Below are 54,502 nucleotides of genomic sequence, written 5' to 3'. Positions count from 1 at the left end.
ACTACGAGGTCATCCAGAAGCTCTCCGACGAAAATCAGCTGACAGTTCGTCTCGCCTATAACCTGTTCACCCAGAAGCCGAAGCAGGAGAAGGAAGACTTCCTCAACTGGACGTCTTCGGTCAAATACAAGCAGGGCAACGACTACTTCCGCCACAATGGTGCCGGCGAGATGCTGGTCTTCTCCGCCGCCGATTTCGAGGACTTCCGCCAGCCGCGCCCGGAAATGGCGCCGGAGATGGAAGGCGAGCTCGAGGAAGTCGTGCGCGTTCTCGCCGAAAACCGCTGGCCCTGGCGCATGCACGCCACTTATGACGAAACCATCTCGCGCTCGCTCGATGTCTTCGAGAAGGTCAACAAGGACATTCCGCTCGAGGGCCTCAACTGGTTCTTCGACCATGCCGAGACCATCTCGGAGCGCTCGATCGACCGTATCGCGGCACTCGGCGGCGGTATCGCCACCCAGCATCGCATGGCCTATCAGGGCGAATATTTCGTCGAGCGTTACGGCCACGGCGTTGCCGAGGCCACGCCGCCGATCCGCCGCATGCTCGACAAGGGCGTCAATGTTTCGGCCGGCACGGATGCGACGCGTGTCGCCTCCTACAATCCGTGGGTATCGCTCTCCTGGATGGTGACGGGCAAAACGGTCGGCGGCATGCAGCTCTATCCGCGTGCCAATTGCCTCGACCGCGAGACCGCGCTCAGGATGTGGACGGAAAAGGTCACCTGGTTCTCCAACGAAGAGGGCAAGAAGGGCCGCATCGAGAAAGGCCAGTTCGCCGATCTCGTGGTGCCAAGCAAGGACTTTTTCACCTGCGCCGAGGACGAGATCTCGTTCCTGACCTCCGATCTGACGATGGTCGGCGGCAAGATCGTCTACGGCTCGGGTGACTTCGCCAACTACGACGAAAGCAATATCCCGCCCGCCATGCCGGATTGGTCTCCGGTGCGCAAGTTCGGCGGCTACGCTGCCTGGGGCGAACCCGAAGGGGCGGGCGCACGCTCGCTGCGCCGCACGGCCATCTCCACCTGCGGCTGCGCCAGCGACTGCGGCGTTCATAGCCACGACCATGCCGGTGCCTGGACCTCGAAGCTGCCGATCGCGGATCTCAAGGGCTTCTTCGGCGCACTCGGTTGCTCCTGCTGGGCCGTTTGAGGCTGACGCGATAATCGAACGACGTATCGGCCTGGGCAGCGGGAGACCGCTGCCCCAGGCTTGTTTTATAAGAGGGGAAAACTCCCGCGAATAATTGCGTTTATCGCAATTAAATCGAAACTATTGATGCAATTGTTGGCCGCAATGGTTCCCGGCAATATCGCTCCATCAGACGAACACAGCGCCGCTCGAACCGACCGGCCCAGATCGCAGGAGCAATGATGACCAGCCACTCTCCTTCAAACTCGCGCAGGCTTCTGGCCGATGTCGTTTCGGCGCCCGCCGTGCGAACGGTCGCGCTGCTCTCGCTTTGCGCCGCCTATATCCAGGGCCCGCTGACCAAGATCTTCGATTTCGGCGGCGCGATCGCCGAGATGGAGCATTTCGGTCTCCACCCGGCCCCGGTCTTTGCTGTCGCCGTCATTGCCTTCGAGCTGACTGCGTCGGCCCTGGTTGTCTCTGGCACGCTCCGGTGGGCAGGCGCTCTCGCGCTCGCCGGCTTCACTGTCCTTGCGACCTTCATCGCGCTCCGCTTCTGGGAACTGCCCGCCGGCATGGAGCGGATGATGGCAACCAACGCCTTCTTCGAACATCTCGGCCTCGCGGGCGCCTTCGTCCTCGTCACCATTTTCGATATCACCAAGGGAGCTGAACAATGAGCACCACAAAGTCGCCCGGGGGCAGCTTTGCACCGCTTGCACAACCGGTCTTCGCGGTCCTCTGGGCTGCGACCGTTCTCGGCAACACCGGCAGCTTCATGCGCGATGTCGCCAGTTCCTGGCTGATGACCGATCTTTCGGCCTCGCCGGCGGCTGTCGCCATGGTCCAGGCGGCGGGCACGCTGCCGATCTTCCTGCTCGCCATCCCGGCCGGCGTCCTGACCGATATTCTCGACCGGCGCAAGTTCCTGATTGCCGTCCAGCTGCTGCTCGCCTCTGTCAGCATCAGCCTTATGGCTCTTGCCCAGACGGGCATGCTCTCGGTCAGTGCCCTCATCGGTCTGACATTTCTCGGCGGTATCGGCGCTGCGCTGATGGGGCCGACCTGGCAGGCGATCGTGCCCGAACTCGTCAGACGGGAAGACGTCAAAAGTGCCGTGGCGCTGAATTCGCTCGGCATCAACATTGCGCGGTCGATCGGGCCGGCCGCAGGCGGTCTTCTGCTTGCGGCGTTCGGCGCGGGTCTCACCTATGGTGCTGACGTCGCGAGCTATATCATCGTCATCGCAGCACTTGTCTGGTGGCCGCGCGCCAAAAATTCGAATGATGCTTTGCAGGAGAATTTCTTCGGAGCCTTTCGCGCTGGCCTTCGCTACACCCGTGCAAGCCGCCCGTTGCATGTCGTGCTGCTGCGCGCTGCAATCTTCTTCGCCTTCGCCAGTGCGGTCTGGGCCCTTCTTCCCCTGGTAGCCCGCCAGCTTCTCGGCGGTGGTGCAAGCTTTTATGGTATCCTGCTTGGCGCGGTCGGTGCCGGTGCGATCGGCGGAGCGCTCGTCATGCCGAAGCTGCGCGAACGTTTGAGCGCCGATGGCCTGATGCTTGGCGCAGCCATCACCACCGCTATCGTGATGTCAGTCCTGGCCCTTGCGCCTTCGAATTCGATTGCCATTATCGCTCTGCTTTTTCTGGGCGGGGCGTGGATTACCGCTCTGACAACGCTCAATGGTGCCGCTCAGGCTGTCCTTCCGAACTGGGTGCGCGGTCGTGGTCTTGCCGTCTATCTCACCGTTTTCAACGGCGCGATGACGGCCGGCAGCCTTGGCTGGGGCGCCGTCGGTGAAGCAGTTGGCGTTTCCGGCGCGCTGGTGATCGGTGCGGCCGGTCTGCTGGTCGCCGGGCTCATCATGCACCGCGTGAAGCTGCCGACCGGGGATGCCGATCTGGTCCCGTCGGCCCACTGGCCGGAGCCTCTCGTTGCCGAGCCCGTCGCTCATGACCGTGGACCGGTCCTGATCCTGATCGAATATCATGTCGAAAAGCAGCACCGCAAAGCGTTTCTGCACGCCCTCGACACGCTCTCCCAGGAACGTCGTCGCGATGGCGCCTATGGCTGGGGCGTGACGGAAGATTCCGCCGATCCAGAGAAGATCGTGGAATGGTTCATGGTGGAGTCCTGGGCCGAGCATCTTCGCCAGCACAAGCGCGTTTCGCATGCCGATGCAGACCTGCAGGGCAAGGTGCTCGCGTACCATACGGGGACCGAAAAGCCGGTTGTACGCCACTTCCTGACGATCGACAGACCAGGTGCAGCATGATCAGCTCACCCGCCACCTCGCCGACCAACGCAATCCAGTCTTTCATTTTATGGGGGTCTCGTAGACCTGCCGCGACGATCTACGTCGACCGGGTCGCCGGCCTCGTCCCGGAAAAGTTCAAGCATATCTCAGAACTCGAAGAGACCTCCGAGAAGGGAGCTGCGAGTTCAAGGTGATCGATCTTGACTAACGGGAGCCGCCTCGACAAATCGCTCGTGACCGGAAGAAAGATGCCAACGCCAAGGAGATCGAGTGGGGTGTGCATGATAACTCGGCCCTCAATAAGCATGTTCGAGGGCCGACCGCTAAGCGGCTTCTCGCCGTACGCGGGGCCCGGTTTTGACCGGCTCGCACGGGGTATGCATCAGGCGATAAGCCCACCGAAGGCTGCCGACGAAAAGACGAGGTCCAAAGGGTTCCAGCTCAGATGGGCCCAGCCCGTCGGCGGGGACCGCGTCGATGGCGTCTGTCCGCTTCCTGTCGTTGATAAACCTTGAGGAAGACGCCGAGGATCATGTTCATCTTCTCATGAAGCGACGCGTGCATTTGAACGGCCGCAGGTTTTTCATCGGCTTCCGTGACCGTGATCGCGCGATCATATGAAAGCTGTCAGATGGTGTTAGACATGCGTGAAGATGGGATCCGCGCTAGCCAATGGATGATGAACGGGTTGCTGCGCTCTTGCAGATGCCAGTCAATGCCAATAACAATATCGCATTGATGGCAAACCGTTCTCCATCAACGACTTGGCAGCCACCACGAATTAAGCCTTGTGGTGGCTTTTTTCTTGGAACCAGTAAGCTCACCGCAAGTTGTTACGCTGCCGCTCGGCGCTCTTTCAGTCGATTGTCAGAGTTTCTTCCTGCGTATGCCGAGCGGCAAACTCCTCTGTACTACCCATGCGGCATCAAAGGCCAAAAATAGTCTACCCATGGTAAGCTTCGCTTAAGATTCATTAGCAAAGATGAATATGCGGACAGTCAGGAGGTAGATATGTCGCAAGTTCATCTCGTCGATCATCTGGAAGCAGCAAAGAAGTTGGCGGAATTGAGCGACAAACCTTTTGTCGCGTACATGATCCAAATGGCGAAAGATGCGGCCTTGAGACCAGAAACAGAGCGAAAACGCGTAGCCTAGGGAACTTCAAGGCTCCACGCAGGTTGACTTTGTGCCGCCCGGCGCTTTGTTTACCTGTTCGAGCAAGCTACCCCAGTTCTTGCTAAGTCGGGCGGCAGTTCTCAACTGTATGACCAACTGCGCCGGTGGAAACACCGGCGCCTTTTTTGCAAAAAAAAGACCCCGGAACCACCTTTGCCCTGGATCCCGGGGTCTCTTCATGCGCACCAGCATTTCTCGTGATGGTTATCTCAGGTCCATCACGAGCGGATTGCTAAAATAGGGCGCAGCGATTTGTCAACATGGGTACAATCCATTTTTCCAAGATTCGATGGAACCCAACGTCACCCGAGTCGTTTAATCGGCGAACGTTATGGAAACCCAACCGCACGCGTTCAATCTCTGCTCCCCTCAGAACCCATTGGCAGAGATAATGAAAGCCCACGCGCCGCCCTCGCGTGGGCTTTTTCTATGCAGGAATGCGATGAAGCTTAGAAGTTCAGCCGGGGATACATTCGCTCTAGCTCCTTTTTGATCGCTTCAATCTCACGCCGCTTATTCTGCATTAGCCAGATGAAGTTCCCCAGAACCAGCTCAGCCCAAGCAACCCGCCGATCACTTCATGCCGAAGCCCGGCCATGCGCACGGTGATCATCCCCAGGAGGAAGGATGCAAGGCTAGCGATCACTGCAACTGCCATCGGCGATACCCATTCGAACTGATTGAAGAGACCGCCCAAGGTGAGAGTTAGAGGCAGCTTGGACGGCCTCAATGGAGCGCGGTGGAGGTGCGCTCCCGGAAACAATTTACACGATCGATGCGCGTTTCTTCAAGCGAGTTCGTCGCACGGATGGGGCTGGGTTGAGCCTTGGCTTGTGCGACGATCTCTTTGTGCGACGGGTTCACCGCCGTACCTGAAACAGTGGCGAGGCCGTTTGGCGGCCGCGAGCCGCGTCGGGATGGCGGCGCGGCTGCTGCCTTCATGTCACGAAAACCGACCTGGAGTAGCGCGGTAGACCGAGCAGCGTCGTCACAGTCGCCTCCTTCAGCAAGGCTGCGTTAGTGCATCTTTTGAAGTCGTAACGGTAAACGACAGACCCTCCGGGCGAAATTCGATGTCGGCCTTGCCACGCAGGCTCGCGCCGAGCATCTGAATAAGTTTCGTTCCGAAGCCTCGTCGTCTCGGCTCCACGACAGTCGGCCCGCCGGATTCGCGCCATCGGGTTTTGAAGTCGCCTCCACCGACACTCCAGTCGATATCGACGTGGCCATCCGGCACGGAAAGAGCGCCGTACCTTACCGCGTTTGTCGCGAGCTCGTGCAGAGCCAGCGAAAGGCTTGTATTCGACCGATGTGAGACCTCGAGGTCAGGCCCGTCGGACGCGATGCGGCCGGCCTCGTTGAAAGGCGCGACTGCCTGCTCCACTATCTCGCGCAAGCCGAGCGTCTCGAACTCTCGCCCGCGCAGAACGTCTGCGGAGCGGGACAAGGCTGCCAGACGTTCCGATATTGTCGACCTCATCCTCTCGATCGACTGGTCTGCACGCAGCGACTAATTGACGATCGACTGGGTGGTCGCCAGCATGTTCTTCATCCGATGTCCCATTTCCTGGGCCATCATCGCGCGATAGGCCTCCGCCTGCCTGCGTTCGGTCGTGTCGATCGAAACGCCGCTCATCTGCAAAGGCCGTCCCGCTTCGTCGAACTTCGTCTCCGCCCGGACTTCGATCCACGCAGGACTGCCATCCGGCTTGATGATCCTGTACTCGACATGAAGGTTGCCATCGGACGCCAGCGCCGCCGCAACGGTCTGCTGCCACCGTTCCAAATCATCGGGATGCACTGATGCTCGCAAATCGTCGTAGGTGAAGTTCTCGGCAGGTTGGCGTCCGAAGTTCGCCTTGCAGATCGGCGAACAGACCAGCCGCCCGTCCTGAACGTCCAGCGTCCAAACTCCAAGGCCGCCCGCCTTGAGGGTGAAGTTTAGCCTCTCCTCGCTTGCCGTCAGATCGACGATCCGGCGCTGGAGCGTGGCTTCCAGCTCCTGCTGCTCCGGACGGGACGGCGCTGTCCGCTCCGAAGTCGCGTCATACTGGGAGGCAAAGAAATAGGTCAGCTCCCCGCCGTCGAAGACCGGTGATATGAGCAGCCTGTTCCAGAACAGCGAGCCGTCCTTACGATAGTTGAGAAGGTCTATCTCGATGGGGCGTTTATCGGCGACCGCTTTTCGGATTCTTTCGACGTCGTGCGAATTCGTGCCGGGTCCCTGGAGAAAGCGGCAGTTCCGTCCCAGCGCTTCCTGGCGGCTGTATCCCGTGAGGGCGGCAAAGGCTTCGTTGACGAAAACGATTGGGTTGTCCGGGCGACGGGGATCGTTGATGATCATCGGCATCCGCGAGGCCCGCATCGCGGCAGCGAACGGATCTGATCCTGAGCTGGTTTGATTGATCTCGCGGTCGATCCGTCGTTCTTCGGTGCTGTCAATTAGCAGGTTAGTATACACCTTTTGTTCCCTTGTCACTGTCTTGGCTGATCACACCAATTGCGAGGTGCGTACGGCAAGGCGGGGCGGAGTTATGGTTGATTGAGGAGGGATTTTTCTAACCAGGACAAGAAAGGTTATAGACACTATCGACAACGTCTCTTTGTCTTCCCCGAATCCGAGTAAATGCGGGACCATATCCTGCGCCGAAACTGACCGTGTGGACTTTCAGAGGCTGACGATGCAGGACACCGACCAGAGACGGCTGGACGCCAGGACAGCTGGAAACCGCCTAGCGGATGCGCATGTGCGGGAAGACCCGTTGGCCGCGGAGCGCGCATGCCGATGATCGGCACCGATCCGAGCCAAGACGACAACTCGATTATTTTCTGCAACGCGGCGTTCCAGAAGCTGACGGGCTATTCTAATGCAGACCATATCGGCCGGAACTGTCAGCTCTTGCAGCGGGCTGAGACGGATCGGGCCGCGGTGTCGCGCATTCGTGAGGCGATTTCGACTGAGAGCTTACGATCGATTTTATCGAGTCGATCAAGCGTGACGACATTCGCCTGACGCCGATACCTCGCCGGACTTCGTGCCGGCCGTGAAGGCGACGCCTCTGTCGCTCATCGTCAACGAGCACGTCGGCGACGCGGGGCGCTGGGGCCTTGGCGACGCAGGCGGGGAGATGAACCTCGTCGTACGGCGCTTCAATTGGCATTTTCATACGGGTCGAAGTCGGAGCCTGTCGAGCCGGACAACGTCAGCGCCGAACTGGGAAACAAATTGCTTCAGGCTTAGGCCAATCAGCTGAGTGCCGAATGGGCTCGGCAGATCGCGTGGTTGGGGTCTGGCGTTCAAGCTTTGTTGCGACTGAACTGACACCCTAATCTAAGGCGCTGCCGCTTTGCCGGTTTCTGCAGAAGAGTTCAATGCCATCCACTCACTTTCACCATGCCGGTGCACGTCCCAGCAGCGTGACGACTACCCTGCTCGATGCGTCTTGGCTCTCCGATACCAGCTGGGTATTACCTTGTAGTCGGCATCCAAAATCATAAGAGGGGCACAGCCTTGCCCCTCTAGTGCGCCCGGCGATCGGATTCATGGCCGTCGGGATGAGAACGATCGCGGATTAGTCTGCCTTACGGAGTTGCAGGCGCGAGACGCCGGCTGCGACATTGAGACCGGTCCCGGCTTCGGCACTGAGCGGCTGCAGGCCAAAATTGGTGGCATTGCCTCCAACCAGAGCGTTTGCCCCCAGGCCCAAACCAAGAGATGCGCCAGCGGACGCTCCGACATAGGTCCCGGCAAGGCTGCCTTCGCCAACTGTCGTCGGCTTCGTGTTGACCACGATCCAGCTCAGATAGGATTTGCCGGTCACCCCGACATCAATGCCGAGCTTTCCGATCGTACCGTTGTAACGTTCGACCTTCCCGGTTCGCTGCTTGAACTGGCAATCCACCGCGCGGCTGGAGCCGATCAGAAGGCCAATACCGCCGGCGACTTCGCAGGAAAGCGTACCCAGCCGCTCTTTCGGCTGTGACGCAACCTGCTGCTTATGCTGCCTTTTGCTGTGGTGGGTATCGGCTGCCGCGGCAACGGAGCCAAAGCCAAGTGTGGTGGCCACCGCGAGAACGAGCGTCTTTTTCATGGTCTCTTCCTTGTTTGAAACATAGCGGTTCTGTTTTGCGATCAGCTTCAGGCGCGCCTTGACGTGACAGCGACCTGCAGACCACAAATTACCTGTTTTGACGTGAAGTCGGCAGCAATCGAGGTCGCCATACGTGAGGCTTCCTCTGACGACGCCATACCGGTCAGCATGATGGCGCCGTCAACTACTTCAACTTTGATCTGACAATCTTCTAGACCGTAGGTATAGGCCAAAAGGCACCTGATCGCCTCACTACTCGCAATGGGGTCCGCAGCGGTTGCTACGCTTGCAAAAGATTGAAAAAGCATCTGGCGTGATCCTTATTGGGTGATGACGGCTCGCCTTTGTAGCGAGCCGTCATCACAACCTCACTTCAGCGCATCCTTGACGGCGTCCTTGCCCTTACCAACGGCGCCTTGTACCTGGCCGGCGGCCTTGTCGACCTTGCCTTCTGCCTCAAGTTTCTCGTTGCCCGTGACTTTGCCGGCGACTTCCTTGATCGTGCCCTTCAGTTCCTTTGCGGCACCTTCGATACGGTTCTTATCCATAATGCAGCCTTTCCTTAGACAGCGTTTCGATCACTGACCCCGGTGTCGACCGGCGCCATGAACGAGAAAATAAGGCTGCACCTAGTGAAAACTCAGAGCTGAAAGTACTAGGGCGATTAGTATCCCGTGACCTTTTTTGCGGTCGAAATCACTTTTTTCTCGGTTTTCTCCCAGGCTGCACCCGATGTTTTTGATCGGGTGCTGTAAAGCCGCGCTCACGCGCCCAAATCACCGCAGCAGCTCGGCGGTTGACGCCGATCTTCGCATAGAGCGAAGCGACGTGGTTTCGAATGGTGTTTTTCGAAAGATGGAGCGTTTCTCCCATCTCGGCGTCGCTCTGGCCGTTGCAGATCAGGCCAAGAATTTGTCGCTCTCGCTCGCTGAGCTCCAGCAATTCTGTCGTCGGGGCTGCCGACCCTTGCTTGAGCGTTGCAAGACGCTCAACGATCGAACGGCTAAACCATGACGTATCGGCCATGACACTTTCGATCGCCTCGACGAGCTGCGCCTCGCTGCGCCGGCGTTCTGTCACATCCTGAAGCGCCCAGACAACACACTGCTCGTCATTGATTTCGACGCGCTCGGCGGAAACCAGACAGTCTGCAAGATCACCGTCTCTCTGTTTCAACCGCATCGGTTCTTCCCGAACGAAGATATTGTCACGCAGCTTCTGCTCCAAAGCGCGTCTGGCGGCGATGTCCTGCCAAAGGTGAAGCTCGCCGGCAGTCCGGCCGACAACTTCCGTCAGCTGGTATCCGGAAATCTGCAGAAAAGCGTCGTTTGCTTCTGTAAATACGAAGTCGTCGAGCCGTGAAATCGCTGCCGGAGCAGGGGACAGCCGGAACGATTTTGAAAACCGCTCTTCGCTCTGGCGAAGTGCGTTTTGGGCCTTTCTCCGGGCGTCGAGATCGGCGAAGGTAAACAGCATGCACGGTTCTTCGACCACGGAAATCGGCTCACCGGCGACGATCACAAGCCGGTCGCCACCGCCAGGCAGAGGCACCAAGGCCTCGCGGTGGCGTATCATCCGGCCATCGTTGAGTTTCGAAAGGGCATCATCGGCTGTTTCGCAGTTCGAAAACAGTCCGATCGCCTCGACGGTTCTGCCGATGACATCGTCCTTGGTGAAGCCGGTCATCTCCAGGAATCCCTCGTTGACACGAATGAAGCGCTGATCGTCGAGCCGGCAGATCAGGCCAGGGGCCGGATTGGCATTGAACGATCGCTCGAACCGCTCCTCCGCTTCAAAGCGTGAGGTCTCGTCTTTGACGATCAGGGCCAGTGCGTCAGGCTTGTCGCCTGCGTCGGTGATGAACATCGTGCGAACGGTGTGTACCCAGACCAGGTCAAGGTCGGCTGCCGGCGATATCTCGACTGTCACATCGTCGATTGTTTCGCCAGCGAGAAGCCGCTCTATCGGGTATTGGCCTGCCTCCAGAAGATGATTGTTACGATACCGCAGGGTGAACGTTCGCCGATATCCTGCTGCGTCGCCTCCGAGTTCCTCAATGCTACTCACTCGATGCATGGCAAGGGCTGCTGCATTGGCCCATGCTACCCGGCCTCCCTGTTCTACAAGGATGATGCCGTCACTGAGGCCCCCGATCAGTTCTTGAAGGCTACCCTTGTTGATCTTCGGCGGCTCCGGATTTTCGCTCATGTCGTCCCTCAAATGTATCGGTGGACCATAGGTCGCGTCCCTGGAAGCGATGTAAAGGGTGAGTGTTAAGCAACGACCGCGATTTATCGTATTGCCGAGCAACGAAAGTTTAATCGGCGATCCGGTAAGGCTTATCATCTGATGGAGGGCTCTATATGCCAACGCACTGTGATGGCTGCCGCGATGGCGCTGCTTTCGAGGTTCCTTTCTCGATGGCGTTTCAGCCTATCGTGAATATCAGGACTGGCGCTGTTTTTGCGCACGAGGCCTTGGTGCGGGGTCCGAATGGCGAGGGGGCTGGTTCGGTTCTCAGCCAGATCAAGGATAGCAATCGTTATGCTTTCGACCAGCAATGTCGGGTCAAGGCGATCGAATTGGCTTCGGGCCTTTACGATCCGGCTGATGACGTGAAGCTTTCAATTAATTTTATGCCGAACGCCGTTTATGAACCGCGGGCTTGTATTCGACTTACACTGGCCACCGCGATGAAGACGGGCTTTCCTCTCGATCGTATTATTTTCGAATTTACCGAGAACGAGCAACTCGATACCAAACACGTCCTTCATATCCTTCGCACCTACAGAGACATGGGATTTAAAACCGCGATCGATGATTTCGGGGCGGGTCATTCGGGTCTTGGGCTTTTAACCCATTTCCAGCCTGACATCGTGAAGCTGGATATGGATCTGATCCGTGGGATCGATGTCGATCCGGTGAGACGCAAAATTGTAAAACACACGCTCGATATGCTCGAGGATCTGGCAATTGTCCCTCTGTGCGAGGGGGTCGAAACGGCCGATGAGCTGGCGACGCTGAAAGATCTCGGCGTATCGCTCATTCAGGGCTATGTACTGGCAAAAGCGAGCTTTGAAACCCTGACAGTGCCTGCAGCCCCTGGCGACCAGGTCTTAGCCGTAGCTTAGCAACGAACTGCAAGCAATCGCTATCACTGGAGCTGTGCTGAAGGCGCTCAGCAACGGTGCTGTCGTTTCCGGTTATCGAGATCCAAATATTGGCGGAAAGCCGGGTCATCGAGAGCAAGCATCCCTTGTGGAGCGCCACACGTTGACACATGCAAAATTCCATGAGACGAGCCAATTATGGCCAAACGTCTCACACGCAATTTCACGTTGACCCCCGAACTCGAGGGGTTCATCTCCGAATGTTTGTCGTCCGGCGACTACAGTAACGCCAGTGAGGTTGTCCAGTCGGGGCTACGATTGCTTCGCGATGGACTGAGACCGGCGGCAACAGTCGCATCAGCGTGGCCGATCGGAGGCGGGGTCTGCGGAAAAATCATTCGGGAGATGGACTGGTCTGCGACTGCCCTTGGACCGATGAGCGGTTGGTCTGTCGAACTCCGCACGACTATCGCCAACATTGTGAACTCTCCGGTCGCGAAAGTGCTGATGTGGGGACCGGGCCATGTGATGGTCTATAACGACACTTACGCGAAGATCGCAGGCGATAAACATCCAGGCGCTCTCGGCAGCAATGTCGCGGAAGTCTGGCCTGAGATCTGGGACTGGAACCGCGACATGCTTGAGGCCGGCCTTGGCGGGGAGCTTCGTTCCTATCACGATCAAAGCATGACGCTCATCCGAGATGGGCGGCCTGAGGAATTTATCTTCGATCTCTTTTATACGCCGGTATATGAGGCTGATGGCAAAATCGGCGGCGTGATGTGCACGGTCGTCGACAACAGTGACCGCGTCGCGATGGAAAAGCGCATGAAGGACAGCGAAGGTAAACTCCGCCGCGTGACCGATGCTGTGCCGATGCTGATATCGTATGTGGACCGTCAGCACATTTATCGCTTCGCCAATCATGCCTACGAGACGTGGTTCGGGATGAAGCCTGATGACATGATCGGTAGACACATCGGCGCAGTGATTGGTCAGGGGCCGTACGAAAACCGGCGGCCTGACATTGATCGCGCATTGGCTGGTGAAGTCGTGACAGGCGAGGCCGACATGCCGGTCAACGGCGGCGCGCCGCGTCGTCTCGAGATCCGTTACGTCCCCCATGTCGAGGCCGACGGGTCAGTACCGGGCGTCTACATCCTTGGCATCGATATCGAAGATCGTGCTGTGCGCGAAGCCGAGCTGGAAATGAGCAATAGCCGCTTTCGCACGGCTATGAACGCGGTGCATGGTGTCCTCTGGACCAATAGTGCCGATGGTAGAATGGTCGGAGAACAACCGGGGTGGGCAGCACTCACCGGTCAGACTTTTGCTCAATATCAAGGTTTCGGTTGGGCGCAAGCGGTGCATCCGGATGACATGGATGCCTCAGTCGCGACCTGGAACGCGGCTGTCGAAGCCAAATCCATGTATGTGCATGAGCACCGCGTCCGCCGACACGATGGCGCCTGGCGCCAGTTCGCCATCCGGGCCTTGCCGATCATCAGTTCAAATGGCGATATCGTCGAATGGGTGGGCGTGCATACCGATATCACCCATCAGCGCGCGGCGGAGGCCACTTTGCGCGATCAGGCGGACGTGCTTGCTCGCCAGGTCCGTCACCGAGAACGGGCCGAAGAGCAGCTCAAGCAGCTGAATGAAAATCTTGAGGCGCGGGTTATCTCCGAAGTCGCCGAGCGCCGTCAGGCCGAAGTAAAGCTGGCGCAGGCCCAGAAGATGGAAACAGTCGGGAAACTGACCGGCGGCGTCGCGCATGACTTTAACAACCTGTTGCAGGTCGTGAGCGGCAATCTGCAACTCCTCTCGAAGGAGGTCACCGGCAACCAACGCGCCGAGTCGAAGATCGCAAACGCCATGGCGGGCGTATCGCGTGGCTCCAAGCTGGCCAGCCAGCTCCTAGCCTTTGGGCGCCGTCAGGCGCTAGAGCCTAAGGTGGTCAACATCAGCCGGTTCGTCCGCGACATGGATGATATGATCCGACGCGCAATCGGCGAGGCCATTGAGGTTGAGACGGTTGTTGGAGGAGGGCTTTGGAATACCTTCATCGACCCGACGCAGATCGAAAATGCTCTCCTTAATCTCGCGATCAACGCACGCGATGCCATGGAAGGACGGGGTAAACTCACCATCGAGCTGTCGAATGCGCATCTTGACGATGCCTATGCGCGCTCGCATGACGAGGTCACCCCCGGTCAATATGTAATGATGGCGGTGACCGATACTGGGTCGGGCATGCCGCCTGAGATCATCGAGAAGGTGTTTGAGCCGTTTTTCTCGACGAAGGCAGAGGGCAAAGGCTCCGGTCTCGGCCTGTCGATGGTCTACGGCTTTGTCAAGCAGTCGGGCGGGCATGTCAAAATCTACTCGGAAGTTGGTCACGGCACGACGATCAAGCTTTATTTGCCGCGCGCGATGGAGGCGGAAGATGTCGAAGTCGCCGTCGATAATGGGCCGATCGTCGGGGGCACGGAAACTGTCCTTGTCGTCGAGGATGACGCGCAGGTCCGCGAGACTGTCATCGCGATGCTGACCGACCTCGGATATCGCACGCTGAAGGCGGTTGATGCATCGAGCGCGCTGACGGTGATCGATAGCGGCATTCCGATCGATATTCTTTTCACTGACGTCGTGATGCCAGGCACGCTCAAAAGCCCCGAACTCGCCCGCAAGGCGAAAGAACGACTGCCGAATATCGCTGTCTTGTTTACGTCTGGCTACACCGAAAACTCGATTGTTCACGGCGGTAAGCTCGATGCAGGGGTCGAGCTGTTGTCGAAGCCCTATACCCGTGAGGCGCTTGCGCGGAAATTCCGGCATGTTTTGGCCAATCAAGCTCAGCGTAAAGATCAAAAGTCAACGGGACTTCCGCCGGAGCCCCTGCCACAACTGGACACGCCGGTGACGTCCGCCAAGAGCGCAGCGGCGGTGACTGCGGAACACGTCGCACGCATAACTGTATTGCTGGTCGAGGACGATGCGCTCATCCGCATCAATACGGCCGAGATGCTGCAGGATGCCGGATTGATTGTCGTCGAGGCGGGAAGTGCTGAGGAAGCCAAAGCGGCTCTGCAGACGATGAAAGTCGATATCCTCATGACCGACCTCAATCTACCAGGCGCATCGGGATTAGAGCTGGCGGCTGAGGCCAGGGCTCTGAACCCGTCAACGACGATCGTATTCGCCACCGGGGATCCGACGGCTGTGCGCGGTGAGACAGGTGCCATCGTTTTGGCAAAACCCTATGACGCCGCGAAACTCGCTGAGGCCTTAGCCACTACAGGGGCATATCGTTTCGCAGAAGGAAATCCGGCGCGCAGCGGCGCCGTCGAAGAGGACAAAGTTTAGGTGCAGTAGCCGCTCCCGAGCCTGAAAATTCCCTTTTGGAGTGCTTGGTTGCGGCGCCGGTGACGTTGGCCGCCCATGCTGGTCATAGAAGTGATCTGCGGATGACATCGACGGGGCGATGAATTGTTGTGCCTGATGCCTCCAACGGCCTTTGACGAAGGAACGGTCGACGCATCGAGGGCTCGTAAAAGCTTCTCGAAACGCCGGCGCGGCATCGAGCCTCATCGGCTACCTGCTTTTCATTGGCTTCGTTGTACTCCATAAGGACCTGCCGCGTCGGCGCGGTGTTGCGGCCCGCACGCGTGTTGCGGCAGCGCTCGACATCCCAGAGCAGATCGTGAAGATCCACGAAGTCCGGCCATTCATGCTTGAAGGAAAAGCGTCCGCACATGATCAGTCTTTCTTCAGAAGGCAAGATTGCGTTCAACGTCTCGGGTCGCGAGGACTGCCAACATGGCGTTGTCCGCCAATTCGACGAGCGCGGCAGCTATCTCTTCGGGACGCCAGCCGGCCGCACTGCCCGCAAGTGTGACCTCCGACATGCGATCGGCCAACGCTTTCTGGCATCTCGGGAAGCGATCTGAGTGAGCGTTGGGAGGAGGGGGCGACAGCTTTCATGCCCGGGAGAATGGTGCCGCTTGGGTCGTCGTCAAGGCGCAGCTCGTAACGATCCTTCGGCCTTCAGGAAATTAAGGAAGGCGCGCATGCCCGAGCCGAGATGGCGGTGCCGCGGGTAGTAGAGACAAACGCCCGGGTAGGGCGGTGTCCAATCGTCCAGCACCTGCTGCAGCTTGCCGTCGGCGAGAGCGTCGGCCGCCATCCATCGCGTCACATAGGCAAGACCGATACCGTCCAATGCCGCTGCCAAAAGAAGTCTGGACTGGTCGACGACGAGATTGCCGGGCGTTGTCACAACGACGTCCTCGCCGCGGCGCTGGAACTCCCAGCGATAGATCGACCCGTTCGCCATACGAAGCTGGACGCACTGGTGCAACGAAAGGTCCGACGGTATCTTGATGGCGGGCGCGCCATCGAGATAGGCAGGCGACGCCACGACGATGTGCTGCTGGTCTGGACCGATAGCGACCGCGACCATCTCGTCGGGTACAAGTTCGGCCGCCCGGACCCCACAGTCGTATCCTCCTTCGGCGATATCGACCAGTCTCCCCTCGGAGCGGATTTCGAAGCGCATGGTGGGCTGAAGCTTCATGAAGCGGGTCAGAAGTGGCATCAGGACCTGCTCGGCGGCATTGGCGTCGCAGTTGATCCGTATCAGCCCGGACAACGAGGTGCTCTGTTCGTGCAGCTCCTCGACCGCGAGGCCAATTTCCGAAAGCGCCGGCATAAGCCGTTGCGCAAGTCTCCGCCCCGGTTCCGTCAGCGATACGTTCCGGGTCGAACGGTGAAAAAGCTTCACCTTTAGACGCCTCTCCAGTCCGGCAACCGCGTGGCTCAGCGCCGACGGCGTCTGGCCGAGCATTCGCGAGGCGGCACGAAAGCCGCCGTGCTCGGAAACGGCAAGAAAGGCCGCGAGCTCGCCGGGCGGGAGCGAGCTCACTGTACGAATTATCTCATCATTGCGTGTAGCCTCTGCCATCTAGTTCACGAATGCCACGCGCTTATGTTCCGGGCAAGTCGAATGTTCGAAGGAGTATGACCATGACTTCATCCATCCCATTTGGGTTCTCGTCGACCGCCGCTGACGTTCTGGAAGGTGTGGAGCTTTCCGGACGAAATGTCATCGTCACCGGGGGCGCCGCGGGCATCGGGATGGAGACGAGCCGCGCACTCGCGGCGGCAGGCGCGGCCGTAACAATCGCGGCGCGCCGCCCGGACGAGGCCGAGAGAGCTGTCGCCGAGATGAGGCAGGCAATGCCCGCCGCTCGGCTAAGCGTTCGTCGCCTCGACCTCTCCGATCTGTCCTCCGTGCAGGAATTTGCCGAGTGCTGGGACGAACCCCTTCACGTCCTCATCAACAACGCGGGCGTGATGGCCATTCCCGAACTGCAGAGGAGTGCGGAAGGGCGGGAGATGCAGTTCGCCACGAACTATCTGGGGCATTTCGCGTTGACGCTTGGCCTGCGAAGGCATCTGGCCAGGGCGAACGGCGCCCGCGTCGTTTCCGTCGCCTCGACGGGCAACCTGTTTGCCCCGGTATTCTGGGACGATCCAGACTTCCGCTTCATTCCCTACGATCCGCTGCTTGCCTACGGGCAGTCGAAGACGGCCTGCATTCTGATGTCCGTTGGTATCAGGCAGGCGTGGGCATGCGACGGCATCATGTCGAACGCACTCAACCCCGGAGCGATCGCAACCGGGCTCCAGAAGCACACTGGCGGCCTTCGCACGCCCGAGCATCTGCGCAAGACGATAGAGCAGGGGGCATCCACGACGGTGTTGCTTGCGGGGTCGCCGCTTGTGGAGGGAATTTCCGGCAAATATTTCGATGACTGCCAGGAAGCCCCTGTCGTCGACGAGCGCGGAGCCTTGCCGTTCAAGGGAGTAGCAAGATACGCGGTTGATGCACAGAACGCTTTCCGTCTTTGGGAGATGGCGACGCGGATGGTCTCGTCGCCGCTGTAGTCGGCGCAGCCTGCCGGACCTTTGCGCTGTCCGGCGGGCCACTTTCTTCCGAGTGCTGCGGGCCAAATCAGGCCTTTGCCGCCACCGGAAGGCGAAACGGCGCGCCGAGGCGGTTGAAGGCGTTCATAGCGGCGATCGCGATCGTCAGATCGACGAGGTCCTTCGGGTCGAAGGCGGCCGCAGCGGCAGCATAGGCCTCGTCCGACGCATGGGTCTGGCTGACATTTGTCACTTCCTCTGCCCAGGCGAGAGCGGCGCGTTCCTTGTCGCTGAACAGGTGAGGCACCTCGTCCCACACGGCAACCAGCGTGATCTTGTCGATGGACATCGTCTTGCGCAGATCGCGGCTGTGCATGTCTATGCAGTGGGCGCAGCCGTTGATCTGGGACACGCGCAGAAAGACGAGGTGGATCAGCTCTGCCGGCAGGTTTGTCTTGGCCGTGACATAGTGGTGGACACCGAAGAGCGCCTTGGCACCCTCGGGGGCGACTTCGGACCAGTTCATGCGGGACATGTTGTTTTCCTTTTTTGAAGACACGGCTTTCCGATCGCCGGAGAAGCCGTCGTCGGTTGATCTGTGGTTTAGCGAATAGGTTCGGAGGACGCTTTACGGCTTGCGCGGCGTCGTCAGTACGGTGTCGCCGGTGTCGACGACGAAGACGGCGAGCAGCTTCGCCGGTTCAGTCTTGCTTGCATTGGCGCTGACGTCGTGCCGGTCTCCGGGCAGCTCGGTGAAGTTCTGACCGGCTATAAAGGTCTTCGTCTCGCCACCATTCACGGCGCTCTGGATCGCGCCTTCTAGGACCGTGGCATAGATCAGCGCAGACTTCGCATGCGTGTGGGCGGAGCTGTAGCCGCCGGGGCCGTACTCGACGAGGACGCCCTTGACGCTCTTGCCGGGAACGTCGGGCAGGGGATGCTCGTAGACGAGCGTCACCTTGGCATCCTTCGTATCGTACGCGAGTCCTGGCTTAGCGACATCGTGAGCGGACGCGGTGGCAAGGGTGGCCGCGAGTGCCGCAGCCGCATATGAAATGGTCTTCATGATCGTGCGCTCCTTCTATACCTTAAGCCATTCGGCGACCGTGACGCGGCCCTTGATGTACTCTCCACCTGGAACAAGCGAGCCTTTGGCAACGGGGGCGCCGAAGTAATCGACCGCGGCGTCCGCGGTCACCGGACTGCCGTCGCCCTTCGCATCGAGATACGCCCGAATAACGGTTTCGAACGGTGCCCGATGCGGTCCGGCAAGATCGACCGTTCCGTTCTTCGGCTGCCCGAGCGCGGCCTCTACCAGAGCGGCGGCGACGTCACTGGCCGCGATCGGCTGAAAGTCGATATCCGGTACCTTGACCACCCCGTCGGCTGCATAGGCGCCAGCCAGGGTTGCGATGAATTCGTGGAACTGCGTTGCCCGGACGATGGTATAGGCCTGACCGGAGGATGCGACCGCCTCTTCCTGTGCCAGCTTGCCGGCCATGTAAGGATTGGCCGCAAGCTGGTCGGCATTAACGATCGAGAGGGCGACGTGATGGCGCACGCCCGCGGCCTGTTCGGCGCTTGTCAGGTTCCGGCTCGACGTCCTGAAAAAGTCGGCGATGACGTCCTTGTCGAAGGACATCATGTTCGACACGTCGATGACGGCGTCGGCGCCCGTAAGCGCCGCTTCCAGTCCTTCTCCCGTATAGGCGTTGATGCCGTTGCGTGAGCTTGCGGCGACGGCTTCGTGGCCGGCGTCCTGCAGCAGCTTCACTGCCTTCGAGCCGATCAGGCCCGTGCCGCCGATGACGACGACCTTCTTCATTATGCTCATGGTGCTTCTCCTATGACGAGGCGCGATTGCCCGTCTTGCGTTCGTGGAGTTCGAGGAAGGCGCATCCGCGGGCGGCGATACCGCCGTCGTCGTCTGCGCCGAGATCCGCCAGAAGCTCCGCAACGGACACCTTGGCGAGTTCTGCGCGATAGGCCCTCTCGGCCTTCAACATCGCGGCGTTGATCTGGCAGGGCTTGGTAAAGTAGCGCTGCGGAAGAGGGTTCGGCCCACGCTGGCGGATTTCGGCGCACCGGAACGCAGGCGCCGGACCTTCAACCGCAAGGACGATGTCGAGCAGGCTGATGTCCCTCGGCGCCCTGGCCAGTCGATAGCCACCCCTCGGGCCGGGCGTCGGCACGACGATCCCGGCGCCGGAAAGCGCCTGCAGGTGCTTCAAGAGGTAGCTTGTGGACACGCCATGCAGTTCCGCCAGGGCTGCCGCCGAGAGCACGCCGTCTTCCGACAGTCCCGCCAGGAACGCCACGCAATGAATTGCCTGTTCGACGCCTTCGCTGAGTTTCATCCCACCCTCCAAATCATAGATACAAAATATCCATGATTATTCCGGTCGTCAATCCGCAATGTGTGGACAGTGCATTCGACGCCCCTCGAGAGAGACCGACTGCAGGTTCTGGGTCGACGCTTCGGCCGGCCGCCGATTGCGGCAGCGGAAGAAGGTTCCCGAACATGGGTATCAGGCCGCCTTGCTTGCCGGTCCTCGAGTTTCAGTGGCGGAACGCTTCTTCGTGTGATCGGCGTGCTTCTTCTCGCCGTCGCCGGTAGCCACAGAAGACTGAGCGAAGGTGACGGTGGAGGAAAGAAGAGCAGGCAGAGGGGCCGCAGCAGTGACGGGACAGCACTGGTTTATATGGAGATGTGGAGTTCTTGAGCGGCCGAATTTAGAGTGGGATCGAACGCTCCTAGCCGAGCGCGTGCTCGATGCGTTCGATATGAAGAGCGTCGATGGACGTCCCGACCTCGATGGCTGAAATCTCCGCTTCGGTCAGGCCGGTGGCGAGCGCAAGATCCTCGAGGCTGTATGATCGTGCGATACGGGCTTCGCGAAGGCGTGAGCCGACCGCCTTGCCGGCATCGTCCGAGGACGTTTCGATATTAACATGATCCATACTTTCCTCCGATGTGCTGCAAGCACGTGTTTGTTACGTTCGGGTCTGCACAACGGTTTATTCTGAAGATGGGTTAGCGGCCGCAAGCCGGAGCTTGCGGAGACGCTCATTCTTCTCTTCGCGGAGACGCCGCTCTTCATCTGCAGCGTCGGCTGCAATCTTGTTCGTGTGTTCGAAGGCCGCCGCGCGCTGTTGCACGGTCAGGGTCTTCCTGATCCTGCTTACCATGACAATCATCCTTGAGGGTTTCCTCATATATGGGGTAATTGAGCAGGTCCTTCAACAGCTTGAGGCCTCTCGTCCACTAGCGTACGGCAACGCGTCCTGCAGCTTGCAAAGATGCATTCTCTACACCATCTACAGTGGGCCACCCCATTATCACGTGAGCTTCCGCAGCGGCGTCCGCCGGCGTCTGCGTGACGGCTTGCGCGTGGGGTGAGACGGCCGCTCCCTCTCTTGAGGTCGAGCGCCGTCGGGCCATTTCGAAACATTCAGGATCGTCATGTTATCCCTCGACCACCTCGTCATCTTTCTGCACGGCATCGGCGCGTCGGGTGCCCAGCTCATGCCGCTGGCCTCGTCCTGGCGTGATGGCCTTCCAAGCACCCGGTTCGCTGCCCCGGACGCCCCCATGCATCACTGGCGCGGCCACCAATGGTTTTCGACGGAAGGCAATCCGCTTGATCCAGCGAAGGTCATGGCCGCCCGTGAAGCATTCGACGAACTGATCGACGATGTCGTCCGGCGCGAAGGTTTCGCAGACGCGCACGACAGGGTCGCCTTCGTCGGTGTCTCGCAGGGTGCTGTCGTCGCTCTCGATGCGGTCGCCTCCGGCCGCTGGAAGGTCGGCGCAGTCGTTTCCTTCGCTGGCCTCCTTCCGCCCCAGAAGATATCGTCGGTCAGCCGGCAGACGCCGATCCTCATGGTGCACGGGCAGGCCGACACGACGATCCCATACGCTGCGTCGACCCTTGCGGCGGCACAATTCCGAGCGGCTGGTTTCGACGTCGAGCTCGATGTTGAGCCGGGCGTCGGACATACGATTTCGAGCGCCGGCGCCGCGAAGGCACTATCCTTTCTGCGGAAGTCTCTCTCGTAGGCGAAACACACTACTTCCGACCGTCCTGCCATGACCGATCTTGCGGAGGCGATGTCCTTATGCGGAGGTCGAGGAGGTGAGATAGGCTGCGAACGTGATACTTCCCGCGATATTGCCCCGCCGTCATCAAAGTTCGCCAAAATAATTATTACCTGATCTGTCCGTAATTCGTACTGATACCTCATGGCAAGACCAAGAGAGTTCGATCGCGACGCGGCGTTGGAAGCGGCTTTAAGGGTGTTTTGGGCTAAAGGTTTCGCCGCGACATCGACGGACGATCTGCGCGCAGCGATGGGCATAGGTCGACAGAGCCTTTATGGCGCATTTGGCGACAAGCGGACCCTGTACCTTGAAGCACTTGATGCATACCAGCGTCGGACAACGTCTGGTCATCTCAGACGCCTATCCGAGGGCGATCCGCTCGAAGGTATCGAAAACCTGCTTTCAGGTCTCGTCGCCGAAGATGACCAGGAGCGGGTGCTGGGATGCATGGGCGTCGGATCGGTCGGCGAGTTCGGGGTGACGGACCCGGAACTCAATGCCCGCAGGAAGGCATCCAGCGAACGTCTCTATAGGGGCATTGCCCAAAGGATTGGCGAAGGGCAGGAGCAGGGGAAGATCGATGGAAGCCTCGACCCGGCGGAGGCGACCTCGTTCGTACTGATGACAATGACCGGCCTCTAGCTGGCGGCACGCGGCGGCGCATCCAGCGCAGAACTAAAGGCAATGGCTCGCTTCGCGACGCGACGCCTCGAAAACTAATTGGTCCCTCCAGCGAGAGGGATTTCTTTTGGCCAGTTATGGATCGACCTGTCAAAAATGGAGAAAATCATGACGATCGAAGAACGCAGAACCGCACTCGTCTTCGGAGGTGCGCGTGGAATTGGAGCAGCAGCTGTACGCAAGCTGGCCGAGGATGGCTTCGCCGTTGCCTTGACCTACGTGTCGCGACCCGACAGCGCATCGGAGCTTGCTTCCTCAATTCGAGGAGGAGGGGGAAATGCTGTCGCCATTCGGGCCGACAGCGCCGATCCCGAAGCGATCCGGGCGGCAGTGAGCAAGGCGGTGGACGAACTGGGCAAACTTGACGCCGTCGTCCTGAACGCGGGGGGCCTTCGCCTTAACACTGTCGATGCGGTCACACTCGAAGAACTGGACCTGATGATTGACGTCAATATCCGGGGCGTTTTCCTCGCAATACAGGCCGCGGTCGCACAGATGAAGGATGGTGGTCGGGTCATCACCATCGGTTCCAATACGGCTGAACGAACCGGATTTCGGGGAAGCAGCGTGTACCAGTTCACGAAGGCGGCAGTCGCGGCCATGGTCAAAGGGCTCGCGCTCGACCTGGCGCCCAGGCGCATCACGGTCAACAACGTCCAGCCCGGTCCGACGAATACCGATATGAATGCCGGGTCAATCGAGTTCCTTGCGGATCGGAGCCCGTTGAAGCGCGTCGCCGATCCGGCGGAAATCGCCGAACTCGTGTCGTACTTGCCGGCCCTGGTTCTGCCTATATGACCGGCGCAAGCCTTACAATTGATGGAGGATGGATCCTTTGAAGGCGCTTGTGGCGACGGGACGCCAAGAGGCATCGACTTGAACCATAGCCGCAGCGGCGGCTATGGTTCCGGCACGATGGACCGTAGTCTCTCGGCGTCCGGTACGTTCATCATCCTTGAAATCGTCGTGGGGACGCTTCGGCTTTTCGCTCTGCCTGAACGACGCCGCCAGCAATTTAAAGAGATCCGTTCAAGAAATGCCGTAAGCAGTGGGCTGACGGCCGCTCGAAGGTGGTGAAGCGCCGAAGAAGCCGACGCTTCTTTATATCCGATTAGGCGCTGCGTGCCTGTTCTGGATGTCTGCCTTCGCCAAACTCCTCGACGATCTTTGCACAGAATGCTGGCAGGTCATCGGGCTTTCGGCTCGTGACCAGCCCCTGATCGGTCACGACCTCCTGGTCAACCCAGGTTGCGCCGGCGTTCTCAATGTCCTTCCGGATCGACGAATAGGACGTGACCGTACGCCCCTTCAGAACGTCCGCTTGCACCAAGAGCCAGGGGCCGTGGCAGATCACACCCACCGGCTTGCCTTGCTCGAAAAAGGATTGCACGAACGAAACGATATCGCCGTCCGCCCGCAGCTTGTCGGCGCCGACGGTCCCGCCAGGAATCACGAGTCCGTCGAAATCGCTAGCCGACACGTCGTTTACCGCCTTATCCACGGGGTAGCTGCCGCCCGGATCAAGATCGCCGTTGTTGGTCTTGGCCTCGCCGGCCTCGATCCCGACGACCGTGACAGTCGCGCCCGCAGCTTCGACTGCGTCCTTGGGCTGCTTGAATTCGGGTTCCTCGGTGCCGCGTGGTGCAATGAGGATAGCGATCTTCTTCCCTTCTAGGGTCATGGTCATCTCCAGTTGGGATGGGATTGGAACAGGAACGTCGTGATTGTAACCCGCCTGTACCGTAGAAGTTCCGGCCGATATGCCCTCAATTCTGAGGACGGTACGATAGAGGACGGTTTCGGCGCAGAAAGAACCCCTTAAAGCATGTTGTGCCCCGATCTCCTGCAACCCAAGAAGGAGAACGACATTGGTCCGTTGGCAACTAATCCGACATCAAGGATCTACAAAGCTTCTCTACCTCGGACATGATGCGACCGCCGCATAAGATCTCGCATCGAGCGGCTCAATGGCCGGGAAACCGCAAGCCAGATTGCCTCTTCAAGGAAGACCCACCTGCGGCACGTCCAGGTGCACAACGGCATTGGCCGCGAACTAGAAGTCGAAGCTCCGACCCAGGGCGACATGAAGCAGACGTTCACAAGTTGCAAGATCGCGTTCGGCGACATGCTGGGCAACGCCGCCTGGAGGCATCAAAACGAGCGCGGGGCGACACGGTTACCGCCTACGAGCGGGCAATCCGGACGCGCTCCCGGCGTGGTCTGAGCGTGGAAGCGCTGCGAGAAATGAACCTACGCGGTGGGCGCGCTGGGAACCACCTCGTATTAAACGCTGTTCCAATCTTGCCCGTACAACTTTCGTTCATCGCCCGCCTGCTAGGCCGACCCGGGCTCGCACGGCATTCGTCCAACCACTCCGGTCTCCGCCGCAGTCGTCGCCGAGAGGGTTCACCCGTTCCCAACCGGGGAGCATCCCTTTTTATATTCAGCCGCTGCCTGGTGAAACGCTGTCGTCGTTCTTGTCTGGAAGCAAACCGGCGCCAGGCGTCTTGCTCTCGTCCTGTAGGTGCGGCTTGTCGTGAGGGCCGGCTGCCGGGAGATCCGCTGCTTCAGGCGATTTCTTTCCTGTCTCTTCGATGGCCTGCTGGGCCTTTGTATCCTTGTGCATTCGGCACTCCTTTGTTGTGAGGGAAAACCCGCGTGAAGGTTTGGAGTTCCGTGCGAGCCGTAGCGAGACCTTCCTGAAAAGAAAGGACCATAGCCGGCGTGACCTCGCCGGATCCTAGCCGTGGACGACGACTATCTGGCCGGCGACGCCGCGGCAGCGTTACGGGGAGCTGGGGCGGAAGTCCTTTGTCCGTGTCCAAGCGAGGGAGCCGCTGCAACGTTTTTTGGAGAAAGACGCTCGGTCCCACGCCGTGCTCGATCTAGACCTGCGCGGTGGTGGACCCGCTTCGAGATCGCCCGGTCCATGAAGGCGCGCGGCGTCGCGTTTGTTTTCATCACCGGCTACGATCCGGACGTCATCCCACCTGAGTGCGGTGACGTTAAGCGGCTACAAAAGCCATTCCGTTCCGGTTGCTTGCCGAGGCGGTAAGAGAGCTTCAAGCCCTGCTGCGCCGCTGTGCTAACAGTCTGTTCCACCCTTTTGCGCGTCCCAGGCTTCAGGCCAAACAGCATTTCCATGCACCATTCTGGACGCGAATGCGCCAGTCGTTGGCAACGGGAGCGGCACCTCGCAGCCGACTTTGGACAAGCAGGCCCGGGCGCGCCCGGCAACTTCGCAGCGGGCTGTCGGAGTTCTGCTGCTGACCGTTTAGAATGCGGGGCCATCGACCGCCAATGTCAGCTGATTTAAAGGGCTTCAGGGATTGCCTGTAGTGGCAATGGCATCCTTGTGACGCGGCTTCAGCAAGGCTTTGTCTCATGGACGTCAGTCGTTGTCGCTGTCGCGTGTTCCTCGTGCCAGATCATGCAGCGCCTGTGTGTCTTCGGGGCTGAACTCGGACGAGAGGATCACGCTTAAGAACGCAGCGCGAGCGATTTCTTTCTTCGATGCATCCGGATAGCGCGCTTTAACGGCATCGATCAGCGCCTTGGGCTTCATGCCCGGTACTGCCAATTCGCGTATCGTAGTGGCCATGCCTTCGATCTGACGTAGCTTCTTCTCCCGCATTTCGCCTCCTATTGGTTCTCAGGCGACGGTGTCATACGCGCATCAAAACTAGATGACTGCTGCAGAAAACTGTGTGCGGGTGCCACGACGGGTTTTCCACTGGCTGTCGGATCGAGTTCAAAGGCTAGGAATATCGTGATCAAGCAACAGCACGGGGGTGCTGGAGAGCGGGATCGGCCATGGCTTGACAGCTGACGAGTTCTTGAAGCGCCTCGAGCGCGATGCCAGGGAACGAATGGTGCGGTAGGTGCCCCACCCCTTCAAGGACCCGAACCGTTGGATTTCCGTGCACGCGTCGAAGCCATTCGATGTGACGGGCAGGCTTGATGATCCGGTCGCCGGATCCGAAGATGATCCGCAGCTCCAAGTCGCTTGGCAATCTGGACAGAGTGGCCATGTCGCGGTTAAAGAGCCTCGCCTCGTTGGCCATTGTCACAATAGCGCTGCTATTGACGAAGCGCTCAGGCGCAAGCGCAGCAAGTTCAGTAGGGACTTCGTTCGGAAAGGCTGACGCTGTCAGCCCCTTCCTTGCGAGCAAGGCCGCGTATCGGGAAAGGACATGTCTACTTATGAAGGTTCCAACGATTGGAGCCGTTGCGATACGCAGGTCGAGCATCGGCTTGTCGTAGATCGGGCTGCAGCAGGGAGAAAGCAGCAGCAGGCGGCGGGCAAGATCGGGCCTTCGCGCGGCAAGATGCACAGCGATTGCGCTTCCAATCGAATGCGCGACGACGACTGCTTCAGTGATCTTCAGACCCTCCAGGACGTCCTCAAGCCAGAACGATTGACCAAGCGGGCCGAGTTCAGGGCCGTCCAGGCTGTCGCTGTAGCCGTACCCGGGCCGGTCGAGCGCGATAAGACGATGGCTCGTGTCCCGGAAGGGCAGTAAAACTTCCTCGGCGAAACTTCCGCACCCATGAAGCAGAATAACCGGCGCGGCCTCACTCGGTCCAGATTCTAGATAGTGAACGCTTGTACCTTTGAAAGTGCGGAAAAACCTGGATTTGGCGTGCATGCGTGCCTCTGTCGATCTGAGCGCAAAAACGCTCCAAAAAGCTTCTTGTTCCGTTGACGGATTGGCCCTTTGCTCAGCCGTTTTCACCGCATCACCGCATCACCGCATCACCGCATCACCGCATCACCGCATCACCGCATCACCAGTGAGCTCGATGTGCTCTCCTGTCATCTTGAGTGCACCTACGCGAAACCATTCTCGGCGTAGCGCGCTTTGGTTTTCTCAGGGGTCATGAACGGCCTCGTGGGCGGGCATCACCTGGGGCCTAGTAGGCCGGCTGGTGGCAAGCTGGCGAACGCCGGCTTTCGGCGCGGACGCCCGGCAAACTTGAGGTCTTGGGCTTAAGCGGGTCGGTTCCTCGGTCGTTACCGGGATTGGCGATATGAGGTGTGGCCCCAGACGATCGACTTCGGCTCCGTCGCCCCGGTGAGGGCTGGGTCAATCGTCGCGAGATGCCAGCTGTGCGTCTAAATTACGATTGCACATTGCAGAAGGCGCTATTAGCTCTTCAAACAGCAGAGAAGTGAAAGAGAAGGGATAACATGAAGCTTCACTTGGCCGCAGCATTCCTACTTTCCTCGACCACACCCTTGATTGCAGGTCCATGGACGGGCCAGGACCTTCATGATGCTTGTCAGCGAACACCAAGCTTCGTGACCGGTTACGTGACTGGATGGGTCGACAAATGGTCGGCGGATAACTTGAGCGGTCTGGAAAGCTCGAAGGTCGATGGCGCAACGAGGCTCTGCTTGAGCCGCAACCTCTCCGCCAATCAAATGACGACAGCTTACTGCCGATATCTCGCTAATCATCAGGATGCGCTGTCGCAAAGCTCAGATGAACTGCTGACAAAGGCTCTGGACGAAGCATTTCCATGTCAGCAATAATGCACTCTTGCGTTGCTTTTGGCATTTGATGGAGGCTGCTCGCAACGCAGCGGCTTTTCCGCTGCGCCTTCGACCGCTGCGGCAGATTCGGCCACGTTCCAAAACACCTCGCCGGTGACTTTCGGCCGCCAATCTCACCTGCATTTATGCGCCCGATCCTGGCGGCCAAACCCAGCAGTCGCTCTTCGATGAGGTCGGGACTATATCCATCTGGCTACTCGATCGAACCGCCATTACCAGCGAGGATCGGGCCAGTCCGCATTTTCCCAGATGGCGAACGTCGCCGGAGAGATCAGATGTCTATTGCCAGTCTGCGATTGCGTTGGGTGGAAGCGCTCATACATCGGATCGAAACTTGAAAGAAGTTGCGCAAAACCAGCCTTCCTTTGCGCCTTCGTCCATGAGCAGAAGAGGCCTCCCCGACTGTTGATCATGTCGAATACTCCTGGCTGTGCTGTGTCAAGGCGCTTCCAGAGATCTATGAGATGAGCGGCCTGTACTCCGAAATCCTCGCGCAACGCCTCTTCGATAACCGCTTCCAAGGCATAAACTATCGCCTGCGTCTTGGCCGTGTGATCGAGAAATGCGAGAGATTGCCTTAATAGCCTCTGTTGTAGCAGCAGAACCGGCCACAGGATCTGAACACCGTATCGGGCGCCGATTTCCTCACAATGCTTGGGTGGCAAGATAACCTCACGCTGCCGCTCAAATGCTTTGCGCACGTCATAAGCCAGCCCAAGAAACGATCCTTCCTTGTCTCTCACTACCGGCGATCGCTCGTTTACATCTGGATAACGTGGTGCAGCCAGGTTAGGGACGTGTAGTCGCCGATCAACAGCATGCCGGCGTGATTCTTGAGTAGCCCGTAGGAAAGCATCCGCACTATCCTTTTCAATCATATCTAAATGACCTATCAGTGTGGCCGTGGATGTTAGACCGCGGTCTGATTGGCTCTCGACGAGTTCGACATCCTGATATCGCGTCAAGCAATAACTCTGACAACGCCCCTCAACGAGATCAGGGCGCCGATCATTCCTTGAAGGGTCTTCGACCGGCCACACCCTCAGTTGCCGACATGGCATTCTTCAAGCGTGCCGCGATGCCTCCGGCACATACCTTGCTACGAGAGGTAGTCGAGCAGATCCGCCACTGCGTCGATCACCAGCTTCGGCCGGAAAGGATAGCGTGCAATTTCTGCTCTGTCGGCGATGCCACTAAGGACAAGCACTGTATGTAATCCCGCCTCGATGCCAGCGACGATGTCCGTGTCGATGTGATCGCCAATCATGCCCGTACCTTCCGAATGAACGCCGAATCTGTTGAGCGCGGATCTGAACATCATCGAATTTGGCTTGCCGACGATGTAAGGCTCGCGGCTGAAGACGCCCAATACGGCCGCTGCTATCGCCATGACCCTGCCTTTGTCTCATCGTCGTCAAGGTCAATGAATAGCTCGTCGAAGGCTTTTGGAACTTCGGTTGAATGACTCGGAAATGGTATGTCATCGAATAGCGGCCGCACGCTTTCCATGCGCGATTTCGGAACCAGCATGGGGACGAGATCAAGCGAATCGCAGAATTCGGCAAATAGTGTCAGACGAGCTCTGCCCAGGCGATTGTTGGCAAGTTCACGTTCCAGTTCCGATATGCGGGCACGATTTCGGCCAACTCGCTCAGCCAGTGCTGGTTGGCTCAGCCGACGATTTTTGCGGGCTGCGAGCAGTTGTTTGCCCAATGACTGAAAAAACGGTAGTGATCATTCGGAATTCCGCAACCTATTCCACAAATGGACGGAATTCCGTGCGCGCTCGGCTTGATTGGCTGCGTCCCAGCGCGCGCTGGTAACCTGATCCTCGTTCGCGTAACAAGAGCCAGGCTTCGAACGAGCAGCGCTGGGTGCACGAGGCCGCTCTGGTCGGTTCCGCGGAGCGAGGCGAAGATCGCTGACCGGTCAGCTCTCAAGCGCTGGGGCACGGCCGACGATCTGGTCGGGCCGATCTTGTTCCTGTGCTCGCCGGCTGCGAATTTCGTCACGGGTGTGACCTTGCCGGTCGATGGCGGCTATAGCGTCGGCTAGCGCCGCAGAGCCAGTCGGGGACAGGATTGCACTGACGCAGCCTCGCTTCGACGCGCGTGCGATGATAGACCATCATCCGTACGACGCGCCCACATGCAAATTCTGGCAGTTTCGATGAATGATATCTTGCTTCTGTTGTTCGCGGGGATGCTGGCGGGCAGCATGAATGCGTTGGCTGGGGGCGGGTCCTTCGTGTCCCTGCCGGCGCTGATTTCGGTCGGAGTACCGTCGGTCGCAGCAAATGCGACGAGCACATTTTCCCTTTTCCCGGGCGGATTGGCTAGCTCCTGGGTCTATCGCGACGGGTTCGGCAACGTCTGCGGTGTGCCGGTCTTGCCGATCGCGTTTGCAACGGTCCTCGGAGGGCTCTGCGGCAGCATGCTACTGCTGCTGACGCCTTCCAGTATCTTCGACGCCATCCTCCCCTGGCTGCTGCTGATCGCTACGCTCATGCTGGTTTTCGGGCGACGGATCAGTGCGGTCTTCCGGAGCCGTGCTTCAGCCCGAACCTCACCATCGTCCCCGTCCAGTTCCTACTCGGCGTCTATGGCGGCTACTTCGGTGGAGCGGTCGGCCTGATGATGCTGGCAGCCTGGAGTGTCTTCGGTGGAGGGGAGATCAAGGAATTGAACCCGATGCGGATGCTGATGGTCACGGCCGCGAACGCGGTGGCCGTCATCGTTTTCGTCGCAGCCGGGGCGATTGCCTGGTCTCAATGCCTGCCCATGTTGATCGGGGCGCTCCTCGGCGGCTGGGCGGGAGCGCATATCGGCCGGAAACTGCCGGCTTCTGCGATCAGGGCTCTCACCATTGTGCTCGCCGTAGCAACAACGACGGTATTCTTTGCCCGGGCGTATTTCGCCTAGAGACCTGGATCGGAACCTATTTCAAGAAACCGTCGCGTCCGAATTCTTCCCAGCCTTCCAGTTTCGGCGAATTGGCGTCGGTCGTGGTCTCAGCCTTCTTTGCCTTACTCTTTTTCAGCGATCGGGTCAGCTTCGCCTGATATGCAGCGCGGCGCCGATTTTCGGCTTTGGCGATCGCGTCTTCCTCGCGCCATTCATCCACTGCACCTCGATCCAGAATGTCCACGACAACCTTCGGATCGAACACGTGAAAGGTGATCCGGCGGGCGCGGCCGTTCAGCCGGACTGTTCGTGTTCCAGCACTCGGTAGCCGGCCGTCCGCCAGCCAACGATGGCGCTCGCTGGTCGTGATCGTCAGGATGTCCTGGATCTCGCGCGGGATGACCGGCAACTGCTCGATGCCGTCGAGCACCTTGCTGACCATAGCCGATACAGCGTGGAATTCGTTCTTCTGGCTGGCGGGCATCACGAGGGTGATTTCGCCCGCATCGAGATCAAGCGACTTCTTCACGGCGGCCGGAACCCGTGCCCGGAGTTCCAGAAGAATACCCTTGGCGCGAACCGCTGATCCCATGGTCGCTGCCGACGCGAGCCGCCACGTCTTCAGGAGTTCGACGTCATTCTTCTGTTCTTTTCGCATGGCATTGAAATGGGTTGCTAGCGATCCTTCGTCAACACGTATCGAGAGCGATAACTGAAAGCAACGGTCAAGAGTAATACCTCTGACCTACCGAGTTACGGGATTAAGACATGACGACCGTGACGGCGAAAAGCTAAGAGACCATACCGAAGGCAGTTCGCGGACTGCTTGGGTTTGGACACAGATTCCATGATGGCAAGGACACGTGGTGATGCTTTACACCGGTCGATACCAAACTCGGCAACGCTGGAACAGGCATTGTCGGGTCACTCTGTCACTATCGTCGCTCCTTAGATATCGAGGCGTCGCTGCTGCCAGTCCTTGTATGGCGCCAATAGCTGTCCTGGGAATCGCTCTTCGATCGCGGTTTCAACCATGGCGATCCTGACAAAGACCTCGCTGCTGTCGCGGTCTTTAGAAGGAATGTCTCCGCTTTCGTCTTCGAGCTTCTGCATCAGCGCAAAGAGTTCTTCGTCGGTCATCGCGGAAAGCTGGTCCGCGAACGCCGCGGTATCAAAGTCTTGTCCCTCCGCCATTGTCTGCCAGCTCCTTTGTCATCAATGGTTTTGGCGATCGCGGCCTAATCGTTATCCAGTTCGATAGAGACCGGGGCGTGATCGCTGGTGTGCTCCCCGGCGCGCGAGCTTGTCGACGCCGCAGGTTTGTAGTCGTTCCGCAGCGAGGGACTGAGCCTGCATCGCGGGCGACGGCGCTGCGGAAAGCGCCGAAAAAAATCGTGTTCCGGGAACGTGGAATCCCGGGTCCATGAGCCGCGCTAACCGACGCATGCGGCGCAGGCGGACTCAGACGGTCGACATTGTGGAAGTCCCTGCACTGACTATGTCCTCGCTCGTCATGCCGCCACTTTCATCATCTTGCCAAGACGTTTGATGGCCTGCTCCAGCGAGCGCTGTCCATCACAATAGTCCTGCCAGGCGATCGTCTTGGACAAGAGTGCCGGTACCGTGCGGATCGTAAAGAGTTTCGGATCGAGATCCGGCTTCACCTGGCTCCAGGTGAGCGGCATCGATACCGTTGCTCCAGGCCGAGCGCGTGGCGATAGGGGCGCGACCGCCGTCGCCATGCGATCGTTGCGCAGGTAGTCGAGGAATATCCGGCCATTGCGCTGGTTCTTGGCCATCTTGATCAGATAGATGTCGGGGTTGTCGCGTGCCATCTGCAGGCAGACATCGTGTGCGAACGCTTTTGCCTCCGGCCATGACAGCTTCTTGCCCTTGGCCACGGCAAGCGGGGTAACGACATGCAGACCCTTGCCGCCGGTGGTCTTGCAGAAGCTGACGAGGCCGAGTTCCTCTAGTCGATCACGCATTTCGCGGGCGGCTTCGACCACGGTGGAGAAGGGTACGTCCGGACCGGGATCAAGGTCGAAGACAAGACGACCGGGAACCTCCGGCTGGCCGGGTTCGCAATTCCAGGGATGCAGCTCAACGCCGCCGATCTGGGCGATGGCGGCGAGGCCCTCGACCCGATCGATCTGCAGATAGGGTTTCTTGTCGCCGAACACCTTGACCAGTTCGAGGAGGTTCGACGTTCCAGGCATTGCGTGCCGCTGGAAGAACTGCTCGGCGCCGATGCCGTCCGGCGTGCGGATGATCGAGCATGGCCGCCCCTTTATATGGTCGATAAGCCATGGTCCGACAGCTTCATAATAGTGGGCGAGATCCTCCTTGGTGACCGGCACCCCGTCATTGGCATCCGGCCACAGGGCCTTGTCCGGGCTGGAGATCATCACGCCCATCACCTCGGCCTTGGCGTTCTTGCCGCGTGCCGGCTTTGATGGCTTTGTCGCGGCCGGCATCGGGGTCTCTGTCTTCGCCGGCAATGCCGGCATTTCCGCCTCGACTTCGGCTGCGGGTTTATCTTCGCGCAATCCCTTAAAGGCGGCCTGACGGACCAGGCCGTCCGCCGTCCAGCCGGCGAACTGGATCTCGGCGACCAGTTCGGGTTCAACCCAGACGATGTTGGGATCCTTCTTCGGCGCGCCGATGCCGGTGAACGGTGATTTGTCGGTCTCGATCTTCCGAAGCTTCGGCAAGATCGCGTCGACCGTTTTGGCCCCGTAGCCGGTTCCGACCCGGCCGACATAGACGAAGTGGTCACTTCTGAACACGCCGACCAACAATGAGCGGAACTTGCCGTTGGTCTTGGCATAAGCACCGATCACGACTTCATGGCCGGCGCGGCATTTGGACTTCGCCCATGTCTTGGTGCGGCCCGACTCATAGAGAGCATCCGCCTGCTTTGAAACAATGCCTTCCAGCGAGAGCTTGCAGGCCGACTTCAGGACGGCGTCACCACCGGTTTCGAAATGCTCGACGAAACGCAGGCGTGAATCCTCACCGGCACTATCCAGCAATCTCTGCAGCCGTTCCTTCCGCTCGATGAGCGGCAGTTGCCGCAGATCTTCGTCGCCCTCGAACAGCAAGTCGAAAGCGAAATAGACCAGCGCGTCGGTCTTTCCCTCCGACAGTGCTGCCTGAAGCGCTGCGAAATCTGGCGCCCCGTTTTCGTCGAGGGCGCAGATCTCGCCGTCGATGATGGCATCTGGCAGGTTCGCGGCCGATGTTGCAACCGCCGGATATTTTGCCGTCCAGTCCAGGCCCTTTCTGGTCTTCAGCGTCACCTCGCCGTTTTCGATGCGAGCCTGGATGCGGTAGCCGTCGAACTTGATCTCGTGGACCCAGCCCCCGGCCGAGGGCGGGCGTTCCAGCGTTTCGCAAAGCTGCGGAGGAATGAACTCGGGCATTACGGACTTCGCTGGCTTGGCACTTTTGGCTGCGGCTGATGTCCGTTTAGTCTTGGTTTCGGCTTTGCGTTCTTCAGCAGCAAGGCCGTGGTTGCTGTCCCAGACCGCATCGGCCTGAACGTCGCCACTCTGGACCATGAACGGCTTCGGCTTCCTGCCCTTGCCGGCGGCAATCGCCTCCATGGTTCGGCCGGAGGCGACCGACGTTGCGTTGTCCTCAAGGACTGCAGCACCGTCCTCCTCGACTGAGAAGTCGTCATGATGTTTGATCAGCAGCCAGTTGGTCCGCTTGCCGCCGTCGCGGTCGCTGCGCATTCGCACCAGGACAAAGCTACCGTGAAGCCTCTGGCCCTCCAGTGTGAACTTGAAGTTGCCCTTGGCCAGGGCCTGCTCAGGCGTCTTGTTGCCTTCCGGCTCCCAGTAGCCGCGATCCCAGAGCATGACCGTGCCGCCGCCATACTGGCCTTTGGGGATCGTTCCTTCGAAGTCGCCATAGTCCAGCGGATGGTCTTCAACCTCGACCGCCAGACGCTTGTCGTGCGGATCAAGTGACGGTCCCTTGGTCACCGCCCAGGATTTGAAGACACCGTCGAGCTCGAGCCGCAGGTCATAATGCAGGCGCGTCGCATCATGTTTCTGGATCACGAAGCGCCTGCGGGTCGATGCTTTCAGCTTCGCTGCGCCGCTCGGCTCCTGCGTCTTCTGAAAATCGCGCTTCTGCTTGTAGGTCGAGAGCTTGTCGCTTGCCATGGCCGTCCTCGGTACAAATCCGCCTCCCGTCTCGGATGAAGACGGGATGAGGCGCGGGCCAGACAGGTGAGACGCTCGACTGCCGTTCGTTGGCCGCGATGAGAAAACCGGAAAATCATCGCGTCATCATCCCTGTCACGTCCGGTTGATTCAGCACGCGACCTCGACAAGCAAAAGGCAATACACATCGATTTGTTCCGTCGCGTTGGAGAGCGGAGGTGGGCAGACGCGCCGTTCGGCCTTGAACAATCGACCGAGGCTCTCTGGAGTTGGTATGCGCCCCGCGCATGACTGCAGTGCAGCAAAGTCTATTTAATAGGCGGCGGGGATCCATATGATGTGTCCATCGAAGCGATGCACCTCCTCCCGCATCGGTTCGATATGCAAGCGCCCTACTCCTCCCAGAGGCGTTTGCGGGAACGGCAACACTCCTCCTCCCAGTTGCTGTTCGGTTATTACTGAAAGCCTGCCGCAACTCCTCCCGCGGCAGGCTTTTTCGTTTAGTCCTGCGACAGCGCGGATGCCGGAGAAGGAGGCATCGGCAGCTAAAGACATCACACGTTGGGGACGTTTGATTTGCTTTCTCGCGGGGCGAACTTTCTCAACGTAGTTTTCGCCCAGATCAGTTGCTTGAGCTGTCTGGAGCATCAGTTTCACTTCTGTTCTGTCGCATAACTGTCGCCATCCGGGTTGAAGCCCGGAACAACGTCACTAAGCGCTATCTCCACGCGCTTCCCGGCCGCGATATGCTGGAACGGCGTATGGGGGCCGAATGGTTCGTCATCGGCAATGACGAAAGCAAGCCTTTTCTCGTCACCCGATGGCACAGAGCGCCGGCCTGTCGTGTCGCTCGGCACGGCCGAAGAGCATCCTCGTCTCCGGCAAGTCGTCGCCGAGGACGCAGATAGGGCGGTTCTCAACGAGGCTGCGGTCATGGGCAGAGGGCTCTTCATCGCCCATCTCGTCGATGCCAAGACGGAGATACGCCGCTTCGGCATGAGTGGCAGACCTGCAGGGATCGTCACGTTGCCAGGTATTGCGACGGCGGGCGGATTTCAGGGCCGACCGCGCGACAGCGAAGCATTCTTCGGGTTTACGGCGTTCGCTGCGCCGACCGCGGTCCATCAGCACGATACGGAATGCGGTGGAGCGGAACGCTTCCAACAAGCCGGACGACATCACTGTCGAGCAACGCATCTACCGCTCGAAGGAATGGACGGAGGTGCCGATCTTTAACGTGCGCCGCAAGGACGTTACGATCGCTGCCCGATATTGCTTTTTGGCTACGGGGGCTTCGGAATTCCTCGGGTTCCTATGCCAACCCGATCCACCTCGCCTGGGTGGAGCAGGGCGGGGTTTTGGCAATCGCCTGCATCCGCGGTGGTGGAGAATACGGGGGAGCCTGGCATCGCGCCGGAGAGTTCGCGAATAAGCAGAATTCGTTTTACGACTTCATTGCGGCCGGGGGGGCCTCAAGAAGAGCGGCATCACCTCATCGGATGGTCTCGCGATCCAGGGCGAATCCAACGGGTTTTCTCGTATCGCCGAATAGGATAGGGCTCTACGGCTGCAAAACCGGGCAGGCCCTGTCGGCAGGGCAGGCGGTCTTCCTCATCTGTCTCGAGCGTCGGCCCAGTGCGGATAGGTCACATAGGCCGTCGTCGCGCCTTCGCCCTCAGTCGTGATGGTGACGGATTGACCCTTAGGCATGTAAACAATGTCGCCCGGTCCCGCGGTGACCGTTCCGTCGCTGGTGGATACGGACAGTCGTCCCTCAAGCACGATCATGGTGTCGTCGACGGCCATCGTTTCGGTCAGCGACTGACCGGGTGCGTACCGCCCATAGCCGATCGAGACAGGGCCACCGTTTCTCTCGTCCACCAGGTTTCCGACATAAATGTCGGTATCCTGTCCGGGTGATTTGACGAGTTCCGCGTCCGACATGCTGAACTTTCGGACCTTCATCTACAACCTCCTGCGTTTCCCCATCAAATAGTGCAAACGTTCGTAACGCCAACCTGATCCTATGGAGAAAAGTATGACTGAAAAGACCTGCTCCGCGCCGACGCCCGAACAGCGGAAATACCTTGAGATCCGCAATGCGGCGGAGCGTTCGATGTTAGACAAGGTCTTCAAGGCAATCGACGTCGCGGCTGCCGAGGTCGCAGACGGTTTCAAGGTGGCCGGCCTGGAATTCGCCCCGACCAGCAGGGAGTATTTCATGTTCACGGTTCAGCAGGTGACATTCGTCCGTTTGTGCGGTGGCGATCCCGATACGCTGAAAGGCGGCGATCCAGAGCTGGGTCAGCGGGTCGTCAACAATGGCCAGCATATCATCGACAGTTATTGGCGAGAAGGCGGCGGTGCCCAGTAAACCGATCCAGGACGTCGTTATATCGCTCTCCGCTTGAGCAGGACTGGACGGTCGCTGGCGCAGACTTTTAGGAGGCAACAAGCGCTCGCAGCGCCGCTGATGATGACGGCGGCTTAGGAGATAGAGGTAGAGCGCTTCCATCGGGGAGACCAGGAAGGCAAAACGTGCAGAAAGGAATCCGCGATCGACATGGTCTTTTACCATTGCGCCCTTTGTCTCGGGATCAAATGCGAATGCCGCGCGCCACTCCCTATCAGCGGCTTCAAAACGGAGCTCTTTCATATTGCCGTAGTAGGCCGCTCGAACCTCAACTTTCACGTCCCGGTCGGCCGCTTTAAATTCGGCCGCAAAGTCGTCATGCGTGCGGCGAACATTCGTGATGGGCCGACATCGAGTGGCCGATCGCGCGTTGGGCGGCTTTAGGGACGAAAGCCCAGCCTTCTCGCCGGGCAATGTCACGACCCGTAAAATCAACCTGATGCAATCTCGATAGAAAGGTGCCATCATCGGCCTGACTTCGCCGGGAGAACGGAGTTGGAGGATAATGCATGATCGGAAACGACGCTGAACTTGTCGATCGGCTGCTGGCGATCTCCAGGGCCTTTGCCGGACACATGGATCCGGGGACAGCGTTTCGCGCAACGGCAGTCGAGATCGGCAGGCTGTTGCCGCACGACCATATCGACGTCGCGGTACTTCTGAACGAGGGTCGCAGTCACATCTGTTATGAGACCGGCTGCCAGACGAGTTGGAGCGAACTGGTGCTCAGTCCGCCACCGGTCGAGCTGAGCCCGGTACGCGCGGTGCTCAGAGGCGAGCTGCCCTTTCTTTTGACCGACGACGCGCTGCACGATCAGCGGTTTCATTTCGTCGGTGCGCTCGACGAACCAATCTTTGCCGCCAAGCTCCGCAGCCGTATCATCGTGCCGTTGCGCGCACGGGGCGACATCATCGGCGCGCTCAACATCAGCCGCCATGAACCGGGCTGCTACACCCCCGCCGATCTGGAGATCGCCCAGCAATGTGCGGAATTCATTGCTCCCTATATCTTCGCCCTGATCCAGAGCGAGGAGGCGCACCGCGCCATGCTGGCCGAAAGCACGGCACGCAATCGCGAGGAACTTTTACGCGTCGGGGCTTCGCGGCTGACCGAAGGCATGGAGCGGGAACGGCGGCGCATTGCGATGGACCTGCACGACCAAACGCTTGCAGACCTGTCCCGGGTGGTGCGTCAGGTGTCGGCGCTTCATCGCCATGGTGTTGCCGGAGCCGGACAGCTTGCCGAACTTGAGCGGGAAATTGTCAATTGCCTGACGGAACTGCGCCACATCGTCGATGACATGCGGCCGAGCGTCCTCGAACTGTTCGGTCTGCGCGATGCGATAGAGGCGCATCTCAACCGGAGCGTCAGCCGGGCCACACCATCGATTGCAGTGAACATCCATGATACGAGCGGCGGTGCAGCCGATGACCTGCCTGAGCGGACACTGACGGCGATATACCGTATTGCGCAGGAAGCGATCAACAATGCTGTCAAGCACGCAACGCCTGGCTGCATCGAGGTGCGCGTCGAATCGACACCGGCGCTGCTGCGGGTAATCGTTTCCGATGACGGATCGGGCTGTTTCCGCGTCGATCCGCAGGCGAGCGGCGGCATTGGCCATATGCACACGCGCGCCGACCTGATCGGCGCGCGGTTGCGTATCGGCCGCTCCGGCCGTAAGGCCGGCACACGGGTGGCGCTCGAAGTGCCACTTGCCGGCGAATCGGTCTTTGCCGGAACGCTGCCGCCCGAAATCGCGCCAGCTGCGATGGAGAGCCTCTAAATGCTGGTGATGGTCGCTGAAGATGACGGGCTGCATCGGGCCTTCGTGCGCAATATCATCGAACACCTCTGGCCCGGCAATGTCGAGGTCATCGAAACCGGCCGCGGTGATGTGGCGATGGATCTCGCCCGTAACCGGGAGCCGCCTTATGTCGTGCTTGATCTGCAGTTGCCGAAGGCAACCGGCATCGAGGTCGCACGCTCGATCTGGCACCGGCGCGCCGATACTCATATTCTTTTCTGGTCGAACTTTGCCGACGAATCCTATGTGCGCGGTGTCGCGCGCATCGTGCCGCCCGGCACGGTCTACGGCTATGTGTTAAAATCGGCCTCGGAGGAGGGCATGCGGTCGGCGTTGCGAGGGGTCTTCGCCGAGGGACACTGCATCATCGACCGGGAAGTCAGAGGCATTCAGCATCGGGTGCAGGATCGGCTGGAAGGGATCACCGACAGCGAATATGAGAGCTTGCTCGACGTCGCGCTCGGGCTGACCGACAAGGCGATCGCCACGCGGCGTGGCCTCTCCACACGCGGTGCGCAGGCGCGCATCCGTCATCTTTACGAAAAGCTTGGCGTCGCTGTGCCCGAGGAGGGCGCGGGTGAGGGCGGTTCTCTGTTCAACTCGAGAACGCGGGCAATTTGCCTCGCGCTCGCGCGCGGCCTTATTAATGCCGATGCGCTGCGGCGGGCCCAGGAAAGCCTTGATGCGTGGCTCGCACAGACCGCAACCCGGAAAGAATAGCGGGTAGACTGTGCGAATACACACTCCGTTCTGCGTCTTCGTGCGTAGCGGGATATTCCGCATCCGTGGCTTACTGTCGGCACTATGATAAGAATGTTGGGAGAACACCTTATGCCCTTCGTCAATATTCAGATACTCAAAGGACATTCTCAGGACCGCAAGAACGAGATCGCGCGGCGTGTCACCGAGGCGGTCAGCGAGGTGGCGGAGCTGCCCAAGGAAGCGATCTGGGTCGTTTTCGAGGATGTTGCCGACACGGATTGGTACGTCGCCGGAAAGACCGTCAAGGCGACCAAGAGCTGAGATATGGCGAAAAGCGCGCGTGATCCCGGTTTTGCGGATGTCGTCGGCGATGGGGCTTTGGAGACGCTGGCAAGCGGGCTCGGCTTCACCGAAGGTCCAGTTTGGCATCCCTACGAAAAATGGCTTGTCTTCAGCGACATGCCTGAGAACCGCATGTATATCCGCCGGCCCAACGGCATCATCGAGGATTTCCGGCGGCCGAGCCACAAGGCGAACGGCAATACACTCGACCGGCAAGGACGTCTTCTCACCTGCGAACATGCAACGAGCCGTGTTTCGCGCCTCGAGCGCGACGGTTCGACCAGCATCATTGCCACGCACTACAAGGACAAGGAGCTGAACAGCCCGAACGATATCGTCGTTGCGACGGGCGGAGCGATCTATTTCACCGACCCAACGTTCGGGCGCATGGAATATTACGGCGTGCCGCGGCCGCAGGATCTCGCCTTTCAAGGCGTGTATCGGGTCGACCCCGACGGTTCGAACCTGACCCTGCTTATCGACGATTTCGCCCAGCCGAATGGACTTTGTTTTTCCCTTGATGAATCGCGTCTCTTCATCAACGACACGGAGCGCCAGCATATCCGCGTCTTCAACATCTCGCCGCGGGGCGAGCTGTCGGGAGGCGCCGTGTGGGCCGAGACCAAAGGTGAGGAACCGGGCGCGCCCGATGGCATGAAGATCGATAGCTGCGGCAATATCTATTGCTGCGGACCGGGCGGCATCCACGTCTTTGACCCGTCTGGCCATACGCTCGGCATCATCCGCACGCCGGAGCCGACGGCCAACTTTGCCTTCGGAGACGATGACTTGAAAAGCATTTATATTACTGCTTCGAGTTCGCTGCATAGACTGAGGGTGCGCGTGCCGGGGTTGAGACTGTTCTGAAGTCCGGGCAACCGGCTAGCAGGAATGGCCGTCGATGGAGGATCGGCGCCACGGATGCCTCGGCATCCAGATGACGGTTGCCGGAGGGCCGGAACCGGGGGAAGAGCCTTTCGCTCAATGCGAACAAATTGGGAGGATTGAAATGCATAAAATTTTCGTACTCGCCGGCCTTGCAGCGCTGCTTGCATCGGGCACGGCTCTTGCTGATACCAGCGGAAAGAAGATCGCGTTCTCGAACAACTACGCTGGCAATTCCTGGCGACAGGCGATGCTGAAGAGCTATGACATCGTCACCAAGAAAGCCGTTGCCGATAAGATCGTCGGCGCCGCCGACGTCTTTACGACGGCGGATCAGGAGGTGCCGACCCAGGCAGCGCAGCTACAGAATCTGATCCTGCAGGGATATGATGCCATCGTCATCAATGCGGCTTCGCCGGATGCGCTGAACGGCGCCGTCAAGCAGGCTTGCGATGCAGGTATCGTCGTCGTTTCCTTCGATGGTATCGTCAACGAGCCCTGCGCCTACCGTGTCGTCGTTGACTTCGAGGACATGGGCAAGCAAGAAATCGAGCAGATGAAGAAGCTCCACCCTAATGGTGGAAACCTGCTTGAGATCCGCGGGCTGGCAGGCACATCCATCGACGATTCCATTCACAAGGGTCTGCAGGAGGGCGTCGCCGCTCATCCGGAATTCAAGATCGTCAGCTCTGTGACGGGCAACTGGGACCAGACCACCGCACAGAAGGCCGTGGCGACCGTCCTGCCTTCTCTGCCGGACATCATCGGCGTCGTTACACAGGGCGGCGACGGCTATGGTGCCGCGCAGGCCTTTGCGGCAGCCGGCAAGCCGCGTCCGACCATCATCATGGGCAATCGGCAGGATGAGCTGCAATGGTGGAAAGAGCAGAAGGCCAAGGATGGTTACACCACCTGGTCGGCGTCGATCGCTCCCGGCGTTTCAACGCTGGCCTTCTGGGTAGCGCAACAGGTCCTCGATGGCCGCAAGGACATTCCGCACGATCTTCTAGTGCCCTATCTCGCCTTTACTCAGGACGATTTTGAGAAGCATCTGGCGGATATCCCGGCTGGTAGCGTCGCCACCACCGAATACACGCAGGACGATGCGATGAAAGCTATCAAGGCTAACATCAAGTGATGGTGCCAGCACCGGCTGAGGACACCCGGCCCATTGTCAGCCTGAGCGGCGCCGAAAAGCATTTCGGCGCCGTGAGGGCACTTGATGGCGTGGATTTCCAGGTCAATCCCGGCGAGTGTGTCGGGCTTGTCGGCCATAACGGCGCCGGCAAGTCGACGCTGATGAACATGCTTGCGGGAACGTTGACGATCGACCGCGGCCGGATGACGATTGCTGGGACGGTCGAGGAGCATTATTCGGTTGCCAGGGCACAAAAGGTTGGGGTCCGCTGCGTCTTCCAGGAGCTTTCGCTTTGTCCCAATCTCTCGGTCGCTGAAAACACCCGGATCAATCATCCTGCGTTGCGTGGCTTCGGCTGGCACCAGCGAGCCGCGTCGCTCATTACCGCTAGCCTCGACGAGATATTTCCCGACCATGGCATCGATGCTTCCGATGTCGTGGCGGATCTCTCGATCGGCCGACGCCAGATGGTCGAGGTTGCCCGGGCTTTCACGGTAACGGAGGATCCGCTGAATCTCGTCATTCTGGACGAGCCGACCTCTTCGCTTGACGCCCACACTGCCGGACAGCTGCTTGCCTTCGTCCGGCGGTTTGTGGCGGGGGGAGGAAGTTGCATCCTGATCTCCCATGTGCTCGGCGAAGTGCTGCAGAACTCAGACCGGATCGTCGTCATGCGCGACGGCAAGGTCGTCGCAACTGATCTGGCCGGTGCGTACGACCGGGATAGGCTGGTCGCCACCATGGGCGGCGCCGCGCACCGGGGAAAGATTGCGGCGCAGGTGGTTGCATCCGTCCAACCGGCAGGCGCGCCGCGTGTGAGGGCGAAGCCCGCCCAGCAAAAGGATGGCACGCAACTCGTCGCCCGGGCCGGCTCGATCATCGGCCTTGCCGGACTTGCAGGTCATGGGCAGACCGACTTGTTGCTTTCGATATTCAAAGCAGCCAACCGCGGAACAACCGGTGTCGAGGTGACGGCACCTGTGGCCCTTGTTGCCGGAGACAGGCAATCGGATGGCATTTTTCCGCAGTGGTCGATTGCCGAGAACATCGGTATCCGCTCGCTGAAGCGGCTGTGCGACCGGTTGCTGATCTCGCCGAAACGCGAAGCCGAGTTGGCGGAGATCTGGAAGAGCCGTATTGGCATCCGCACGCCGGACATGAGCAACAATATCGTGTCGCTTTCAGGCGGAAACCAGCAGAAGGCACTGTTTGCGCGTGCTCTCGGTTCCGATGCGGATATCATTTTGATGGACGATCCGATGCGCGGCGTCGATATAGGCACCAAGCTCGAGGTCTATGATCTCATCCGCCGGGAAGCGGCAAACGGTCGTACCTTCATCTGGTATACGACCGAGACGGAAGAACTCGACAACTGCCATCACGTTTATGTCTTCAAGAACGGTCGCATCGTCGCTAACCTGACGCGTGACGAGCTGACCGAGGAGAAGATCATTCAATCCTCCTTCGCCGAGGTGCATTAGGATGACTTTCGTTTCGCTCGACCGTTCCGTCACGCGTGCGGCCCGCAATAGCGCCGGCAGGACGAGGGCCTTGCGCGCCATGCTGCCGGCACTGTCGCTCGCGCTCGTGCTGATGGCGATCGCTTGGCTCAATCCGCGCGCGATTTCCTATTTCGGCTTCAGTCTCATGCTGAACCTCGCTATTCCGATTGCGCTTGCGACCATCGCGCAGATGTTCGTGATCGCCGGCAACGAGCTCGATCTTTCGATTGGCACTTTTGTCGGTTTCGTCGGTTGCGTCACTGCGACTTGGCTGAGCGATGCGCCGCTTCTCGGCATCGCCATTCTGCTTGGATCCATTGGTATCTATGCATTACTGGGGGCATTGATCCACCTGCGAAACCTGCCATCGATCGTCGTGACGCTGGGCATGAGCTTCGTTTGGCAGGGGCTGGCGATCCTGGTCCTGCCGAAGCCAGGTGGCAAGGCGCCGGACTGGCTGCAGGCGATCACATCCTTCAAGCCGCCCATTGTTCCCTTTCCAATCGTTGCTGCCGTGATCATCGCCCTGATCGTCTATTTCGGGCTGATGCGCACCTCCTATGGCGTGATCTTGCGCGGATCGGGCGGCAATCCGGCAGCGCTTGCACGCGCCGGATGGTCTCTGTTGCGCACCAAGGTCACGCTTTTTGCGCTTGCCGGCTGCTTTGGCGTCCTCTCGGGGCTGACGCTGATCGGGATCACCTCGTCGGGAGATGCCAATATCGGGAATGGTTACACGCTCTTGTCGATCGCAGGCGTCATTCTCGGCGGAGGCGAATTCATGGGCGGGCGCGTATCGCCGATTGGTGCCGTCATAGGCGCGCTGACGCTCGCGCTTGCGGCGTCATCGCTGCTGACCTTCATGCATATTCCGCCGGATTGGCAGGTCGCGGCAAACGGTGCGATCCTCATCATCGTGCTTGCAGCGCGTGCTCTCATCAGCCGCAAGGAGGCGTAATATGGCGCGTTTGAAGGCTCTTGCTGCAAAGCCCTGGATCTGGTCCTTTATGGGCGCATTGGCCGCCTGGGTGGCGACGATCGCCTTTACCGGCGGCTACGGTGCCGGCGGTATGATCACGGCAGCACTCTCGCTCGCCGTGTTCATGGTCATCGTCGGTATCGGCCAGATGTTCGTCATCACACTTGGTCCCGGCAATGTCGATCTCTCGCTGCCGGCCAATATCGGTCTCGCCAGTGCCGTCGCCATGAAGACGATGGACGGGCAGGACAGCATGATCGTGATCGGCCTGCTGGCGGCGCTCGCCAGCGGCGCTGCGGTAGGGGTTGCGAACTATCTGCTGATCTGGGCCTTGCGCATCCCACCGATCATCGCGACGCTGTCGGCAAGCTTCATCATCCAATCGATCGACATCAGCTATGGCCGCGGGCTGCAAATCAAGCCGCCGCCTGGCTTTGCCGAGTTCACCAACATCCAGATTCTTGGCTTTCCGGTACTGGCTATGTTCACGGTGCTCTTCACGGTGGGCGCTTCGATTGCCCTAAACCGCATGATCTATGGCCGGTCCGTCCTGGCAATCGGGCAGAATATCCGCGCCGCATGGCTCGCCGGCGTCAATGTCGGCCGCATCCGCTTTTTGACATATACCCTGTCTGGCATGCTCGGGGGATTGAACGGCGCACTGCTGGCCGGCTATTTCCGCGGTGCCAATGTTGATATCGGCAATGAATACCTGCTGTCGTCCATTGCGGTGGTCGTCATCGGCGGCACGTCCGTGGCCGGCGGCAAGGCGAATGTTCCCGGCATCTGGGGTGCGGCGCTTTTTCTCGTGTTGTTGCTGACGATGCTGAACACCTTTGGCGTCAGCGCAGGCATACGCCTGCTACTCACCGGCCTCATCATTGTCGGTGTCATCACCGCAGCGGGAGGCCAGAAGCCGGCGCGGTAAAGGGCTGGTGTCGTTTGTCAGTTAACCGTGAGAGCGCGGCTGTTGTTTCCGGTTTATCACTTAAGCTCCTGTTCGGCACTTCGCGTATCGATAATCCAACGGCGCTGATTAACAGCCTGACCATCGGAACTGTGTGCGTGCAGGAGGGCGGTGTTGGTGCCGGTTGTGGCCCCGAGGTCATGGCATCTTGCCAGCTTGACCGGAGATGCTTGCTGGCAACGTTCAATTGGGTGGTAGTCATCGCCCTGCACGGCGGAAGTCCGTAATATGCGAGCCGTACGGTCAGATCAGCGTAATCTTTTCCGAAGAGTTGAGGATCCCGCGCACAAAGGTCTCAGGCATAGCCATTAGCCTGCCTCCTAGCTTCGAGTGGTGAATCCAAATGAGCGAGGTTGACGCCCACTACAAAGAAATTTCCTTGGATAGCTCTATTACGACTGGGCCGGTGGTTCGCACCCCATCGAGAGCCCATTGTACGTGTCAGCTCATAATCCCGTAACGACACGACCGTTACGGGGCTTGTAACGATAGTGTCGTTACGCTATAGCATTATCACATTGGAGTTGCCCATGCCGACGAAACGCAAAAATTTGGAAGCAAGCGTTCCATTGAATATCCGTATCAAGCCCGCAACGCGCAATCTTATCGACCGCGCGGCTGAACTGCTTGGCAAGACACGCACAGATTTCATGCTGGAAGCCTCTGAACGCCGCGCCGAGGAAGTACTGCTTGACCGTACCGTCTTCACGGTAAGTCCTGAGGTGTATGCCGAATACCTTACCCGACTTGATGCGCCCGCGAAGCCGAATGCGCGTCTGAAACGCACAATGTTGACCCAAGCTCCATGGGATGAGGCGTGACCCTCACTTCGCCTGCCCCTTTGGCCGAGCATCATGAACTTGTCGGATTTGATTCCGGCGTTTCAGAACTGGATGATTGGCTGCGCCGACGAGCGCGAGTTAATCAGGCAAGCGGTGCGTCTCGTACTTTCGTGGTTTGCGACGGAAATCGTGTCGTCGCCTATTACGCTCTCGCCTCCGGCGCGGTGAGGACACCAGAAGTTCCAGGCCGGTTTAAGCGAAACATGCCAGATCCGATCCCAGTCGCTGGACTTGGTCGCCTGGCTATCGACCGGACCTATCAGGGCCGCGGTATCGGTCGGGCATTGGTGCGTGATGCAGGGTTGCGCCTGCTCAACGCAGCCGAAATACTTGGTATCCGCGGCGTGCTGGTGCATGCGATTTCAGATGACGCACGTACCTTCTACGAGGCCGTTGGATTTCTCCCATCTCCGTCTGACCCGCTGATGCTGATGATCGGATTGAAAGATCTCAGCAACGCGTTGAGCGCGTAGACGCTATCATCGAGTGCTCGGTTTCAGCAACGCTGAGCGGCATCGCTGCGCGGGATGTTCGTTCCATCCAGAAGGTGCAAGTGAACAGAACAAGTGCTGCAATCAGCCAGTCAAGGAGGTGCGGCAGGATGGAGATAAAAATCGGTGACGGCCCCGCCGTCACGAGCGTCCTCTGCGGCACGTCCAATTCCGACCACATGAGTTACGATGTCCAGGCGATGACAGGACCTCTTCCGGACGAGCGCATGCGGGCTCGGATGGTCGCGCACATGAAAACAATTCCCGGCTTCGGCTCCATCGGCACGATGCCGTGGTATATCGGCAAAGAGAATATGTATTCCGGCCTGATCCGAGAGGCATAGACAAATGCCGCGCAGCGCCTGCAGTAACGGCGCATTGATTAACCCGCCATCACGTTGGCACAATCACGGGAAGGCCGGCCTTGCCTTCCACTAGACGCGCGCTTCTGACGGCCTTTCTGACGCTGCCGCTCGTTGAGGTGGCGAGAATGAGGCGTTTGCGCAGGCCGTTCCCGAACTGCCGCTCACGCCCGCATATAACGATGGAGACGGACCGACCCTTGAACGGGAAGGCGGCCCCTTCTTCAAGCCGAACTCGCCGCTGAACCGGGATCTCTATTCGGATGCACCCGGAGGCGAGCGAATAACGGTCGCAGTTCGTACTCGACATTCGCTGCCAGCCGCTTGGCGGCAGCCGCGTTGAGATTTGGCATGCGGACGAAAACGGCGCCTAGGACACCGTGGGTTTCCGTCTGCGTGGGCACCAGTTCGCCGACACCAAGGGGCGCTGGTGGTCCACCACCATCATGCCGGCGCTTTATCCCGGCCGAACGCGTCATTTTCATTTCAAAGTCCAGCGTCCGGGTAGGCGCGTTCGCACCACCCAGCTCCATTTCCCTGGAGAACCCAGAAATGCTTGGCAGAGTGCTTCCGTCTTTCTGGGGCGGCGGATCGGCAGTTATGGTCTCCGCGGCCTGGTACATCCAGGCTGGGATGGCGTGGATGTTGAAGAGGGCCGTATTCCGGCAGGGCGCAGGCTGCAGTCCGGCCGATGTCCGCAGCAGATTTCAACCGCATCGTATCGATTGGCATAGACGAGCATGAGCCTGAACTGCCTCGGCTGGATGAGCCGGGGGGACGCATGCGGCCGATGGATTTGCAGATGAAGCTCAAGCGCCGTTCATGTTCGAGCAGGAGCGCGACCGGGTTATGCAACTCTCGTCGCGGATCGTTCGAAATCGGCTGTTTCGCCGGCTCGTTCTTCACGCCTATGACAAACGATCCGCCATCACGGGATTGAAGCTCATCAACGGTGGTGGCCGGGCGGAGGTCGACGCCGCACATATCGGGCCGGTGGAAGCGAGCGGACCCGACATTCTTTCCAACGGAATTGCTCTTTCGGGCACCGCACACTGGATGTTTGATCGCGGTCTGATTGGTCTTTCGGACGATCTTGATATCCTGATATCGCGTCAGGCGAATGATCCTGACAGCATTCAAGGACTCCTCAACAAGACTGGGAAGGCGACCATGCCTAGCATGGGTCTTCGAGCGGCCACATCCCCAGTTCCTGAGATGGCACCGTGAGAACTGCTTCAAGTAGTAAGCGCCAGGGTAAGTCGTGCGATGTAGTCCCGAGCGGGTCTATTTCGGTCAGTTGGCCAAAAAAATCCGAAAATCATCCCGATCGGTTCTTTTGTCTTTCTTTTGCGCCATCCGATGATATTATCATCCCGATAGGGGTGATTATGGACAAGATCAAAGATACAAAAACTCTCGGCATGCTGATCCGTCAGGAGCGCAGACAGCAAGGGTTAACCCAGGAGCAATTGGCCGGGGCGATTGGTGTGGGCGTACGGTTTCTGCGTGAACTTGAGGCCGGCAAAGAGAGCTGCCAGATTGGCCGTGCGATGCAAGTCTTGGCCGGTCTTGGTCTTCTTGTTTCCGTTGGGCGTCGCCAGGGCCCGCGATCGTGACCCGCGTCTTGGACGTCTATTTTCGCGACACCAAGGCGGGCGTGCTCGGCCGGCTTGACGACGGCCTACTGATCTTCGCCTACGATGGCGCGTATCTCCTGGACCAACGATCGCGAGCGATTTCGTTCTCGATGCCCCTGCAAGAAGAACCCTTTGGTGATCAGGTCGTGCGCCCGTTTTTTTCCGGTCTCTTGCCGGACGAAGGCGCGCGGCAACGCCTAGCTGGTGCGCTCGGCCTCTCGGCAGGCAATGCCTTCGGGCTACTGGAAGTTATCGGCGGCGAATGCGCAGGTGCCTTGTCAATCTATCCCACCGGCACAGCGCCCGAACCTCCCGGCCAGTCCCAAGCCGAAATTCTCACTTCGGAACGTCTGGACGAGGTTCTCAGCAGGCTGCGGACCCGGCCTCTGCTTGGCGGAGACGAGGGCATCCGCCTGTCGCTCGCCGGCGCGCAGGACAAACTGGCGGTCATTGTCGATGGAGATTCTATCGCCTTGGCAAGAGACGGAAGACCAACGACCCATATCTTGAAACCAGTCATCCAGGCGTTGGAAGGCACGGTGGAGAACGAGTATTTTTGTATGCAGCTGGCCGCCCGCCTCAAGCTGCCCGTACCCCATGTTCAGATTCGCCTGGACGGGGCGACTGCCTTTCTCCTGGTTGAGCGTTATGATCGAACGAAAGCTGCGGACGGCATCATTGAGCGCCTACACCAGGAAGACTTCTGCCAGGCCCTTAGCGTACCGCCAGAGCTGAAGTATGAGGCCGAGGGAGGACCGGGAACAGAACGATCTCTCGGGCTGATCGACAACGCCTGCGCGAGGCCCGTCGCGGATCGGTTGCAGTTCATCCGCATGCTGATCTTCCACTATCTCGTCGGCAACGCTGATGCCCACGGCAAGAACTACGCCCTGCTTTATGGCTCCGATGAACCGGATCTGGCGCCGATCTACGACGTCGTTTGCACGGCTGTTTATCCCCGCTTGTCAAAGAGGCTCGCCATGAAGATTGGTGGCCGCGATGTGCCCGACACGATCCAGTTGAAGCATTGGGCGACACTCGTGCCCGAAACCAAATCTTCTCAGCGCATCCTTGTCCGCGATCTTGCCCAGATGGCGGAAAGGATTGTGAGCGAGGCCGACGCCCTTGTTGCAGAACTGGCCCACGAGGGGATCAGGCACCCCATCCTGAGTGCAATTCGCAAGGTCATCTCAAGTCGGGCTGGTTTGCTACAGAGAGCCGCGGAGCATGTATCTTAAGCAGTTAGTGGTCGCGGATATCCAGCGTCTTGTCCTTCGATCAAAGGGTCGGTGGTTCAAATCATTTCCTTCGGCTCCGGAAACGAATACGCGAGGGACCGGAGCTCCGGTTACGTTAACATCTGAAGTCCGTGTTTCTGCACAAGCGAAAGTAGCTTCAGCGCGGGTCCGCTAGGCCGTTTGGCGCCGGTTTCCCACTTTTGCACTGTCGACTGACTGGTGTTCAGATAGCGGGCGAAGACCGGCTGGCTGACGTGGTTCTTCTCACGCAAAGCCTTGATCTCATCCGGCGTCAGGTCAGGTGGGACCACAAGACAATCTTCATCGAATGTCCGCATCGTTTCCTTATCGATGGTCCCCGCCGAATACATGCCTTCAACAGCACTGTGGATTGCCTCGAAGGCATCGCTCTTGAACTTGCGATTAGTCGCCATGGTCTATCTCCAAAAGGCCTCGAGTTCCGACTCGAGATCAGTTTTCGTCTTGCGGCGGTAGAGGTCAGCGAGCTTTCGGAATGCTTGAAGCTCGTCGTCATCAATGTTCGCCCGATCTTTCTTCGCGAAGAGATAGGCGAACACCCAGAACTCGCCTGCCTTGGCCAGAACGATTGAACGATGCATGTTATCGTTGAGACGCTTATTGAAGACACCACCACCAAGATCGTCGGCCTGTCCAAGTGCCATTTGGCGGATTGCCGCCGACAAAACCTTGTCGGAAATGCGCGCCTTCTTTGCCGCCTTGGCGAACCATGCTGTTTTGAACACTCTGTCTGACATCGGTTTATATAGCACTAAGTGCTATGCCCATCAAGGTATAGGGAGAGAACTATTCAGCTTCCCATACCTGATTCTAGGAATGCAAGCAGCAAAGGCAGGCTGGTCCTGCGGAAGGTGCCATCAAAGGACTGCTGCCGCACGGCCCACATAATCTGCGGGATATCCTGGCAACGCATTTCCTCAAGCAGACCGGCTCCTACAAGCCCCACGGCAACCGATGCTTCTTGTCTCAGTCGCTTCGCCAATCGGCAACGTTCATTCAGCAGCACACAATCACCAACCAGCGTCGCTGGTCGTTGGCTAGGCCAAAGTTCGTAGCGGGCCACAGGTTCATATCTGCTCAAGAGCATCCAACCCGGCGGCTCAAAGGTGGCAGCATCGTTCGCACGTTCATCCTATTCCGACCCTGACCAGAAGCTTGCCGAAGTTACCACCCGATAGCATGCCGATGAAGGCGCTGGGGGCGGCCGACCGACTGATGGCGAGTGGACCGCGCCCGAACGTTGTCCGCAAGACCTGCATGGAAGCCGCCTGCCTGGTCTCCACCATCTGCATGCTGATGTGCACCTTCCGTGATCCGGACGTCGCTGTTGGCGGGCTGCTGTGTCGTCCATCGGCCACGGACTCGGCGGCTTCAATCTATTTGCGATCGGCCAGACCCTCGCAGGGCCGTCCGCGACCGCGAAGTGGATCGGGCTGCAAAACTGCTTCGGCAACATCTCGGGGATTGTAGCGCCGGTCATGACTGGCTTGATCGTCGACGCGACGGGGGCGTATGGCTCCGCCTTTCTGCTTGCCGCGCTCATGTCCGTCATCGGGCTTCTGTCCTGGACCATTGGCATCCGCCGGATCGAACCGCTCCGGTGAACCCATTGATCAGACGCGCGTTGAGCATGTTGGTTTTTTGAAACTTGGTGGGCGCTGGTTCACATCTCTTCAATCGAAGCTGTCTCCTTCGGCCCGTTGCATTCAGTGCTGCTGTCGCTGGCACCTGGCACAAGCTGTATTTGCAGCCGACGGCCTGTCGCATTATGTTATGGAAGAATGGAAAGGAGATCGCTGATGCTCTTGCAGAAATACCGCGAGAACAGGCAAGCCTTGAAGGAGATCGGCCGGGAAGCCATCGCCGAGAGCCGCCGTATGGGCCTAACGATCACTGCCAAGGATCGGCAGAACGAGGCGAAGGATAAGGCCCGGCATGAGCGCAAGGAACGTGCTCCGGCTACCGTGAGGTAGCAATCGCTCCATGCCCGAGTTGTCGTGTATCCTCCTCGCAGGGCCGAACGGCTCCGGCAAAACTTCCGCCTTCGCGAAGCTGAAGCTCGAGGGTGTTTGGATCAACGCGGACGAGATCGCCAAAGCGATGCCGGCCGCCGATAACAGATCGACCGAAATCCAAGCTGGTCGAGCGGCTCTCGTGAAGATTCACGAGATGATCGACACCAGGCAGTCTTTTATTTTCGAGACGACGCTGAGCAGCAACCAATCGTTGAGAATGATGCGGACTGCCAAGGCAGCCGGGTTCAAGGTCGGCCTTTACTATGTTGCTTTGGATTCCGTTGAGACGAACGTCGAGCGCGTTAGACAGCGTGTCCTCAAGGGCGGTCACGACATCCCGGAGGAAAACATCCGCAGGCGGCACGATGGATCCTTCGAGAAGCTGACGAAGCGCTCGGGATTGCAGACGAAGTTTTGTTGATCGACAACTCAGGGATAGAACCGCACGAGGTCTTCGCCATTAACGGCGGCGTCGTCCAGTCCTTCGACATCGATGACAACCAAGCGCTGCACAAGCTCTTTGAGGCCAAGGTCTGCGAAGCGTACCATCTCATGCGAGCGCTGGAATGCTTTGAGAGCAGTTGATTGAGGAGGGATAGCCTGCCTTCGGTTGACAGACCTTTAAATCTCGCCCACTTTCCGACCGCGCACCGCAAAGTTCGGCGAACTGCCCTCATGGGGCTTGCCGAAAGGAAAATCTACCCGGCGCGGGCTCCAGGTCAGAATGAGAATGATAATCGCCGGCGGCGATCGCTGGAGGTCCATAAAAAGGCGTTATGCAACAGGGACGTTAGATCAGTAGCTTAGCATGTGAGGGGCGATAGTTCGGGTCCGTACAAGTCGGGCATCTCGACACCGGCCTTATATTATGTCCGAGAAGATAGTATAGTGAGGATCACGGTAGGTGGTGTCTTGCACTGGCAGAGGCGGGCAGCGTCCACCGGGGAAAGCCGCAAAACTTGCTATACTAGATTTGCGAAAAAGATATAGAGGTGGCATGATTAAGCAGATTGACCTCATGTTTCGCACCATGGTCGCGGAACTCCAGCAACGGGCATTTGATGATGATTGGGCGGAAGACTTCCCTCCATCGGGTAGATTCGTGCCAGTAGCAGTTGATGGCCGGCGTTACTGGTATTTCGACCAGCCCGACGGAGAGGGTGGGCAGAAACGCCGTTATGTCGGGCCTGCCGACGACCCCCTGATTTCGGAACGGGTCGAAACCTTCAAGGGTGAGAAGTCTGACTATAAGGCTCGCCGCAAGTACGTTTCTACGCTAACGCGCGAAGCCGGTTTAATTGCCGCTGATCGCTTTACCGGTGATATCGTACAGGCGCTTGCCAAGGCCGGTCTCTTCCGGCTGCGCGGTGTTCTCATCGGCACTGTCGCTTTTCAATGCTACTCGGCATATCTTGGCATCCGTCTGCCTTCGGCGGCGATCCTAACAGGTGATGCAGACCTGGCCCAGGATTTCGCGATCTCCGCCGAGGTGGCAGATTCGCTGCCGCCGATCCTCGATCTCCTGAAAGGGCTTGATCCAACGTTCCGCGCAGTGCCGCATATCAGCGGCAGCTCTCGATCTCATGCCTTCCGGAACCAGAGCGGTTACAGGGTCGAGTTCATGACGACAAACAGGGGAGCCGAAGAATATTCGGACAAACCCGCCAACATGCCTGCTCTCGGAGGCGCGTCAGCCGAACCGCTAAGATTCATGGATTTCTTAATCCGCGATCCCGTTCGTTCGATCTTGCTACATGGTGCCGGTATTTCAGTTGCTATCCCTGATCCTTGCAGGTACGCGGTGCACAAGCTTATCATTGCCGGCCGCCGTCAGAATGACGCCGGCGGCCAGGCCAAACGGCCCCACCTGAAAAGCAAATAAAATCAATAGACCGCCGCGACCTTATAGGAAGCGATGGTTCACATCCCTTAAGAGCGAAACGACGAGCTCGGCTCGGACGTAGGGTGTAGCGTAAGCCCACGGTGAAGGCCGTCTTGCGATGACGGCCTGCTGACTGCGAGTCCT

The 54,502-nt window shown here is 59.1% G+C and carries 60 protein-coding genes and 5 pseudogenes (1 of these 65 cut by a window edge); 36 read left to right on the top strand and 29 right to left on the bottom strand.

The features are described from left to right. From ACODR6_RS11065 to ACODR6_RS11050, 4 genes are all read left to right on the top strand, one after another. Positions 1-1,157, top strand: partial view of an amidohydrolase gene (locus ACODR6_RS11065; RefSeq protein WP_203431342.1) — the 3' portion only. 721 nt of this gene lie to the left of the window's left edge; the window shows 1,157 of its 1,878 coding nt (coding positions 722-1,878); the start codon falls outside the window, past its left edge; it ends in the stop codon at positions 1,155-1,157. 221 nt (positions 1,158-1,378) lie between these two features. Beyond that, positions 1,379-1,816 (top strand): DoxX family protein, encoded by a 438-nt coding sequence (locus ACODR6_RS11060; RefSeq protein WP_203431645.1) that lies wholly within the window; start codon positions 1,379-1,381, stop codon positions 1,814-1,816. After that, the gene (locus tag ACODR6_RS11055) at positions 1,813-3,411 is read left to right on the top strand and encodes an MFS transporter (RefSeq protein WP_148195370.1); all 1,599 of its coding nucleotides are present in this window, start codon (positions 1,813-1,815) and stop codon (positions 3,409-3,411) included. Before ACODR6_RS11060 ends, ACODR6_RS11055 begins: the two co-directional genes overlap by 4 nt. A 993-nt stretch (positions 3,412-4,404) precedes the next feature. Continuing rightward, complete coding sequence (locus tag ACODR6_RS11050; protein ID WP_162708699.1) at positions 4,405-4,548, top strand: hypothetical protein; 144 nt, start codon at positions 4,405-4,407, stop codon at positions 4,546-4,548. Positions 4,549-5,092: 544 nt separating this feature from the next. On the opposite strand, the gene ACODR6_RS11045 is transcribed toward ACODR6_RS11050, so the two are convergent. The 3 genes from ACODR6_RS11045 to ACODR6_RS11035 form a co-directional block, all read right to left on the bottom strand. Then, a complete protein-coding gene (locus ACODR6_RS11045; protein WP_489022547.1) occupies positions 5,093-5,227 on the bottom strand; it encodes a hypothetical protein in 135 nt (44 codons plus the stop codon). 345 nt (positions 5,228-5,572) lie between these two features. Further along, positions 5,573-6,076 (bottom strand): HWE histidine kinase domain-containing protein, encoded by a 504-nt coding sequence (locus tag ACODR6_RS11040; protein ID WP_489022578.1) that lies wholly within the window; start codon positions 6,074-6,076, stop codon positions 5,573-5,575. Between the two features lie 3 nt (positions 6,077-6,079). Beyond that, on the bottom strand, positions 6,080-7,030 hold the full coding sequence (locus ACODR6_RS11035) for a PAS domain-containing protein (RefSeq protein ID WP_246777692.1): 951 nt from the start codon (positions 7,028-7,030) through the stop codon (positions 6,080-6,082). Between the two features lie 318 nt (positions 7,031-7,348). Between ACODR6_RS11035 and ACODR6_RS11030 the strand changes: the two genes are divergently transcribed. Next, the gene (locus ACODR6_RS11030; protein WP_489022546.1) at positions 7,349-7,582 is read left to right on the top strand and encodes a PAS domain-containing protein; all 234 of its coding nucleotides are present in this window, start codon (positions 7,349-7,351) and stop codon (positions 7,580-7,582) included. Positions 7,583-8,141: 559 nt separating this feature from the next. On the opposite strand, the gene ACODR6_RS11025 is transcribed toward ACODR6_RS11030, so the two are convergent. From ACODR6_RS11025 to ACODR6_RS11010, 4 genes are all read right to left on the bottom strand, one after another. Beyond that, positions 8,142-8,660, bottom strand: a complete 519-nt coding sequence (locus ACODR6_RS11025; RefSeq protein ID WP_203431339.1) for a DUF992 domain-containing protein — start codon at positions 8,658-8,660, stop codon at positions 8,142-8,144. Between the two features lie 47 nt (positions 8,661-8,707). After that, positions 8,708-8,968 carry a BON domain-containing protein gene (locus ACODR6_RS11020; protein ID WP_112717071.1) on the bottom strand — a complete coding sequence of 87 codons (261 nt, stop codon included), beginning with the start codon at positions 8,966-8,968 and terminating at the stop codon, positions 8,708-8,710. Positions 8,969-9,028: 60 nt separating this feature from the next. Next, positions 9,029-9,208, bottom strand: coding sequence for a CsbD family protein (locus ACODR6_RS11015; protein ID WP_112717069.1), 180 nt, complete (start codon positions 9,206-9,208; stop codon positions 9,029-9,031). 148 nt (positions 9,209-9,356) lie between these two features. Then, complete coding sequence (locus tag ACODR6_RS11010; RefSeq protein ID WP_489022545.1) at positions 9,357-10,868, bottom strand: helix-turn-helix transcriptional regulator; 1,512 nt, start codon at positions 10,866-10,868, stop codon at positions 9,357-9,359. A gap of 155 nt (positions 10,869-11,023) precedes the next feature. Between ACODR6_RS11010 and ACODR6_RS11005 the strand changes: the two genes are divergently transcribed. Together ACODR6_RS11005 and ACODR6_RS11000 are read left to right on the top strand one after the other, a co-directional pair. Next, positions 11,024-11,791 (top strand): EAL domain-containing protein, encoded by a 768-nt coding sequence (locus ACODR6_RS11005; RefSeq protein WP_112717065.1) that lies wholly within the window; start codon positions 11,024-11,026, stop codon positions 11,789-11,791. 177 nt (positions 11,792-11,968) lie between these two features. Continuing rightward, positions 11,969-15,136 (top strand): PAS domain-containing protein, encoded by a 3,168-nt coding sequence (locus tag ACODR6_RS11000; protein ID WP_489022544.1) that lies wholly within the window; start codon positions 11,969-11,971, stop codon positions 15,134-15,136. An 82-nt stretch (positions 15,137-15,218) separates the two neighbouring features. Here the strand turns inward: ACODR6_RS11000 and ACODR6_RS10995 are convergent, their stop codons facing one another. Further along, complete coding sequence (locus ACODR6_RS10995; protein WP_489022543.1) at positions 15,219-15,527, bottom strand: hypothetical protein; 309 nt, start codon at positions 15,525-15,527, stop codon at positions 15,219-15,221. On the opposite strand from ACODR6_RS10995, the gene ACODR6_RS10990 reads away from it, so the two are divergent. Further along, complete coding sequence (locus ACODR6_RS10990; protein WP_112717061.1) at positions 15,526-15,720, top strand: hypothetical protein; 195 nt, start codon at positions 15,526-15,528, stop codon at positions 15,718-15,720. The genes ACODR6_RS10995 and ACODR6_RS10990 overlap by 2 nt on opposite strands. Before the next feature lie 65 nt (positions 15,721-15,785). Here the strand turns inward: ACODR6_RS10990 and ACODR6_RS10985 are convergent, their stop codons facing one another. Then, on the bottom strand, positions 15,786-16,694 hold the full coding sequence (locus ACODR6_RS10985) for a LysR family transcriptional regulator (protein ID WP_489022542.1): 909 nt from the start codon (positions 16,692-16,694) through the stop codon (positions 15,786-15,788). A 101-nt stretch (positions 16,695-16,795) separates the two neighbouring features. On the opposite strand from ACODR6_RS10985, the gene ACODR6_RS10980 reads away from it, so the two are divergent. Then, a complete protein-coding gene (locus tag ACODR6_RS10980; protein WP_112717057.1) occupies positions 16,796-17,719 on the top strand; it encodes an SDR family NAD(P)-dependent oxidoreductase in 924 nt (307 codons plus the stop codon). A gap of 67 nt (positions 17,720-17,786) precedes the next feature. On the opposite strand, the gene ACODR6_RS10975 is transcribed toward ACODR6_RS10980, so the two are convergent. The 6 genes from ACODR6_RS10975 to ACODR6_RS10950 all read right to left on the bottom strand — a co-directional run bounded on the left by ACODR6_RS10975 (position 17,787) and on the right by ACODR6_RS10950 (position 20,887). Next, a complete protein-coding gene (locus ACODR6_RS10975) occupies positions 17,787-18,233 on the bottom strand; it encodes a carboxymuconolactone decarboxylase family protein (protein ID WP_112717055.1) in 447 nt (148 codons plus the stop codon). 93 nt (positions 18,234-18,326) lie between these two features. Continuing rightward, positions 18,327-18,767: a cupin domain-containing protein gene (locus ACODR6_RS10970; protein ID WP_489022577.1), complete on the bottom strand. Its 441-nt coding sequence runs from the start codon at positions 18,765-18,767 to the stop codon at positions 18,327-18,329. A 12-nt stretch (positions 18,768-18,779) separates the two neighbouring features. Next, positions 18,780-19,532, bottom strand: coding sequence for an SDR family oxidoreductase (locus tag ACODR6_RS10965; RefSeq protein WP_489022541.1), 753 nt, complete (start codon positions 19,530-19,532; stop codon positions 18,780-18,782). A gap of 10 nt (positions 19,533-19,542) precedes the next feature. Next, positions 19,543-20,055, bottom strand: coding sequence for an RrF2 family transcriptional regulator (locus ACODR6_RS10960; RefSeq protein WP_489022540.1), 513 nt, complete (start codon positions 20,053-20,055; stop codon positions 19,543-19,545). A 397-nt stretch (positions 20,056-20,452) separates the two neighbouring features. Then, a complete protein-coding gene (locus ACODR6_RS10955) occupies positions 20,453-20,659 on the bottom strand; it encodes a helix-turn-helix domain-containing protein (RefSeq protein ID WP_489022539.1) in 207 nt (68 codons plus the stop codon). A gap of 57 nt (positions 20,660-20,716) precedes the next feature. Continuing rightward, positions 20,717-20,887 carry a hypothetical protein gene (locus ACODR6_RS10950; protein ID WP_199628417.1) on the bottom strand — a complete coding sequence of 57 codons (171 nt, stop codon included), beginning with the start codon at positions 20,885-20,887 and terminating at the stop codon, positions 20,717-20,719. 274 nt (positions 20,888-21,161) lie between these two features. Here ACODR6_RS10950 and ACODR6_RS10945 point away from each other — a divergent pair, with 274 nt between their 5' ends. The 3 genes and pseudogenes from ACODR6_RS10945 to ACODR6_RS10935 all read left to right on the top strand — a co-directional run bounded on the left by ACODR6_RS10945 (position 21,162) and on the right by ACODR6_RS10935 (position 23,320). Then, positions 21,162-21,758 carry an alpha/beta hydrolase gene (locus ACODR6_RS10945; RefSeq protein WP_489022538.1) on the top strand — a complete coding sequence of 199 codons (597 nt, stop codon included), beginning with the start codon at positions 21,162-21,164 and terminating at the stop codon, positions 21,756-21,758. 183 nt (positions 21,759-21,941) lie between these two features. Continuing rightward, complete coding sequence (locus ACODR6_RS10940; protein WP_489022537.1) at positions 21,942-22,442, top strand: TetR/AcrR family transcriptional regulator; 501 nt, start codon at positions 21,942-21,944, stop codon at positions 22,440-22,442. A gap of 147 nt (positions 22,443-22,589) precedes the next feature. Further along, positions 22,590-23,320 (top strand): annotated as a pseudogene (locus tag ACODR6_RS10935) (SDR family NAD(P)-dependent oxidoreductase). Between the two features lie 272 nt (positions 23,321-23,592). Here the strand turns inward: ACODR6_RS10935 and ACODR6_RS10930 are convergent. The 4 genes from ACODR6_RS10930 to ACODR6_RS10915 all read right to left on the bottom strand — a co-directional run bounded on the left by ACODR6_RS10930 (position 23,593) and on the right by ACODR6_RS10915 (position 27,130). After that, positions 23,593-24,162: a type 1 glutamine amidotransferase domain-containing protein gene (locus ACODR6_RS10930; protein WP_489022536.1), complete on the bottom strand. Its 570-nt coding sequence runs from the start codon at positions 24,160-24,162 to the stop codon at positions 23,593-23,595. A gap of 762 nt (positions 24,163-24,924) precedes the next feature. Beyond that, positions 24,925-25,107, bottom strand: a complete 183-nt coding sequence (locus ACODR6_RS10925) for a hypothetical protein (RefSeq protein WP_112717033.1) — start codon at positions 25,105-25,107, stop codon at positions 24,925-24,927. Between the two features lie 765 nt (positions 25,108-25,872). Beyond that, positions 25,873-26,115: a hypothetical protein gene (locus ACODR6_RS10920; RefSeq protein ID WP_112717031.1), complete on the bottom strand. Its 243-nt coding sequence runs from the start codon at positions 26,113-26,115 to the stop codon at positions 25,873-25,875. Positions 26,116-26,254: 139 nt separating this feature from the next. Then, positions 26,255-27,130 (bottom strand): alpha/beta fold hydrolase, encoded by an 876-nt coding sequence (locus ACODR6_RS10915; protein WP_203431326.1) that lies wholly within the window; start codon positions 27,128-27,130, stop codon positions 26,255-26,257. A 542-nt stretch (positions 27,131-27,672) separates the two neighbouring features. On the opposite strand from ACODR6_RS10915, the gene ACODR6_RS10910 reads away from it, so the two are divergent. Further along, positions 27,673-28,017, top strand: a complete 345-nt coding sequence (locus ACODR6_RS10910; RefSeq protein WP_489022535.1) for a Rap1a/Tai family immunity protein — start codon at positions 27,673-27,675, stop codon at positions 28,015-28,017. Between the two features lie 233 nt (positions 28,018-28,250). On the opposite strand, the gene ACODR6_RS10905 is transcribed toward ACODR6_RS10910, so the two are convergent. Beyond that, the gene (locus tag ACODR6_RS10905; protein ID WP_489022534.1) at positions 28,251-29,003 is read right to left on the bottom strand and encodes a DUF6904 family protein; all 753 of its coding nucleotides are present in this window, start codon (positions 29,001-29,003) and stop codon (positions 28,251-28,253) included. Positions 29,004-29,137: 134 nt separating this feature from the next. After that, positions 29,138-29,428: an HAD hydrolase-like protein gene (locus ACODR6_RS10900; protein WP_203431324.1), complete on the bottom strand. Its 291-nt coding sequence runs from the start codon at positions 29,426-29,428 to the stop codon at positions 29,138-29,140. 374 nt (positions 29,429-29,802) lie between these two features. Between ACODR6_RS10900 and ACODR6_RS10895 the strand changes: the two genes are divergently transcribed. Next, positions 29,803-30,093 carry an SDR family oxidoreductase gene (locus ACODR6_RS10895; RefSeq protein WP_489022533.1) on the top strand — a complete coding sequence of 97 codons (291 nt, stop codon included), beginning with the start codon at positions 29,803-29,805 and terminating at the stop codon, positions 30,091-30,093. Positions 30,094-30,207: 114 nt separating this feature from the next. Continuing rightward, a pseudogene (locus tag ACODR6_RS10890) lies at positions 30,208-30,959 on the top strand (sulfite exporter TauE/SafE family protein). A gap of 16 nt (positions 30,960-30,975) precedes the next feature. Here ACODR6_RS10890 and ACODR6_RS10885 read toward each other — a convergent pair. The 4 genes from ACODR6_RS10885 to ACODR6_RS10870 all read right to left on the bottom strand — a co-directional run bounded on the left by ACODR6_RS10885 (position 30,976) and on the right by ACODR6_RS10870 (position 35,764). Then, positions 30,976-31,599 (bottom strand): hypothetical protein, encoded by a 624-nt coding sequence (locus ACODR6_RS10885; RefSeq protein WP_489022532.1) that lies wholly within the window; start codon positions 31,597-31,599, stop codon positions 30,976-30,978. Between the two features lie 290 nt (positions 31,600-31,889). Further along, complete coding sequence (locus ACODR6_RS10880; protein WP_489022531.1) at positions 31,890-32,135, bottom strand: hypothetical protein; 246 nt, start codon at positions 32,133-32,135, stop codon at positions 31,890-31,892. Between the two features lie 317 nt (positions 32,136-32,452). Beyond that, a complete protein-coding gene (ligD, locus tag ACODR6_RS10875; RefSeq protein WP_489022530.1) occupies positions 32,453-35,116 on the bottom strand; it encodes a DNA ligase D in 2,664 nt (887 codons plus the stop codon). Positions 35,117-35,428: 312 nt separating this feature from the next. After that, positions 35,429-35,764: a hypothetical protein gene (locus ACODR6_RS10870; protein WP_203431318.1), complete on the bottom strand. Its 336-nt coding sequence runs from the start codon at positions 35,762-35,764 to the stop codon at positions 35,429-35,431. 141 nt (positions 35,765-35,905) lie between these two features. On the opposite strand from ACODR6_RS10870, the gene ACODR6_RS10865 reads away from it, so the two are divergent. After that, positions 35,906-36,352 (top strand): hypothetical protein, encoded by a 447-nt coding sequence (locus tag ACODR6_RS10865; RefSeq protein WP_489022529.1) that lies wholly within the window; start codon positions 35,906-35,908, stop codon positions 36,350-36,352. Then, the gene (locus ACODR6_RS10860; protein ID WP_489022528.1) at positions 36,256-36,801 is read left to right on the top strand and encodes a prolyl oligopeptidase family serine peptidase; all 546 of its coding nucleotides are present in this window, start codon (positions 36,256-36,258) and stop codon (positions 36,799-36,801) included. The genes ACODR6_RS10865 and ACODR6_RS10860 overlap by 97 nt, the downstream gene beginning before the upstream one ends. Here the strand turns inward: ACODR6_RS10860 and ACODR6_RS10855 are convergent. Together ACODR6_RS10855 and ACODR6_RS10850 are read right to left on the bottom strand one after the other, a co-directional pair. Continuing rightward, positions 36,728-37,081 (bottom strand): cupin domain-containing protein, encoded by a 354-nt coding sequence (locus ACODR6_RS10855; protein WP_489022527.1) that lies wholly within the window; start codon positions 37,079-37,081, stop codon positions 36,728-36,730. The two genes, ACODR6_RS10860 and ACODR6_RS10855, sit on opposite strands and share 74 nt — an antisense overlap. Before the next feature lie 154 nt (positions 37,082-37,235). Beyond that, entirely contained in the window at positions 37,236-37,997 is a 762-nt protein-coding gene (locus ACODR6_RS10850) for a hypothetical protein (RefSeq protein WP_489022526.1), read from the bottom strand. 41 nt (positions 37,998-38,038) lie between these two features. On the opposite strand from ACODR6_RS10850, the gene ACODR6_RS10845 reads away from it, so the two are divergent. From ACODR6_RS10845 to ACODR6_RS10780, 14 genes and pseudogenes are all read left to right on the top strand, one after another. Beyond that, a complete protein-coding gene (locus ACODR6_RS10845; protein WP_130279694.1) occupies positions 38,039-39,316 on the top strand; it encodes a GAF domain-containing sensor histidine kinase in 1,278 nt (425 codons plus the stop codon). Continuing rightward, positions 39,317-40,057, top strand: coding sequence for a response regulator transcription factor (locus ACODR6_RS10840; protein ID WP_130279693.1), 741 nt, complete (start codon positions 39,317-39,319; stop codon positions 40,055-40,057). Positions 40,058-40,168: 111 nt separating this feature from the next. Beyond that, on the top strand, positions 40,169-40,360 hold the full coding sequence (locus ACODR6_RS10835; RefSeq protein ID WP_112716998.1) for a tautomerase family protein: 192 nt from the start codon (positions 40,169-40,171) through the stop codon (positions 40,358-40,360). A 3-nt stretch (positions 40,361-40,363) separates the two neighbouring features. Beyond that, complete coding sequence (locus tag ACODR6_RS10830) at positions 40,364-41,248, top strand: SMP-30/gluconolactonase/LRE family protein (protein ID WP_489022525.1); 885 nt, start codon at positions 40,364-40,366, stop codon at positions 41,246-41,248. A 142-nt stretch (positions 41,249-41,390) separates the two neighbouring features. Next, on the top strand, positions 41,391-42,404 hold the full coding sequence (locus ACODR6_RS10825; RefSeq protein ID WP_130279691.1) for an ABC transporter substrate-binding protein: 1,014 nt from the start codon (positions 41,391-41,393) through the stop codon (positions 42,402-42,404). Continuing rightward, on the top strand, positions 42,404-43,885 hold the full coding sequence (locus ACODR6_RS10820) for a sugar ABC transporter ATP-binding protein (RefSeq protein ID WP_489022524.1): 1,482 nt from the start codon (positions 42,404-42,406) through the stop codon (positions 43,883-43,885). Before ACODR6_RS10825 ends, ACODR6_RS10820 begins: the two co-directional genes overlap by 1 nt. Before the next feature lies 1 nt (position 43,886). Beyond that, positions 43,887-44,864: an ABC transporter permease gene (locus tag ACODR6_RS10815; RefSeq protein ID WP_489022523.1), complete on the top strand. Its 978-nt coding sequence runs from the start codon at positions 43,887-43,889 to the stop codon at positions 44,862-44,864. 1 nt (position 44,865) lies between these two features. Beyond that, positions 44,866-45,813: an ABC transporter permease gene (locus ACODR6_RS10810; RefSeq protein WP_199628404.1), complete on the top strand. Its 948-nt coding sequence runs from the start codon at positions 44,866-44,868 to the stop codon at positions 45,811-45,813. A 569-nt stretch (positions 45,814-46,382) separates the two neighbouring features. Beyond that, entirely contained in the window at positions 46,383-46,673 is a 291-nt protein-coding gene (locus ACODR6_RS10805; RefSeq protein WP_203431311.1) for a type II toxin-antitoxin system TacA family antitoxin, read from the top strand. After that, positions 46,670-47,167, top strand: a complete 498-nt coding sequence (locus tag ACODR6_RS10800) for a GNAT family N-acetyltransferase (protein ID WP_203431310.1) — start codon at positions 46,670-46,672, stop codon at positions 47,165-47,167. The genes ACODR6_RS10805 and ACODR6_RS10800 overlap by 4 nt, the downstream gene beginning before the upstream one ends. 152 nt (positions 47,168-47,319) lie before the next feature. Further along, positions 47,320-47,529: pseudogene (locus tag ACODR6_RS10795) on the top strand (aldo/keto reductase); the annotation flags it as partial. 670 nt (positions 47,530-48,199) lie between these two features. After that, a pseudogene (locus ACODR6_RS10790) lies at positions 48,200-48,790 on the top strand (HNH endonuclease); the annotation flags it as partial. 145 nt (positions 48,791-48,935) lie between these two features. Continuing rightward, complete coding sequence (locus ACODR6_RS10785; protein ID WP_112717548.1) at positions 48,936-49,163, top strand: helix-turn-helix domain-containing protein; 228 nt, start codon at positions 48,936-48,938, stop codon at positions 49,161-49,163. Beyond that, positions 49,160-50,422, top strand: coding sequence for a type II toxin-antitoxin system HipA family toxin (locus ACODR6_RS10780; protein ID WP_112716948.1), 1,263 nt, complete (start codon positions 49,160-49,162; stop codon positions 50,420-50,422). The genes ACODR6_RS10785 and ACODR6_RS10780 overlap by 4 nt, the downstream gene beginning before the upstream one ends. Positions 50,423-50,532: 110 nt before the next feature. On the opposite strand, the gene ACODR6_RS10775 is transcribed toward ACODR6_RS10780, so the two are convergent. After that, complete coding sequence (locus ACODR6_RS10775) at positions 50,533-50,856, bottom strand: helix-turn-helix domain-containing protein (protein WP_489022522.1); 324 nt, start codon at positions 50,854-50,856, stop codon at positions 50,533-50,535. Positions 50,857-50,859: 3 nt separating this feature from the next. After that, positions 50,860-51,198: a type II toxin-antitoxin system RelE/ParE family toxin gene (locus tag ACODR6_RS10770; RefSeq protein ID WP_449099145.1), complete on the bottom strand. Its 339-nt coding sequence runs from the start codon at positions 51,196-51,198 to the stop codon at positions 50,860-50,862. A 603-nt stretch (positions 51,199-51,801) separates the two neighbouring features. Here ACODR6_RS10770 and ACODR6_RS10765 point away from each other — a divergent pair. The 5 genes and pseudogenes from ACODR6_RS10765 to ACODR6_RS10745 all read left to right on the top strand — a co-directional run. Continuing rightward, a complete protein-coding gene (locus tag ACODR6_RS10765) occupies positions 51,802-52,065 on the top strand; it encodes an MFS transporter (protein WP_203431308.1) in 264 nt (87 codons plus the stop codon). 195 nt (positions 52,066-52,260) lie between these two features. Further along, positions 52,261-52,434: a hypothetical protein gene (locus ACODR6_RS10760; RefSeq protein ID WP_203431307.1), complete on the top strand. Its 174-nt coding sequence runs from the start codon at positions 52,261-52,263 to the stop codon at positions 52,432-52,434. 10 nt (positions 52,435-52,444) lie between these two features. Further along, positions 52,445-52,897, top strand: a complete 453-nt coding sequence (locus tag ACODR6_RS10755) for an ATPase (RefSeq protein WP_489022521.1) — start codon at positions 52,445-52,447, stop codon at positions 52,895-52,897. Next, the gene (locus ACODR6_RS10750; protein WP_246777689.1) at positions 52,894-53,061 is read left to right on the top strand and encodes a hypothetical protein; all 168 of its coding nucleotides are present in this window, start codon (positions 52,894-52,896) and stop codon (positions 53,059-53,061) included. The genes ACODR6_RS10755 and ACODR6_RS10750 overlap by 4 nt, the downstream gene beginning before the upstream one ends. A 415-nt stretch (positions 53,062-53,476) precedes the next feature. Continuing rightward, positions 53,477-54,337, top strand: a pseudogene (locus ACODR6_RS10745) (nucleotidyltransferase family protein); the annotation flags it as partial. Between the last annotated feature and the right edge of the window lie 165 nt (positions 54,338-54,502).

It is taken from the genome of Rhizobium sp. FG96, from assembly GCF_057808655.1.
The sequence above is the reverse complement of the archived record's forward strand: the minus strand, read 5'-3'. Positions and strand labels throughout refer to the sequence as shown.

Excerpts from the sequence above, each read along its gene's own strand:
- ACODR6_RS10755 (WP_489022521.1), top strand. The coding sequence starts at position 52,445 with ATGCCCGAGTTGTCGTGTATCCTCCTCGCAGGGCCGAACGGCTCCGGC.
- ACODR6_RS10980 (WP_112717057.1), top strand. The coding sequence starts at position 16,796 with ATGACTTCATCCATCCCATTTGGGTTCTCGTCGACCGCCGCTGACGTT.
- ACODR6_RS11010 (WP_489022545.1), bottom strand. The coding sequence starts at position 10,868 with ATGAGCGAAAATCCGGAGCCGCCGAAGATCAACAAGGGTAGCCTTCAA.
- ACODR6_RS10835 (WP_112716998.1), top strand. The coding sequence starts at position 40,169 with ATGCCCTTCGTCAATATTCAGATACTCAAAGGACATTCTCAGGACCGC.
- ACODR6_RS10815 (WP_489022523.1), top strand. The coding sequence starts at position 43,887 with ATGACTTTCGTTTCGCTCGACCGTTCCGTCACGCGTGCGGCCCGCAAT.
- ACODR6_RS10855 (WP_489022527.1), bottom strand. The coding sequence starts at position 37,081 with ATGAAGGTCCGAAAGTTCAGCATGTCGGACGCGGAACTCGTCAAATCA.
- ACODR6_RS10925 (WP_112717033.1), bottom strand. The coding sequence starts at position 25,107 with ATGCACAAGGATACAAAGGCCCAGCAGGCCATCGAAGAGACAGGAAAG.
- ACODR6_RS10840 (WP_130279693.1), top strand. The coding sequence starts at position 39,317 with ATGCTGGTGATGGTCGCTGAAGATGACGGGCTGCATCGGGCCTTCGTG.
- ACODR6_RS11050 (WP_162708699.1), top strand. The coding sequence starts at position 4,405 with ATGTCGCAAGTTCATCTCGTCGATCATCTGGAAGCAGCAAAGAAGTTG.
- ACODR6_RS11005 (WP_112717065.1), top strand. The coding sequence starts at position 11,024 with ATGCCAACGCACTGTGATGGCTGCCGCGATGGCGCTGCTTTCGAGGTT.
- ACODR6_RS10785 (WP_112717548.1), top strand. The coding sequence starts at position 48,936 with ATGGACAAGATCAAAGATACAAAAACTCTCGGCATGCTGATCCGTCAG.
- ACODR6_RS11000 (WP_489022544.1), top strand. The coding sequence starts at position 11,969 with ATGGCCAAACGTCTCACACGCAATTTCACGTTGACCCCCGAACTCGAG.
- ACODR6_RS10895 (WP_489022533.1), top strand. The coding sequence starts at position 29,803 with ATGGACGGAATTCCGTGCGCGCTCGGCTTGATTGGCTGCGTCCCAGCG.
- ACODR6_RS10940 (WP_489022537.1), top strand. The coding sequence starts at position 21,942 with ATGGCAAGACCAAGAGAGTTCGATCGCGACGCGGCGTTGGAAGCGGCT.
- ACODR6_RS10930 (WP_489022536.1), bottom strand. The coding sequence starts at position 24,162 with ATGACCCTAGAAGGGAAGAAGATCGCTATCCTCATTGCACCACGCGGC.
- ACODR6_RS11020 (WP_112717071.1), bottom strand. The coding sequence starts at position 8,968 with ATGCTTTTTCAATCTTTTGCAAGCGTAGCAACCGCTGCGGACCCCATT.
- ACODR6_RS10770 (WP_449099145.1), bottom strand. The coding sequence starts at position 51,198 with ATGTCAGACAGAGTGTTCAAAACAGCATGGTTCGCCAAGGCGGCAAAG.
- ACODR6_RS10865 (WP_489022529.1), top strand. The coding sequence starts at position 35,906 with ATGACGAAAGCAAGCCTTTTCTCGTCACCCGATGGCACAGAGCGCCGG.
- ACODR6_RS10955 (WP_489022539.1), bottom strand. The coding sequence starts at position 20,659 with ATGGATCATGTTAATATCGAAACGTCCTCGGACGATGCCGGCAAGGCG.
- ACODR6_RS10910 (WP_489022535.1), top strand. The coding sequence starts at position 27,673 with ATGAAGCTTCACTTGGCCGCAGCATTCCTACTTTCCTCGACCACACCC.
- ACODR6_RS10860 (WP_489022528.1), top strand. The coding sequence starts at position 36,256 with ATGCGGTGGAGCGGAACGCTTCCAACAAGCCGGACGACATCACTGTCG.
- ACODR6_RS10825 (WP_130279691.1), top strand. The coding sequence starts at position 41,391 with ATGCATAAAATTTTCGTACTCGCCGGCCTTGCAGCGCTGCTTGCATCG.
- ACODR6_RS10760 (WP_203431307.1), top strand. The coding sequence starts at position 52,261 with ATGCTCTTGCAGAAATACCGCGAGAACAGGCAAGCCTTGAAGGAGATC.
- ACODR6_RS10990 (WP_112717061.1), top strand. The coding sequence starts at position 15,526 with ATGATCAGTCTTTCTTCAGAAGGCAAGATTGCGTTCAACGTCTCGGGT.
- ligD (WP_489022530.1), bottom strand. The coding sequence starts at position 35,116 with ATGGCAAGCGACAAGCTCTCGACCTACAAGCAGAAGCGCGATTTTCAG.
- ACODR6_RS10805 (WP_203431311.1), top strand. The coding sequence starts at position 46,383 with ATGCCGACGAAACGCAAAAATTTGGAAGCAAGCGTTCCATTGAATATC.
- ACODR6_RS11030 (WP_489022546.1), top strand. The coding sequence starts at position 7,349 with ATGCCGATGATCGGCACCGATCCGAGCCAAGACGACAACTCGATTATT.
- ACODR6_RS10965 (WP_489022541.1), bottom strand. The coding sequence starts at position 19,532 with ATGAGCATAATGAAGAAGGTCGTCGTCATCGGCGGCACGGGCCTGATC.
- ACODR6_RS11055 (WP_148195370.1), top strand. The coding sequence starts at position 1,813 with ATGAGCACCACAAAGTCGCCCGGGGGCAGCTTTGCACCGCTTGCACAA.
- ACODR6_RS10850 (WP_489022526.1), bottom strand. The coding sequence starts at position 37,997 with ATGATGGCACCTTTCTATCGAGATTGCATCAGGTTGATTTTACGGGTC.
- ACODR6_RS11015 (WP_112717069.1), bottom strand. The coding sequence starts at position 9,208 with ATGGATAAGAACCGTATCGAAGGTGCCGCAAAGGAACTGAAGGGCACG.
- ACODR6_RS10915 (WP_203431326.1), bottom strand. The coding sequence starts at position 27,130 with ATGCACGCCAAATCCAGGTTTTTCCGCACTTTCAAAGGTACAAGCGTT.
- ACODR6_RS10820 (WP_489022524.1), top strand. The coding sequence starts at position 42,404 with ATGGTGCCAGCACCGGCTGAGGACACCCGGCCCATTGTCAGCCTGAGC.
- ACODR6_RS10945 (WP_489022538.1), top strand. The coding sequence starts at position 21,162 with ATGTTATCCCTCGACCACCTCGTCATCTTTCTGCACGGCATCGGCGCG.
- ACODR6_RS11060 (WP_203431645.1), top strand. The coding sequence starts at position 1,379 with ATGACCAGCCACTCTCCTTCAAACTCGCGCAGGCTTCTGGCCGATGTC.
- ACODR6_RS11045 (WP_489022547.1), bottom strand. The coding sequence starts at position 5,227 with ATGGCAGTTGCAGTGATCGCTAGCCTTGCATCCTTCCTCCTGGGGATG.
- ACODR6_RS10830 (WP_489022525.1), top strand. The coding sequence starts at position 40,364 with ATGGCGAAAAGCGCGCGTGATCCCGGTTTTGCGGATGTCGTCGGCGAT.
- ACODR6_RS10845 (WP_130279694.1), top strand. The coding sequence starts at position 38,039 with ATGATCGGAAACGACGCTGAACTTGTCGATCGGCTGCTGGCGATCTCC.
- ACODR6_RS10960 (WP_489022540.1), bottom strand. The coding sequence starts at position 20,055 with ATGAAACTCAGCGAAGGCGTCGAACAGGCAATTCATTGCGTGGCGTTC.
- ACODR6_RS10975 (WP_112717055.1), bottom strand. The coding sequence starts at position 18,233 with ATGTCCCGCATGAACTGGTCCGAAGTCGCCCCCGAGGGTGCCAAGGCG.
- ACODR6_RS10885 (WP_489022532.1), bottom strand. The coding sequence starts at position 31,599 with ATGCGAAAAGAACAGAAGAATGACGTCGAACTCCTGAAGACGTGGCGG.
- ACODR6_RS10880 (WP_489022531.1), bottom strand. The coding sequence starts at position 32,135 with ATGGCGGAGGGACAAGACTTTGATACCGCGGCGTTCGCGGACCAGCTT.
- ACODR6_RS10810 (WP_199628404.1), top strand. The coding sequence starts at position 44,866 with ATGGCGCGTTTGAAGGCTCTTGCTGCAAAGCCCTGGATCTGGTCCTTT.
- ACODR6_RS10920 (WP_112717031.1), bottom strand. The coding sequence starts at position 26,115 with ATGCGGGAGAAGAAGCTACGTCAGATCGAAGGCATGGCCACTACGATA.
- ACODR6_RS10775 (WP_489022522.1), bottom strand. The coding sequence starts at position 50,856 with ATGGCGACTAATCGCAAGTTCAAGAGCGATGCCTTCGAGGCAATCCAC.
- ACODR6_RS10900 (WP_203431324.1), bottom strand. The coding sequence starts at position 29,428 with ATGGCGATAGCAGCGGCCGTATTGGGCGTCTTCAGCCGCGAGCCTTAC.
- ACODR6_RS10870 (WP_203431318.1), bottom strand. The coding sequence starts at position 35,764 with ATGCTCCAGACAGCTCAAGCAACTGATCTGGGCGAAAACTACGTTGAG.
- ACODR6_RS10950 (WP_199628417.1), bottom strand. The coding sequence starts at position 20,887 with ATGGTAAGCAGGATCAGGAAGACCCTGACCGTGCAACAGCGCGCGGCG.
- ACODR6_RS10995 (WP_489022543.1), bottom strand. The coding sequence starts at position 15,527 with ATGTGCGGACGCTTTTCCTTCAAGCATGAATGGCCGGACTTCGTGGAT.
- ACODR6_RS11025 (WP_203431339.1), bottom strand. The coding sequence starts at position 8,660 with ATGAAAAAGACGCTCGTTCTCGCGGTGGCCACCACACTTGGCTTTGGC.